General features: G+C 74.7%; 47 protein-coding genes and 2 pseudogenes. 33 read left to right on the forward strand and 16 right to left on the reverse strand.

Features of this window, described 5'->3' with window-relative positions:
- Both ABGB16_RS20985 and ABGB16_RS20990 read left to right on the forward strand, forming a co-directional pair.
- The coding region (locus tag ABGB16_RS20985; RefSeq protein WP_347669792.1) for a transposase at positions 1-254 on the forward strand (254 nt) is incomplete at its 5' end.
- Positions 182-799, forward strand: a complete 618-nt coding sequence (locus ABGB16_RS20990) for a transposase (RefSeq protein ID WP_347669793.1) — start codon at positions 182-184, stop codon at positions 797-799. The genes ABGB16_RS20985 and ABGB16_RS20990, both read left to right, overlap by 73 nt.
- Positions 800-812: 13 nt before the next feature.
- On the opposite strand, the gene ABGB16_RS20995 is transcribed toward ABGB16_RS20990, so the two are convergent.
- From ABGB16_RS20995 to ABGB16_RS21005, 3 genes are all read right to left on the reverse strand, one after another.
- Positions 813-2,300: a S8 family serine peptidase gene (locus tag ABGB16_RS20995; protein WP_347669794.1), complete on the reverse strand. Its 1,488-nt coding sequence runs from the start codon at positions 2,298-2,300 to the stop codon at positions 813-815.
- 146 nt (positions 2,301-2,446) lie between these two features.
- Positions 2,447-2,614, reverse strand: coding sequence for a hypothetical protein (locus ABGB16_RS21000; RefSeq protein ID WP_347669795.1), 168 nt, complete (start codon positions 2,612-2,614; stop codon positions 2,447-2,449).
- Positions 2,598-3,329: a histidine phosphatase family protein gene (locus ABGB16_RS21005; RefSeq protein ID WP_347669796.1), complete on the reverse strand. Its 732-nt coding sequence runs from the start codon at positions 3,327-3,329 to the stop codon at positions 2,598-2,600. The genes ABGB16_RS21000 and ABGB16_RS21005 overlap by 17 nt, the downstream gene beginning before the upstream one ends.
- A 127-nt stretch (positions 3,330-3,456) precedes the next feature.
- Between ABGB16_RS21005 and ABGB16_RS21010 the strand changes: the two genes are divergently transcribed.
- The 3 genes from ABGB16_RS21010 (at position 3,457) to ABGB16_RS21020 (ending at position 5,247) form a co-directional block, all read left to right on the forward strand.
- A complete protein-coding gene (locus ABGB16_RS21010) occupies positions 3,457-3,687 on the forward strand; it encodes a hypothetical protein (RefSeq protein WP_347669835.1) in 231 nt (76 codons plus the stop codon).
- Positions 3,688-3,895: 208 nt separating this feature from the next.
- A complete protein-coding gene (locus ABGB16_RS21015; RefSeq protein ID WP_347669797.1) occupies positions 3,896-4,222 on the forward strand; it encodes a hypothetical protein in 327 nt (108 codons plus the stop codon).
- Between the two features lie 47 nt (positions 4,223-4,269).
- Entirely contained in the window at positions 4,270-5,247 is a 978-nt protein-coding gene (locus tag ABGB16_RS21020; protein ID WP_347669798.1) for a DNA primase small subunit domain-containing protein, read from the forward strand.
- A 22-nt stretch (positions 5,248-5,269) separates the two neighbouring features.
- Here the strand turns inward: ABGB16_RS21020 and ABGB16_RS21025 are convergent, their stop codons facing one another.
- Complete coding sequence (locus ABGB16_RS21025; protein WP_347669799.1) at positions 5,270-5,776, reverse strand: Lrp/AsnC family transcriptional regulator; 507 nt, start codon at positions 5,774-5,776, stop codon at positions 5,270-5,272.
- Positions 5,777-5,848: 72 nt separating this feature from the next.
- Here ABGB16_RS21025 and pdhA point away from each other — a divergent pair, with 72 nt between their 5' ends.
- The 6 genes and pseudogenes from pdhA to ABGB16_RS21055 form a co-directional block, all read left to right on the forward strand.
- Entirely contained in the window at positions 5,849-7,081 is a 1,233-nt protein-coding gene (pdhA, locus tag ABGB16_RS21030) for a pyruvate dehydrogenase (acetyl-transferring) E1 component subunit alpha (protein WP_347669836.1), read from the forward strand.
- Entirely contained in the window at positions 7,081-8,085 is a 1,005-nt protein-coding gene (locus tag ABGB16_RS21035; protein WP_347669800.1) for an alpha-ketoacid dehydrogenase subunit beta, read from the forward strand. The genes pdhA and ABGB16_RS21035 overlap by 1 nt, the downstream gene beginning before the upstream one ends.
- The gene (locus ABGB16_RS21040; RefSeq protein WP_347669801.1) at positions 8,070-9,419 is read left to right on the forward strand and encodes a dihydrolipoamide acetyltransferase family protein; all 1,350 of its coding nucleotides are present in this window, start codon (positions 8,070-8,072) and stop codon (positions 9,417-9,419) included. The genes ABGB16_RS21035 and ABGB16_RS21040 overlap by 16 nt, the downstream gene beginning before the upstream one ends.
- A gap of 317 nt (positions 9,420-9,736) precedes the next feature.
- A complete protein-coding gene (locus ABGB16_RS21045; protein ID WP_347669802.1) occupies positions 9,737-11,416 on the forward strand; it encodes a right-handed parallel beta-helix repeat-containing protein in 1,680 nt (559 codons plus the stop codon).
- 182 nt (positions 11,417-11,598) lie between these two features.
- Entirely contained in the window at positions 11,599-12,843 is a 1,245-nt protein-coding gene (locus tag ABGB16_RS21050) for an Ig-like domain-containing protein (protein ID WP_347669803.1), read from the forward strand.
- Between the two features lie 157 nt (positions 12,844-13,000).
- Positions 13,001-13,312: pseudogene (locus ABGB16_RS21055) on the forward strand (STAS domain-containing protein); the annotation flags it as partial.
- A gap of 294 nt (positions 13,313-13,606) precedes the next feature.
- Here ABGB16_RS21055 and ABGB16_RS21060 read toward each other — a convergent pair.
- The 4 genes from ABGB16_RS21060 to ABGB16_RS21075 all read right to left on the reverse strand — a co-directional run bounded on the left by ABGB16_RS21060 (position 13,607) and on the right by ABGB16_RS21075 (position 16,824).
- Positions 13,607-13,975, reverse strand: a complete 369-nt coding sequence (locus tag ABGB16_RS21060) for an FKBP-type peptidyl-prolyl cis-trans isomerase (protein ID WP_347669804.1) — start codon at positions 13,973-13,975, stop codon at positions 13,607-13,609.
- A gap of 223 nt (positions 13,976-14,198) precedes the next feature.
- Positions 14,199-14,810, reverse strand: a complete 612-nt coding sequence (locus ABGB16_RS21065; protein ID WP_347669805.1) for a hypothetical protein — start codon at positions 14,808-14,810, stop codon at positions 14,199-14,201.
- A 156-nt stretch (positions 14,811-14,966) separates the two neighbouring features.
- Complete coding sequence (locus tag ABGB16_RS21070) at positions 14,967-15,692, reverse strand: helical backbone metal receptor (protein ID WP_347669806.1); 726 nt, start codon at positions 15,690-15,692, stop codon at positions 14,967-14,969.
- Between the two features lie 10 nt (positions 15,693-15,702).
- On the reverse strand, positions 15,703-16,824 hold the full coding sequence (locus tag ABGB16_RS21075) for a DICT sensory domain-containing protein (RefSeq protein ID WP_347669807.1): 1,122 nt from the start codon (positions 16,822-16,824) through the stop codon (positions 15,703-15,705).
- 133 nt (positions 16,825-16,957) lie between these two features.
- Between ABGB16_RS21075 and ABGB16_RS21080 the strand changes: the two genes are divergently transcribed.
- Positions 16,958-17,806 (forward strand): DUF2726 domain-containing protein, encoded by an 849-nt coding sequence (locus tag ABGB16_RS21080; RefSeq protein ID WP_347669808.1) that lies wholly within the window; start codon positions 16,958-16,960, stop codon positions 17,804-17,806.
- 655 nt (positions 17,807-18,461) lie between these two features.
- Here ABGB16_RS21080 and ABGB16_RS21085 read toward each other — a convergent pair.
- On the reverse strand, positions 18,462-18,809 hold the full coding sequence (locus ABGB16_RS21085) for an Lsr2 family protein (RefSeq protein ID WP_347669837.1): 348 nt from the start codon (positions 18,807-18,809) through the stop codon (positions 18,462-18,464).
- Between the two features lie 268 nt (positions 18,810-19,077).
- Here ABGB16_RS21085 and lon point away from each other — a divergent pair, with 268 nt between their 5' ends.
- Positions 19,078-21,414 (forward strand): endopeptidase La, encoded by a 2,337-nt coding sequence (lon, locus tag ABGB16_RS21090; RefSeq protein WP_347669809.1) that lies wholly within the window; start codon positions 19,078-19,080, stop codon positions 21,412-21,414.
- Positions 21,415-21,606: 192 nt separating this feature from the next.
- On the opposite strand, the gene ABGB16_RS21095 is transcribed toward lon, so the two are convergent.
- The gene (locus ABGB16_RS21095) at positions 21,607-23,388 is read right to left on the reverse strand and encodes a DEAD/DEAH box helicase (protein WP_347669810.1); all 1,782 of its coding nucleotides are present in this window, start codon (positions 23,386-23,388) and stop codon (positions 21,607-21,609) included.
- A 282-nt stretch (positions 23,389-23,670) separates the two neighbouring features.
- On the reverse strand, positions 23,671-25,899 hold the full coding sequence (locus ABGB16_RS21100; protein ID WP_347669811.1) for a family 43 glycosylhydrolase: 2,229 nt from the start codon (positions 25,897-25,899) through the stop codon (positions 23,671-23,673).
- A gap of 344 nt (positions 25,900-26,243) precedes the next feature.
- Between ABGB16_RS21100 and ABGB16_RS21105 the strand changes: the two genes are divergently transcribed.
- From ABGB16_RS21105 to ABGB16_RS21120, 4 genes and pseudogenes are all read left to right on the forward strand, one after another.
- On the forward strand, positions 26,244-27,212 hold the full coding sequence (locus tag ABGB16_RS21105) for a DUF5715 family protein (protein WP_347669812.1): 969 nt from the start codon (positions 26,244-26,246) through the stop codon (positions 27,210-27,212).
- Between the two features lie 3 nt (positions 27,213-27,215).
- Positions 27,216-28,030, forward strand: a pseudogene (locus tag ABGB16_RS21110) (asparagine synthetase B); the annotation flags it as partial.
- A gap of 160 nt (positions 28,031-28,190) precedes the next feature.
- A complete protein-coding gene (locus tag ABGB16_RS21115; RefSeq protein ID WP_347669813.1) occupies positions 28,191-29,123 on the forward strand; it encodes a PfkB family carbohydrate kinase in 933 nt (310 codons plus the stop codon).
- A 52-nt stretch (positions 29,124-29,175) separates the two neighbouring features.
- Entirely contained in the window at positions 29,176-30,192 is a 1,017-nt protein-coding gene (locus ABGB16_RS21120) for a carcinine hydrolase/isopenicillin-N N-acyltransferase family protein (RefSeq protein WP_347669814.1), read from the forward strand.
- A 90-nt stretch (positions 30,193-30,282) separates the two neighbouring features.
- Here ABGB16_RS21120 and ABGB16_RS21125 read toward each other — a convergent pair whose 3' ends face one another.
- On the reverse strand, positions 30,283-30,702 hold the full coding sequence (locus ABGB16_RS21125) for a hypothetical protein (protein WP_347669815.1): 420 nt from the start codon (positions 30,700-30,702) through the stop codon (positions 30,283-30,285).
- Between the two features lie 268 nt (positions 30,703-30,970).
- Here ABGB16_RS21125 and ABGB16_RS21130 point away from each other — a divergent pair, with 268 nt between their 5' ends.
- The 4 genes from ABGB16_RS21130 (at position 30,971) to ABGB16_RS21145 (ending at position 36,471) form a co-directional block, all read left to right on the forward strand.
- On the forward strand, positions 30,971-32,218 hold the full coding sequence (locus ABGB16_RS21130) for a sensor histidine kinase (protein ID WP_347669816.1): 1,248 nt from the start codon (positions 30,971-30,973) through the stop codon (positions 32,216-32,218).
- Positions 32,219-32,394: 176 nt separating this feature from the next.
- Positions 32,395-33,060 (forward strand): response regulator transcription factor, encoded by a 666-nt coding sequence (locus ABGB16_RS21135; RefSeq protein WP_347669817.1) that lies wholly within the window; start codon positions 32,395-32,397, stop codon positions 33,058-33,060.
- Positions 33,061-33,208: 148 nt separating this feature from the next.
- Positions 33,209-33,994 (forward strand): ABC transporter ATP-binding protein, encoded by a 786-nt coding sequence (locus ABGB16_RS21140; RefSeq protein ID WP_347669818.1) that lies wholly within the window; start codon positions 33,209-33,211, stop codon positions 33,992-33,994.
- A complete protein-coding gene (locus ABGB16_RS21145) occupies positions 33,991-36,471 on the forward strand; it encodes an ABC transporter permease (protein ID WP_347669819.1) in 2,481 nt (826 codons plus the stop codon). Before ABGB16_RS21140 ends, ABGB16_RS21145 begins: the two co-directional genes overlap by 4 nt.
- Before the next feature lie 51 nt (positions 36,472-36,522).
- On the opposite strand, the gene ABGB16_RS21150 is transcribed toward ABGB16_RS21145, so the two are convergent.
- Both ABGB16_RS21150 and ABGB16_RS21155 read right to left on the reverse strand, forming a co-directional pair.
- On the reverse strand, positions 36,523-37,785 hold the full coding sequence (locus tag ABGB16_RS21150; RefSeq protein WP_347669820.1) for a nucleotide sugar dehydrogenase: 1,263 nt from the start codon (positions 37,783-37,785) through the stop codon (positions 36,523-36,525).
- Positions 37,786-37,893: 108 nt separating this feature from the next.
- Positions 37,894-39,276 carry a protein kinase gene (locus ABGB16_RS21155; RefSeq protein ID WP_347669821.1) on the reverse strand — a complete coding sequence of 461 codons (1,383 nt, stop codon included), beginning with the start codon at positions 39,274-39,276 and terminating at the stop codon, positions 37,894-37,896.
- A 536-nt stretch (positions 39,277-39,812) separates the two neighbouring features.
- Between ABGB16_RS21155 and ABGB16_RS21160 the strand changes: the two genes are divergently transcribed.
- From ABGB16_RS21160 to ABGB16_RS21195, 8 genes are all read left to right on the forward strand, one after another.
- The gene (locus ABGB16_RS21160; protein WP_347669822.1) at positions 39,813-40,448 is read left to right on the forward strand and encodes an RNA polymerase sigma factor; all 636 of its coding nucleotides are present in this window, start codon (positions 39,813-39,815) and stop codon (positions 40,446-40,448) included.
- A gap of 15 nt (positions 40,449-40,463) precedes the next feature.
- Positions 40,464-41,210: a hypothetical protein gene (locus ABGB16_RS21165; protein WP_347669823.1), complete on the forward strand. Its 747-nt coding sequence runs from the start codon at positions 40,464-40,466 to the stop codon at positions 41,208-41,210.
- A 125-nt stretch (positions 41,211-41,335) separates the two neighbouring features.
- Positions 41,336-42,574 (forward strand): ergothioneine biosynthesis glutamate--cysteine ligase EgtA, encoded by a 1,239-nt coding sequence (gene egtA / locus ABGB16_RS21170; protein WP_347669824.1) that lies wholly within the window; start codon positions 41,336-41,338, stop codon positions 42,572-42,574.
- Positions 42,571-43,902 (forward strand): ergothioneine biosynthesis protein EgtB, encoded by a 1,332-nt coding sequence (gene egtB / locus ABGB16_RS21175; RefSeq protein WP_347669825.1) that lies wholly within the window; start codon positions 42,571-42,573, stop codon positions 43,900-43,902. The genes egtA and egtB overlap by 4 nt, the downstream gene beginning before the upstream one ends.
- 28 nt (positions 43,903-43,930) lie before the next feature.
- Complete coding sequence (egtC, locus tag ABGB16_RS21180) at positions 43,931-44,734, forward strand: ergothioneine biosynthesis protein EgtC (protein ID WP_347669826.1); 804 nt, start codon at positions 43,931-43,933, stop codon at positions 44,732-44,734.
- Positions 44,731-45,723 carry an L-histidine N(alpha)-methyltransferase gene (gene egtD / locus ABGB16_RS21185; protein WP_347669827.1) on the forward strand — a complete coding sequence of 331 codons (993 nt, stop codon included), beginning with the start codon at positions 44,731-44,733 and terminating at the stop codon, positions 45,721-45,723. The genes egtC and egtD overlap by 4 nt, the downstream gene beginning before the upstream one ends.
- Positions 45,724-46,022: 299 nt before the next feature.
- Positions 46,023-46,610: a TMEM165/GDT1 family protein gene (locus ABGB16_RS21190; protein WP_347669838.1), complete on the forward strand. Its 588-nt coding sequence runs from the start codon at positions 46,023-46,025 to the stop codon at positions 46,608-46,610.
- Positions 46,611-46,732: 122 nt separating this feature from the next.
- On the forward strand, positions 46,733-46,945 hold the full coding sequence (locus ABGB16_RS21195) for a hypothetical protein (RefSeq protein ID WP_347669828.1): 213 nt from the start codon (positions 46,733-46,735) through the stop codon (positions 46,943-46,945).
- A gap of 117 nt (positions 46,946-47,062) precedes the next feature.
- On the opposite strand, the gene nhaA is transcribed toward ABGB16_RS21195, so the two are convergent.
- On the reverse strand, positions 47,063-48,382 hold the full coding sequence (gene nhaA, locus ABGB16_RS21200) for a Na+/H+ antiporter NhaA (RefSeq protein ID WP_347669829.1): 1,320 nt from the start codon (positions 48,380-48,382) through the stop codon (positions 47,063-47,065).
- Positions 48,383-48,755: 373 nt separating this feature from the next.
- Here nhaA and ABGB16_RS21205 point away from each other — a divergent pair, with 373 nt between their 5' ends.
- On the forward strand, positions 48,756-50,225 hold the full coding sequence (locus ABGB16_RS21205) for a polysaccharide biosynthesis tyrosine autokinase (RefSeq protein WP_347669830.1): 1,470 nt from the start codon (positions 48,756-48,758) through the stop codon (positions 50,223-50,225).
- On the opposite strand, the gene ABGB16_RS21210 is transcribed toward ABGB16_RS21205, so the two are convergent.
- On the reverse strand, positions 50,206-50,760 hold the full coding sequence (locus tag ABGB16_RS21210; RefSeq protein WP_347669831.1) for a low molecular weight phosphatase family protein: 555 nt from the start codon (positions 50,758-50,760) through the stop codon (positions 50,206-50,208). The two genes, ABGB16_RS21205 and ABGB16_RS21210, sit on opposite strands and share 20 nt — an antisense overlap.
- Positions 50,761-50,943: 183 nt before the next feature.
- On the opposite strand from ABGB16_RS21210, the gene ABGB16_RS21215 reads away from it, so the two are divergent.
- From ABGB16_RS21215 to ABGB16_RS21225, 3 genes are all read left to right on the forward strand, one after another.
- A complete protein-coding gene (locus ABGB16_RS21215; RefSeq protein WP_347669832.1) occupies positions 50,944-52,200 on the forward strand; it encodes a glycosyltransferase family 4 protein in 1,257 nt (418 codons plus the stop codon).
- An 85-nt stretch (positions 52,201-52,285) separates the two neighbouring features.
- Positions 52,286-54,070, forward strand: a complete 1,785-nt coding sequence (locus ABGB16_RS21220) for a DUF4012 domain-containing protein (protein ID WP_347669833.1) — start codon at positions 52,286-52,288, stop codon at positions 54,068-54,070.
- A 13-nt stretch (positions 54,071-54,083) separates the two neighbouring features.
- A complete protein-coding gene (locus ABGB16_RS21225; RefSeq protein ID WP_347669834.1) occupies positions 54,084-54,758 on the forward strand; it encodes a hypothetical protein in 675 nt (224 codons plus the stop codon).
- Positions 54,759-55,255: the final 497 nt, after the last annotated feature.

The following is a 55,255-nucleotide window of genomic DNA, read 5'->3' on the forward strand; positions in this document are numbered from 1 at the left end:
CCGACCAAGCCCGCAAGACCTGGCAGGACGACTACGCCCTGCGCGCCGGCGTGGAAGGCACCATCCACCAAGCCATCGCGATCACCGGCATCCGCCACGCCCGCTACCGCGGCCTACCGAAAACCCGTCTCCAACACGCATTCTCCGCAATAGCCCTGAACCTGACCAGGCTCGATGCCTGGTGGAACGACCAGCCCCTCGACCGAACCAGAACAAGCCACCTCGCCCGCCTCGACTACACCCTCGCCGCCTGAACGAATTCGGCAACAGGGTCGCCAACCGCGCCAAAGCCAGACGGAAAGTGGCGCGCGCGCATTCGCGAGTGCGTGACGCCCGCCGGGACTTCCTCCACCAGCAGTCCACGACCCTGGTACGCCGGTTCGCCGCCATCGCCGTCGAGGACCTGGCGGTGGCGAACATGGTCCGCAACCGGTCCCTGGCCAAAGCCATCTCCCGCACCGGTTGGGCCGAGTTCCGTACCCTGCTCACCTACAAGGCCCACCGCGACGGCCGCACCCTCGCCGTCGTGGACCGCTGGTACCCGTCGTCGAAAACCTGCTCGACGTGCGGGCACCTGCTCGCCACACTCTCCCTCGGCACACGCCACTGGCGGTGTCCGAGTTGCGGCACCCGGCACGACCGGGACGTCAACGCCGCCAAGAACATCGCCGTCGCGGCCGGGCTGGTCGAGACGCAAAACGCCTGCGGAGCGGACGTCAGACACGAAGGTTCTCCTTCCGTGCTGTCTGCGGTGAACCAGGAACCCCAACCCGCGAGGGTCGGAATCCCACGCCTCTAGGCGGGGGAGGATGTCAATTCACCGCGTTGTACGCGCTGACCATGCCCGCGCCGTAGAACCCGTTACGCTCCCCGCCGGAGCAGGTCGCGTCGTACAGGTGCGGGTTGGCGGCGCTGATCAGCGGCACCGGGTTGTACACGCCCGCCGGGCACGACTGCGCCACGGAGGTGCGCTCCAGGAACGACGCCAGCTGGCCCGGCGTCAGGTCCGGGTGCGCCGACAGCGCCAGGGCGGCGACGCCGGTCGCGTGCGGACCGGACATCGAGGTGCCCTGCTTGTAACCCCAACCGTCGGTCCGGGTCACGGTGTTGAAGGTGGTGGACAGGATGGCGTCGGCGATGGTCGACCGGACACCCTGCGTACGGAACCGGGTGTCGCCACCCGGGGCCGTGACGTCGACGACGCCCTGGCCGTACGAGGAGTAGTAGCTCTTCTGCCCGGTCGGGCCGACCGCCGACACCGTCACCACGCCCGGCGCCTCGGCCGGCAGGTCGAGGCAGGCGTTGGTGAGGTCCTCGCGCAGCTCCGGCGTCCCGGTGTTCGGGCTGCCGTCGTCGGTGATCTTGTGCGCGAGGTCGAAGTTGGAGTTACCCGCGGAGGCGACGTTCAGCACGCCCTTGCTCTGCGAGTAACGGATGGCGCGCTGCACCGCCTGCCACACCGGACGCTGGCGCACGTCGTTGCGGCAGTTCAGCTCCCACGGGTCGATGTAGTAGCTGTTGTTGGTCAGCTGCATGCCGTGCTCGGCGGCCCACACGAACCCGCAGACCGCGGCCTCCGGGAAGATGAAGCCGTCGTTGTTCACCACCTTGACCGCGGCGACCTTGACGCCCGGGGCGACACCGGTCACGCCGACGCCGTTGACGGCGGCGGCGATGGTGCCGGCCACGTGGGTGCCGTGGTCGGAGTTGGTCGGGTTCCAGGACGCCTCGGTGGTGTCGGCGACACCGCCCAGGCAGGACGCGCTCTTGTCCTTGGCGATCTGGCTGGCCAGGTCGGGGTGGCTGCTGGAGATGCCGCTGTCCAGCACGCCGACGACCACGTTCGAGCTGCCGTTGGTAACCGCGTGGGCCTGCGGAACGCCGATCATCGGCATGTCCCACTGCTGGCCGTACATCGGCTCCCTGGTCGGGTCGCCCGTGGCGTTGACGACGTCGGCCGCCGAGACCTCGACGGTCTCGCCCTCGTCGAGGGCGGTGCCGAGGCCGGCCGTGGTGGCCGCCGACTCGACGCCGGCGCCCTGCACGTCGCTGGTGAAGCTCGGGTTGGTCGACCGGACGACGAGCACGCCGATCTTGTCGTAGTTGGCCACCACCGTGCCGTTGGCGGCGGCCACCCGGGCGACCGCCTGCCCGGTGCCGGCGCCCTGCGGGGCGAGCACCAGGAAGGTGGCTTCCGGGCCGGTGGCCGCCGCCGGTGCCAGTCCGCCGGTGACGGCGAGACCGACGCCGAGCGTCACGGCGGACGCGGCGGCCAGGGTCTTGCGACGGAGGTTCTTCACGCAGACTCCCAGGGGCTGTTCCACCCCGACCCACGCCCCTGACGGGAGCCGGGCCGGCGGGAGACGGACAGGATGCCCGCCTCCGAGAACCCAGCGTAGGGAGTGTGACTCGCGTTACACACAGCCGTTCGGCCAGACAGGACCTGTCAGACGGTGGCCAGCGTGTGCGGTATCCCGTCGAGCAGCTCCCGGGCCAGGAAACCGATCCGGCCGAACTGGGGGATCAGGCGTTGTCCGCTCACCGCGTGCGCGAACGCCGCCCAGCAGGCCGCCAGCCCCGGGGTGATCACCGCGGCGTCAGACCGGTTCGGCATCGACCTCGTCCTCCCTGGTCGGCCGGGCGCCCTGCTGGCGCAGGTGGCGTACGTCGTTGAAGCTGTCGGGGCGCAGCCGGCCGTCGGCGTCGGCCGACCAGCTTGTGACCGAGCAGTTGGCGATGGAGTGTTGCCGCGTCAGCGCCATCAGGTCCGCCTCGGCCAGCCCCTCCACCAGGTAGCGGAGCACGAAGACCAGCGCGTCGTGGCCGAACAGCAGCACCCGGCCGCCGGCGTGGTCGCGGCGCAGGTCGGCGAGCAGGGTACGCAGCCGCAGCGCCACGTCCGTCCACGACTCCCCGCCCGGCGGCCGGTAGTAGAACTTGCCCAGGCGGGCCCGCCGCTGCGTCTCCTCGGGGAACCGCCGGGCCACCCCGTGCTCGGTCAGCCCGTCCAGGATGCCCAGCTCCCGGTCGCGCAGCCGCTCGTCCCGGCTCAACTCGATGCCGGTGCCGGCGAGGGCCAGCTCGGCGGTGCGCACCGCCCGCAGGTACGGCGACGTCACTGCCACGTCCGGGCGGCGTTCCCGGGGCAGGCCGGCGAGCCAGCGGCCCGTGGCGCCGGCCTGCTCCTCGCCCGTGGGGGAGAGCGGCACGTCCGGGTCGCGGTGGTTCAGCGCGATCAGCTCCGCGCCGGCCGCCTCCGCCGTGGTCGCCGCGACGTTGGCCGTGCTCTCGCCGTGCCGGACGATCCACAGCGCCGCCAGTTCCGCCATGCGGCCACCCGTACCCGACGGCTCCGGCGGCCAATCGCGGACCCGTCCGGACGGCGCGTGAAACCGGTCCTGCCGGGTATGCGCGCGCTACACCGAGACGCGACAGGGGAGGTAACCGGTGGCAACGATGGTCAAGGAATCGATGAGCCCGCTGAAGGACAAGAACTACGACCTCATCCACACGATGCAGATGTCGCTGGAGCAGGTCTACCGGATGGAGACGTACATCTCCGACGCCGACTCCCGCGGCGACAACGAGTTGGCCTCCTGGTTCCGGAAGATCCAGGACAACAACCGCAAGGCGGGCGAGCAGGCCAAGCAGATGCTGATGGACCGGATCCAGAAGGAGAAGGGCTGACCGACGACGCGGCGGCCGGGTGGGCGGTTGCGTTCACCCGGCCGCCGCGCGTGCGGCGGACCAGGGCACCCGTACGCCGTGCCCGTCCCGGCCGGCCGTCAGGTCGTTGACCGGAGCTGCCCCGCGAGCACCCGGGGCGGCGACCGGGCGCATCGAGTCGGCACAATGTTCCCGCGCCGGCGGTGGGCCGGCCGGGAAGGAGTGCGCGATGACGGTGCTCAGGGGTCTGCGGGAGGCGCTGGTGCTGTTCGTCGTCGCCATCGTGCTCGCCGCGCTGGCCATGGGTGTCTGGACGCTGCTCAGCGGCGGCGACTTCGTCTTCCGGCTCGGGGTGTCGCTCGTCGTCGCGGGCACCCTGCTCGGGCTCACCGGCGACCTGACGCTGAGCCGGATCGGGATGCTGGGCGCCCGGGCCACGTTCGGCCTCGCCCCCGAACGCGAGGACGCCGGCGGCGGCCGGGTGCTCACCGGGGTCGGCATCTTCCTGTTCGTGTCGCTGCCGCTCATGGCCGTCGGGGTGGCGCTGCTGTCCTGACCCCACCCGGACCCGAAAGGCCGTGTTGGCCGGCCGCGCGTCGTACGGTGTGGGGCGTGGCGGGCGCCGAGGAGATCCGGGTCGGGGAGCGGGTGGTGCGTGTCTCCAGCCCGGACAAGCCGTACTTCCCGGAGCGCGGGCTGACGAAGCTCGACGTGGTGCGGTACTTCCTCGCCGTCGGCGACGGGATCCTGCGCGCGCTGCGCGACAGACCCACCATGCTGGAACGCTGGCCCCGGGGGGTCTTCCCCGGCGCGAGGATCGCCACCCGGCAGGACAACCGGGGCGACGCGTTCTACCAGAAGCGGCTGCCCGCCGGCGCGCCCGACTGGGTCCGCACCGCGCACATCACCTTCCCGAGCGGGCGCACGGCCGACGAGGTCGCGCCGAGCGAACTGGCCGTGGTGGCCTGGGCGGCGAACCTGGGCACCCTGCGCTTCCACCCGTGGCCGGTCACGGCCGCCGACGTGGACCGCCCCGACCAGTTGCGCATCGACCTGGACCCGCTGCCCGGGGTCGACTTCGCGCAGGTGGTGCCGGTGGCCCACGAGGTGCGGGCGTTCCTCGCCGAACTGGGCATGACCGGCCACCCGAAGACCACCGGCGGTCGGGGGCTGCACGTGTACCTGTCGATCGAGCCGCGGTGGAGCTTCGGCGACTGCCGCCGGGCGGTGCTGGCGCTGGGCCGGGAGATGCAGCGGCGCCTACCGGACCTGGTCACCACCACCTGGTGGCGCGAGCAGCGGGACCGGCCGGTCTTCGTCGACTACAACCAGATGTCGCGCGACCACACCATGGCCTCGGCGTACTCGATCCGGCCCACCCCGGCGGCCCTGGTGTCCGCGCCGTTGGACTGGTCCGAGCTGGACGACGCCCGGCCGGAGGACTTCGACGTGTCGAGCATGCCGGCCCGGTTCGCCGAGCGCGGCGACCCGCACGCCGGCCTCGACGGGCCGCGCTTCTCCCTCGAACCGCTGCTGGAGCTGGCCGACCGTGAGGGCCTGGCGGCCCCGCCGGAGCGCTGACCCACCCGCCGGGTCCATTCCCTCACTGCCAGGGGCTCTGCGTGCCGTCGAACTCCCGGAAGACCAGCCAGGTCCGGGTGGACAGCACCCCGGCGATGCTCTGCACCCGCTCCAGCACCACGTCCCGCAGCGTGGCGTTGTCCGGCGCCCGGACCAGGGCGAGCACGTCGTGCTCGCCGCTGAGCAGCGCGACGTGCTCGACGTAGTGCACCCGGGCCAGCTCCGCCGACACCTCCCGCCAGGTGTTCTGTTCGATGGTCAACGCGATGTAGGCGGACGTGCCCAGCCCGGCCGGCTCGGGCACCACCCGCGCCTGGAACCCGGCGATCACGCCGTCGCGCAGCAGCCGCTCCACCCTGGCGTACGCGTTGGTGCGGGAGACGTGCACCCGGTCGGCCAGCGTACGCACCGACATTCGTCCATCCCGAACCAGCTCGTCCAGGATACGTCGGTCGATCTCGTCGAGCGGCCCGGCCGAACGTCCCGCCCCGTGCGCCGAGCCCGGCCCGGGGCTGGTCTCCTGGCTCACATCCGCCCCTCTCGCATGCCATTCATCCCGCGTTGGTTGTGAATCTTGAGTCAATCATCCAACGGCAGGAGCATAGGGCCACCACACGTCCAGGAGGTCCTCGCCGTGACGACCACACCCCCGGCGGTTCGCAGGGCATCCCCTCGCACCCGCCCTCCGGCCAAGAAGCCCACCAAGGCACCGGCCACCCGAGAGCAGGCGGCCACCGACCCGTCCGTCGCCCTGCTCCCGCAGATCGACCCCGTCCGGCTGCTGGAGCCCGACGGCACCCCGCGACCGGCCCGCGCCGACTATCCCGAGCCGCCCGTCGAGACGCTGCGCGAGATGTACCGCAGGATGGTGGTCGGCCGTCGCTTCGACGCCCAGGCCACCGCCCTGACCAAGCAGGGCCGCCTCGCCGTCTACCCGTCGTCCCGTGGGCAGGAGGCCTGCCAGGTGGGCGCCGTGCTCGCCGTACGGGACACCGACTGGGTGTTCCCGACCTACCGCGAGTCCATGGCCCTGGTCGCCCGGGGCATCGACGCCGTCGAGGTGCTCACCCTGCTGCGCGGCGACTGGCACTGCGGGTACGACCCGGCCGCCCGGCACACCGCCCCCCAGTGCACCCCCCTCGGCACCCAGTGCGTGCACGCCGCCGGGCTCGCCTACGGCGAGGCCCACCAGGGGCGCGACACCGTGGCGCTGGCGTTCGTCGGCGACGGCGCCACCAGCGAGGGCGACTTCCACGAGGGCGTGAACTTCGCCGCGGTCTTCAAGGCCCCGGTGGTCTACTTCGTGCAGAACAACAGGTACGCCATCAGCGTCCCGCTGTCCCGGCAGACCGCCGCGCCGAGCCTGGCGTACAAGGGGATCGGCTACGGCGTGCCCAGCGAGCAGGTCGACGGCAACGACCCGGTCGCCGTGCTCGCCGTGCTCGCCCGCGCCGCCGAGCACGCCCGCGCCGGCCACGGCCCGTTCCTGGTCGAGGCGCACACGTACCGGATGGAACCGCACACCAACGCCGACGACGCCACCCGCTACCGCGACGGCGCCGAGGTGGACGCCTGGCGCGACCGCGACCCGGTCGCCCGGCTGGAGACGTACCTGCGCTCGCGCGGGGCGCTCGACGACGCCGCCGTCGCGGCGATCGCCGAGGAGGCCGAGGCGTACGCCGCCGACCTGCGCGGGCGCATGCACGACAAGCCCGAGGTCGACCCGCTCAGCCTCTTCGAGCACGTGTACGCCGAGCCGACCTCCCAGCTCGTCGAGCAGCGCGACCTGGTCCGCGCCGAACTGGCCGCCGCCGACGGGGAGGGGGACGCCTGATGGCCGCCACCACCATGGCGAAGGCGCTCAACGCCGCGCTCGCCGACGCGCTGGCCGACGACGAGCGGGTGCTCGTCTTCGGTGAGGACGTCGGCAAGCTCGGCGGCGTCTTCCGGATCACCGACGGCCTCCAGACCCGCTTCGGGGACAGCCGCTGCTTCGACACCCCGCTCGCCGAGGCCGGCATCGTCGGCTTCGCGGTCGGCCTGGCCATGTCCGGGCTGCGGCCGGTCGTGGAGATGCAGTTCGACGCGTTCGCGTACCCGGCGTTCGAGCAGATCGCCTCGCACGTGGCGAAGCTGCGCAACCGCACCCGCGGCGCGCTGAGCGTGCCGATGGTCATCCGCGTCCCGTACGCGGGCGGCATCGGCGGCGTGGAGCACCACTGCGACTCGTCCGAGGCGTACTACGCGCACACCCCCGGCCTGAAGGTGGTCACCCCGGCGACCGTCGCCGACGCGTACTCGCTGCTGCGCGAGGCCATCGCCGACCCCGACCCGGTCGTGTTCATGGAGCCGAAGAAGCTCTACTTCTCCAGCGCGGAGGCCGAGCTGCCCGCCCGTACCGAGCCGTTCGGCCGGGCGGTCGTACGCCGGCAGGGCCGCGACGCCACCCTCGTCGCGTACGGGCCGGCCGTGCCGGTGGCCCTGGAGGCCGCCGAGGCCGCCCGCGAGGAGGGCTGGGACCTGGAGGTCGTGGACGTGCGCACGATCGTGCCGTTCGACGACGCCACGATCACCGCCTCGGTGCGCAGGACGGGCCGGTGCGTGGTGGTCCAGGAGGCGCAGGGCTTCGCCGGCGTCGGCGCGGAGATCGCCGCCCGGGTGCAGGAGCGCTGCTTCCACGCCCTGCACGCCCCGGTGCTGCGGGTCGCCGGCCTGGACATCCCGTACCCGGCGCCGATGCTGGAGCACACCCACCTGCCCGGCGTGGACCGGGTGCTCGACGCGGTGGCCCGGCTCCAGTGGGACGACCAGCCCGACCCGCGGTGGGTGGCGGCATGACCACCACTACCGGCACCCAGGTCTTCCTGCTGCCCGACCTCGGGGAAGGGCTCAGCGAGGCCGAGATCGTCGAGTGGCGGGTCGCCGTCGGCGACGTGGTCACGGTGGACCAGACCGTCGTCGAGGTGGAGACCGCCAAGGCCGTCGTGGACGTGCCCTGCCCGTACGCCGGGCGGGTGGTGGCCCTGCACGGGGCGGCCGGCGAGACCCGCCCCGTCGGCCAGCCGCTGATCACCATCGCGCCGCTGGACTCCGCCGCCGGCGACGAGCCCGCGGGGCACGCCGCGTACCGGGAGGAGGAGCGCGCCGGCTCCGGCAACGTCCTCATCGGGTACGGCACCGGGCACGGCGGGACGGGCCGCCGGCGGCGCCGCCCGCGTCTCGCGGTCGTCCCGGAACCCGCGTCCCGGGCCCCCGAGCCGTGGCCGGCGGAACCCGTCGCCGCCCCGGCGCCCGCCCCGACCGGGCCCGCGCTGGTCATCTCGCCGATCGTCCGGCGGCTGGCCCGCGAGCACGGCATCGACCCGGCCACCCTGCGCGGCACCGGGCCCGGTGGGGTGGTGCGCCGCGCCGACGTCGAGGCCGCCCGCGCCGCGGCGCCGGCCGCCCGGCCCGGGCCGGATCGGGCCGCGCCGACCGCCGACGACCTGGTCATCCCGCTCACCGGCATCCGCAGGGCGATCGCGGACAAGCTCTCCCGCAGCCGCCGGGAGATCCCCGAGGTGACCGTCTGGGTCGACGTGGACGCCACGGCGCTGGTGGAGACCCGCCGCGCGATCAACGCCGCGACCCCGGACGAGCCGGTGAGCATCCTGGCCCTGCTGGCCCGGATCTGCCTCAGCGGGTTGCGCCGCTTCCCGCAGCTCAACGCCCGCGTCGACACCGAGGGGCAGCGGATCGTCCAGTCGCGCGGGGTGCACCTGGGCATCGCCGCGCAGACCGACCGGGGCCTGGTCGTCCCGGTGCTGCGCGACGCCCAGCGGCTCACCACCCGGGAGCTGGCCGTGGCCCTGGCGGAGACGACCGCCGCGGCCCGGGCCGGCACCCTGCCGCCGGCCCGCCTCACCGGCGGCACCTTCACCCTCAACAACTACGGGGTGTTCGGCGTCGACGGCTCCACCCCGATCATCAACCACCCCGAGGCGGCGCTGCTCGGGGTGGGGCGGATCGTGGACAAGCCGTGGGTCGTCGACGGCCAGCTCGCCGTGCGCAAGGTGACGCAGCTCAGCCTCACCTTCGACCACCGGGTGTGCGACGGCGGGGTGGCCGGCGGCTTCCTGCGCCACGTCGCCGACTGCGTCGAGCAGCCCGCCCTGCTGGTGGCGAACGTGTGACCCCGGTGTCCGGTCCCGGCGCACCACGGGACCGGACACCGGCACCCCACCCCCGCGAAAACTACGCGCGCCACCCCGGCGGCCCATTCCGGTCGCCATTTGTTCGCAGCTCCCCGATCGCGGACAGCGTGGCATTTCCGGACGCAATTGCGCCGGCCGCCGCGAAACGGTGCCGAGAGCGCGATATTCCGCGATTCCGGCCGGCCCGGTACGCGTTTTCCGCCCCCGCCGGGCGGGAAGACGGCGCCGTCGACGAAAGGGGCCGTCGACAGCCGCCCGGGCGGACCCGGCGGCCCGACCGCCGAGGGGAGAGCCGAGTGCCGTTCGTGGGGCTGCCCGACGCCGTCCGGTACCGCCGCCCGGCCGTCGCCGGGGCGCCGCTGCACTGCGACGCGACCCAGTACGGGCTGCGCGGCGACGGGGTGACCAACGACCAGCCGGCGCTGGCCGCCCTGGTGGACCGCCTCGGCGACGGCTACGCCGCCGACGGGCGGGCGCGGGTGATCTACTGCCCGCCGGGCATCTACGCCATCCGGGACGCGGGCACGGTCTGGCGCAGCGGGGTCTCGCTGATCGGGGCCGGTCCCGGCGCCACCCGGTTCCTGCTCAGCAACGAGGGCAACCGCGCCGACCCGACCCCGCTGGCGTTCTGGACCGCGGTCCAGCACGGCGCCGGCCGGGACCGGCACCTCGCGGACTGCACGTTCGCCGACTTCGAGATCGACGGTTCCGGAGTGGCCATGGCCGAGTACAGCTACCTCGCCAAGGGCCTGGGCCTCCAGTACGTGGTGCGCGGGTCGTTCCGCAACCTCTACATCCACCACACCGCCGCGACCGGGCTGGGCTGCGACTTCCTCCAGGACTGCCTGATCGAGTCGGTGATCGCGGTCGGCTGCGGCCGGCTGGACAACGGGGAGGAGATGGGCGGCGCGGGCATCGGCGTCGGCATCGGCGGCTGGGGGACGGTGGAGCGCCTCACGATCGCCAACTGCACCACCGTCGGCAACGGCACCAACGGCATCTTCCTGGAACTGCAGAAGCGCGGCTGGCCGCCGCCGCGCGGCTACCGGATCGTCGGCTGCCACAGCCAGGGCAACCGGTTCGGCATCTCCGACTGGGGTGCCGACGGGCTGATCGTCTCGGCCTGCACCCTCACCGGCAACCTGGAGGCCGGCTTCGACGTCTCCGCCAAGGGGACTTCGGGGGTCGCGGGGCGGGGCGGCCTGCTGACCGACTGCGTCATCGACGGCAACGTCCGCGACGGGATCAGCATGGGCAACACCCCCGGTCCGTACACCGTCCGGGGCAACCGGATCAGCGGCAACGGCGCCCACGGCTACCACCAGCACAACCTGGGGCACGGCTACCAGGGCCCGGCGCGGGACGTGGTCATCGAGAGCAACGACGTCTGGGGCAACGGCCTGGACGGCATCCGGATCGACCGGCCGATGGCCGACGCGGTGCTGCTCAACAACCGCGTCCGCAACAACGGCCGGCAGTGCGCCGGCGCGTGCGTCGGGGGCGGCGAGTCGGTCCGCTACAACGACAAGTCGCTGGTCGACCGGTCGGCGAACTGGCCGGACGACGGCCACCGGGGCAAGGTGCTGCGGGTGGGCAAGCGCGTCGCGGTGGTGGCCGCGAACAACGCCACCGAGCTGACCCTCGCCCCGGTGCGCCCGGGCGCCTTCGCCGCCTGGAGCGGGGACACCCCGCCGCCCGGCGCCCCGTACGAGCTGCCGGCGGCGCCGGACTGTCGGGCCGGCGTCACCGTCAACGCCGCCGTCGACTCGGCCACGATCCGGGGCAACCGGATCTGGGACAACCACGACGACCGGACGCAGACCCACGGGCTGTGGATCACCGAGCGGGGCAGTTGCGTCGACTGCCGGGTGGAGGACAACGACCTGGCCGGCAACGCCGGACCCGCCATCCGGCTGGACACCCCGCCGACGGGCGGTCGGTGGGAACGCAACCACGGCGGCCAGGACTGCGACTGAGCGGACGGCCGGAGTCCGGGACGTACGGCGCCCCGGACGATGTTCGTCGCGCTTGCGGCGAAACCGCCGGTAATTGCTCCGCCCGCTTTCCGTAAACCGCGTCGGAAGGTGAGCCGGGCCGTACAGAATGTGGCCGAAGGGGGAGTGGAAATGGGGTGCGGAATATGGATCTGAGGCGGCGAATGACCCTGTTCGCGGTGGCCGTCGCGGCCACACCACTGGCCGTCGGCGGATGCACCGCCGACCGGAAGGCGGAGTCGGCGCGGGAGGCGTCGCCGCCGACGGTCACGCTGTCGCCCGCCGACCGGGCCCGGGAGGTCCCGATCAGCGCCGAGATCGGCACGACCGTGGCCCACGGCCGGGTCACCGCCGTCCGGCTCAGGGACGACAAGGGGGCCGAGGTCCGGGGGGAGCCCCGTGAGGACGGGTCGACCTGGGTGCCGAGCGAGCCGCTGGCCAACGGCCGGACGTACACCGCGGAGGTGACGGCGACCGGCGACCGGGGGAAGACCACCACGAGCACGACGACGTTCACCACGATGCGGAAGCCGAACACGCCACCGATCACCAGCACCCTCTACTTCACCGGCAACCAGACGTACGGCACGGCGATGCCGGTGACGGTGGCGTTCGAGCCGGGCGTGCCGAAGGAGGCCCGGGCGGACGTGCAGAAGCGGCTGTTCGTCAAGACCGACCCGCCGCAGCCGGGCACCTGGTCGTGGCTCGAGGACGGCACGCAGGTGTACTACCGCGCCCCGGACTTCTGGCGGCCCGGTACGAAGATCAGCGTCAGGGCCGCGTTGGAGGGGTTGCCCATCGGCAAGAGCCTCATCGGCGACGCCGACCGGAAGGCCACCTCGAAGATCGGCCGTCAGGTCGCCCTCGACATCGACAACGCCACCAAGCAGATGTCGGTGTTCCAGGACGGCAAGCTGCTGCGGCGCATCCCGGTCAGCCTGGGCAAACCGAGCACGCCCAGCTCCAGCGGCAAAATGGTGATCATGGAAAAGCACGACCGGACCACGTTCGACACCCGCGGCGAGCCGGACGGCGGCTACGTCGTGGACGTCGACGACGCCCAGCGGCTGACCTGGGGCGGCGAGTTCATCCACTCGGCGCCGTGGTCGGAGGGGGACCAGGGCTACACCAACGTCTCCCATGGCTGCGCCAACGTCTCCGCCACCGCGGCCGACTGGCTCATGGGGATCACCCAGGTCGGCGACCTCGTCACCGTCAAGGGCACCGAGGTGCAGTTGCAGGCGGGCAACGGCTGGACGGCGTGGAACGTCAGCTGGGACGAGTTCGCCAAGGGCAGCGCCCTGCCGGTCCCGGCGGGCCTGCGCCCGGCCCCGGCCGCGGTGCCGCACCCGGGCGCGGTCGCCGGGGGCAGCGCGCCCGCGCCGGCGCCCTCGGCCAGCGGCGGCTGATCAGGGGAGGAACGACCGCCGGGCCGGCCCGTCACCCACACGGTGGCGGGCCGGCCGCCGCCGGCCCTCCGGGTGGCTCAGGGTCAGACCCTGGATGTACCCGGAGTCACCCCCGAGGAGGGCGGAAATGTCGGTGGGGGCGGCTAAATTCTTGGTCATGCAGGAGGGCAACGACCGGTTCCACGTGCAGGTCGTCGTGGACGACCACGCGGTGCAGATGCGGGCGAGCGGCGAGATCGACATCGCCACCGTCGGCGCGCTCCGCTCGGCGCTCTGGGCCGCGCCGTCCCGGCCGCTGCTGCGGCTCGACCTCTCCGGTGTCCGGCTGCTCTCCGCCGCCGGAGTCCGGGCACTGGTCGCCGCCCACCGCCGCATCCGCGCCCGCGGCGGCGTGCTGGTGCTGGTCGACCCGGCGCCCACGGTCGCCCGTGTGCTGCGCGTGACGGGCCTGCACCGCGTCATCCCGATCCAAGAGGGCGTCCCGGTCGGGTCGCTGTCGCTCGTCGCGCCGGGCGGGTCGCTCGTCGCGCCGGGCGGGTCGCTCGTCGCGCCGGGCGGGTCGCTCGTCGCGCCGGGCGCGTTGCCCGTCGCGGCGTCGCTCGCCTGCCCGATGGGGTCGCTCGTGCCGGCGGCGCAGCCGTCCGCCGCGCCGGTGCTGGCCTGCGCCTGATCCCCCCGGCCGGCGCGCGGTCGAGCCGCCCGCCGGAGTCCGGTCGAGCGCCGGTGACGGGGTCGCCGGAACGTGCCGACGACCCCGTCCGCGCTAGCGGACGCCGAGCAGGTCGACGACGAAGACGAGCGTCTCGCCCGGCTTGATGACGCCGCCCGCGCCCCGGCTGCCGTACCCGAGGTGCGGCGGAATGGTCAGCTTGCGCCGGCCGCCGACCCGCATGCCCACGACGCCCTGGTCCCAGCCGGCGATGACGCGGCCCCCACCGAGCGGGAACTCGAACGCCTCGCCCCGGTTCCAGGAGGCGTCGAACTCCCGGCCGGTCGAGTGGGCGACCCCGACGTAGTGGACGGTGGCGCGCTGGCCGGGGCTGGCCTCCGGGCCCTCGCCGACGGTGATGTCCTCGATGACGAGATCGGCGGGCGGCGCGCCCTCGATCGGGCCAACCTCGGGCTTGTCCATGCCGTACGCCTCCTGATCGGTGTCTCCGGTGTGGTCACCGTCGATCCTGCCGGATCGTGATCCATCGATCCCCGGCGGTCCCGCCCGCCGCCGTCGCCCGCCGTCGCCCGCCAGCGTCGGCCGGCGCGCGCAGCGACAGCGAGCAGATACCGTCCACCCCCAGCACGTGACGGCGGGGCGCCACCGGGTGCGGTGGCGCCCCGCCGTGGGGGTGCGGATCGGGTCATCGCAGCCAGGGGAACCGCCGGACGATCGGCAGCCGCTTCCAGGTCCGGCCGAGGCCGAGGGTCTCTCCGGCGTCGGTGAGGGCGAGCACCGCCAGCACCGCGGTGTAGACGAGGTGGTCGTCCATGAAGGGGTTGTTCGCCGGGGGCAGGACGGCGGTCCACATCATCACCAGCAGCAGGCCACCGGTGACGGCGGCGATCCGCGTGCCGACGCCGAGCAGCAGGGCCGCCCCGATCCCGGCCAGGCCGGTCATGAACAGCCAGTCCGCCCAGGCCGCGCCGGCGATGCCGTGGTAGAGGCCCTCGAACGGGCCGGCGGTGCCGAAGGCGAGGAATCCCTTGGTCGGGCTGCCCCCGTTGATCCAGGCGTTCTTCGCCGCGGTCTCGTGGCCGAGGCCGAACGCCTTGTCGAGGAAGGCCCAGAGGAAGGTCCAGCCCAGGGCGATGCGGACGCCCGCGAGGACGTACCGGGTGGCCCGACCCCGGCGGGTCTCGGGCCCGGCCGCCGGGGTCGGCGTCCCGGCGGTGTCCCGGGGGGTCTCGGTCCTGGCCGTCGGTGCGGTGGTCCCGGCGGTGGTCCGCTCGATCGTCGCGGTCATGGTCTCCACGTCCCTTCCTGTGCCTCGCACCGCGCTTCCCGGTGACATCTTCATTGGACCCCCGTCACCGGCGTCCCGGTCAGGGCCGATGGGTCCGCTTCGGGTCGGGACCTTCGACCCGATCCACCCGGTCCGATCGACTCGGGGCGATGGGCGGCGCAGGTGTCAGGCGGGGTGGACGACGGGCCGGGCCAGCTGCGCGGCGAGCAGCGCGGGCGCCTCGGCCAGGGACGGGCCGTACCAGGTGAGATGCCGGCCGGAGACCAGGGCACACGGCGTGCCGGGGAAGGCCTCGGGGCCGTCGTCTGCGGTGAACCGGTACGGCTCGTCGGGCAGCACCACCAGCTCCGCCTCCGCCGCGCGCAGCTCGGCGAGGGCGGGGCGGGGATAGCGCTCGGCGTGCCCTGCGAAGGCGTTCGAGACGCCGAGCCGGCGCAGCACGTCGCCGGCGAAGGTGTCCGTGCCGAGCACCACCCACGGGCGACGCCACACCGGCACGACCGCCGGGCGGGCCTCCGCCGGCGTCGGCGCCGCCCAGGCTCGCCGGGCCGCCCGCAGCCAGCCCGGCTCCCCGGGTACGCCGAGCGCGGCGAGCAGTTCGGCCAGCTCCCGCAGCGCCTGCGGCACCGTACGGGGATAGGTGACGAGCACCGGCACCCCGGCCGCCCGCAGCGCGTCCGCGTCCTCCCGGCGGTTCTCCTCGACGTTGAGCAGGACCAGGTCGGGGCGCAGCGTGCGTACCCGGTCCAGGTCCGGGTACTTGGTGCCGCCGACCCGCGGCACGTCCAGCCCGACCGGGTGGGTGCACCAGTCCGTCGCGCCGACCAGCACCCGCGGCACGGTCACCGCCACGGCCTCGGTCAGCGACGGCACCAGGGACACCACCCGCACGGCGACCACCCTACGGTCCGGTCGGCGCCTCGGCCGACTCCGGGGCCAGCCGGGCCACGGGCACGCCCTCCCGGGCGGCCCACGCGACGGCGTGCCGGACGTCGGCCACGGGCAGCGGCCGCCGGGTGGTCACCGTTACCGCCGCGTGCACCGCGAAGGCGACGAACGGGTACGACTGGGCCAGCCCGGCGACCGCCTCGTGCACCTGGCCGGCCACCGCCACCGCCTGCTCCTCGGTCAGCGACGGCAGGATCAGCAGGTACTCCTGGTCCGTCAGGCGCACCGCCCGGTCGACCGGGCGCAGCGGGGCGGTGACCGCGCGGATCAGCGCCTGCGCCTCCCGGCCGGTGGTGCGCCGCCCCAACCGCTCCGGCACGCCGGGCGGCTCGTCGACCCGTACGCCCACCAACGCCACCGGCAGGGTGCCCGAGGCGGTGACCCCGTCCGCGTCCGTCCACCGCCGCATGCCCGGCTCGTCCAGCAGCGTCGGGCCGCCCTTGGCGGTCACCGCCCCGCCGTCCGGGCCCGTCGCCCGGCGCGCCCGCACGGCCCGCTCCGCGCGGGAGAACACCAGCCGCAGCGCCGCCTCGCCGCGCGTCTCGCCGGGCGTGGCGGGCAGGTCTCGTACCCGGAGCAGGACGTCGTCCACGGCGGCGCGGACCGGCGCGGGCAGCCGCTCGGCGAGCCGCTCGCGCAGCCGCAGCGCCTCGTGCAGCGCCTCGTCCCGGCGGAACCCCCACCGCCCCTCGAAGAGCCGGCCCGACTCCAGCGTGGCGGCGGGCTCGACCTCCGCCCGGTCGTACGCGACCAGGGCCGCGCCGAACCGGGGGGTCAGCGCGATCACGCTCCACTCCCGGGCCAGGTCCTCGGAATCGCCCAGGGCCACCCCGCACAGCCCGGCGGGCAGCGCCTCGGGACGCTGCCCCGCCACGCCCACCACGGTCACCGCGGCCGTCGCGGCGATCCGCGCCCAGACCGGCAGCTCCCGCTCCAGGTACGGCATTCGCTGGAACAGCGCCATGACCAGCAGCGGGCCGTCCTCGGCGGTGGCCAGCGCGGCCTGCTCGATGGCGTGGGAGACAGCGACGAGGCTGCGCTTGGTCAACAGTTCCGGGGCCCGTCCACTGTGCACCCGCTGAGCCTAGAGAACCCGGTCGCCGGGCGCGCGGGCCGCCCGGGTACCCGTGACGCGGGCCGCCCGCGTCGGGGCGGGTTTCCGGCGGCCTAGACTCGGGCCGGTCGACGGCGACGGATGGAACAGGCGGATGACGAGCACCGGTAGTGACCACGGCTCCCTGCTGCGCCCGCTCGTGGCGTCGACCGACCGCGGGCCGCTGCTCGCCCGTGGCGGCCAGCTGGTGTACGGCGCGCGGCGGCTGGTGGAACTGCTGCACGGCCGCCCGCCCGGCGTCACCGGTCACCAGTGGAACTCGGCCGGCCGGGAGTCGTTCGACTTCGTGATCTGCGCCGGCGACACCGGGCACCCGCTGTTCGCCGTGGAGATCGGGCCCCCGGCGGCGGCCGACCCCGCGGCGGGGCGCGGTGAGCGGATGAAGAACGCGCTCTGCGCGGCGGTGGGCCTGGCGGTGCTGCGGATCGTCTCGCCCACCCTGCGCGCCGCCGACCATGGCCGTCGCCTCGTCGAGTACGTCATCGACGCCCGCGGCTACGCCGATGCCGTCGGGCCCGAGCCGGAGCACGAGGACCCGGGCGAGGCCGCCCCGGTCGCGTTCCGGGAGATCGTCGGCCGGCTGCCCGACGGCCGCAGCGGGCACGTCAACGACCTCGGCGCGCTCGCCCGGGCCGCCGCGGTGGAGGCGTACGTGGCCCGGCGGCTGGCCGACCCGATCGTCCGGGGCCTGCACGTCCGCTGGAAGGACGGGCCGGCAGAGGGGCGGAGCTGGGTTGGAGGTGTCCCCCGGCCGCTGCCTGGTGGAGCGGGTCGAGGTGTGGGAGCACCGCTTCTCCTGCGGCGTGGACCCGGGCCGGCTCGCCGAGGACCTGGCCGCCGCGGCCGTCGGCGAGCGGCTGCGCGCCCCGGACGCCGCCGCGTCCGACCTCCTGACCCGGGAGCAGCTCGACCGGGACATCCGGCGGCTGCGGGAAAGGGGTGAGGAGATGCGGGACGGCTTCGGCTTCGCCCATCTCTGCGCCGACTGATTTCGGCCGCCCCATCCGGCGGTTCGCGCCGTCTGCCATCCCGCCGCTTCCCCGGTCCAGGTTGTGGACCTTCTCCCGCGCCGCTTCGCGCTTCGGGGGAACGGACAGGACCTTCCCGGCCATGCCCGCCCGGGGCGGCCGACGGTGCGGTAATGGCATCGTCGACCGTCGACGTGCGACGTCGGCGGCCGCACTGGTCATGGTCGATGTATCCCGTCCGGATGCCGTCCGCCCGGGCCATGAGTCGACGACCGGATCGGGCCGGGCGGCAATTCGATGGGCAGGATCCACGCGGGCGTGTCCGGCCGCCCGGCGGCGCGCGTGGCCGGTGCCGGATCGCTCCGCGTCCCAATGCCGGCGCGGCGAACGGACGTCAGCCTTCGACGTGGTGTGCGATCCGGGTGCGTCGAGCCGGCGGCGACGTCGCGAGGCGCGAAAGCCGGGGCCGCCCGGGGATCGAACCCCGGGACGGCCCCGCACCGTTTCCAAGCCCGCCGGCCCGCACCTGCCGTGGAATTTGCGTCGGGCGAAAAGCCCAGGTCGGCCGGTCTCCGGCGCGACCTCGGCGTGCCCGATCGCTGATCCGCGGAGCGGATCAGCGGTTGCGGATCAGCGGTTCTTGTAGGCCTCCACGACCGAGAGCGGGATCCGCCCGCGGTCGGAAATCTCGTACCCGTTCTTGGCTGCCCATTCCCGGATGGCGCGGTTCTGCTCGCGGTCCATTCCGGAGACGGCGGGCCGGCCGACGCGGCGGGTGGCCCGGCCGGTGTCGACCGGTCCCCGACCGATGCGTCGGCCAGCGTTGATGAAGGGGTCGAGTGCCTTGCGCAGGGTGCCGGCGTTCTCGTCGGAGACATCGATGGTGTACGCAACGCCATCGAGGCTGAACTCGACGGTCCGATCCGCCTGCCCGCCGTCGAGGTCGTCCGTCAGAACGGTGATTACTTTCCGGGCCATTGTCAATTACTCCTTGTGTGGGGCGGGGTGTGGTAAGAGTTTGACGTATGCCCCGCCAAATCCGCAAGAATATGCCCACCTGTAATCGGCGCGTCGCGTTAACCACCGCCGATTCCCGCGCCTGTGGTGGAAATTGCCAGTCTCGCGCGTGGCCTTCCGGCGGTCCCGTCCGGTTGCCGTCGAGTGTCGTGGATCACATTGGGGAAGAAGGGCGGCGCCCCGGGACTTGAGCCTGACACGCTCAACCCAACGCGATAGCAGGTGTTCGATGGCTAATCTTCCGGTACTTCCACTGACCGACGCCGTCCTGCTGCCCGGCATGGTCATCCCGGTGACCCTCGACCCGACCACCCAGGCCGCGGTCGACGCGGCTCGCGTCACCGGCGACAAGAAGCTTCTCGCCGTGCCCCGCATCGACGGCGAGTACGGCCCCGTCGGGGTCGTCGCCACGATCGAGAAGGTGGGCCGGCTGCCCAGCGGCGAACCCGCCGCCGTCGTCCGCGGCCTGTCCCGGGCCCGGATCGGCTCCGGCGTGCCCGGCCCCGGCGCCGCCCTCTGGGTCGAGGCGACCCACCTGCACGAGCCTGCCCCCACCGGCCGGGCCCGGGAACTCGCCCGCGAGTACCGCGCCCTGACGACCTCCCTGCTGCAACAGCGCGGCGCCTGGCAGGTCATCGACGCCATGGAGCGGATGACCGACCTGTCCGAGCTGGCCGACGCGGCCGGCTACGCGCCCTGGCTCAGCCTCGCGCAGAAGACCGAACTGCTCGGCGCGCCCGACGTCACCGCCCGCCTCGAGCTGCTGGTCGGCTGGGTGAAGGACCACCTGGCCGAGCAGGAGGTCACCGAGCGGATCAACACCGACGTCCGGGAGGGGCTGGAGAAGTCCCAGCGCGAGTTCCTGCTCCGCCAGCAGCTCGCCGCGATCCGCAAGGAACTCGGCGAGGACGAGCCGGACGGTTCCGCCGACTACCGGGCCCGGGTCGAGGCCGCCGAGCTGCCGGAGAAGGTCCGCGAGGCGGCACTGCGGGAGGTCGGCAAGCTGGAGCGGGCCAGCGACGCCTCCCCGGAGGCGGGCTGGATCCGCACCTGGCTCGACACGGTGCTGGAGATGCCGTGGACGACGCGTACCGAGGACAACACCGACCTCGACGCGGCCCGCGCGGTGCTCGACGCCGACCACGCCGGCCTGGCCGACGTGAAGGACCGCATCCTGGAGTACCTCGCGGTGCGCAACCGGCGCGCCGAGCGCAACCTCGGCGTGGTCGGCGGGCGCGGCTCCGGCGCGGTGCTCGCCCTCGCCGGCCCGCCCGGCGTCGGCAAGACCAGCCTCGGCGAGTCGGTCGCCCGGGCGCTCGGGCGCACCTTCGTCCGGGTGTCGCTCGGCGGCGTCCGCGACGAGGCGGAGATCCGCGGCCACCGGCGCACGTACGTCGGCGCGCTGCCCGGCCGGATCGTCCGGGCGCTGCGCGAGGCCGGCTCGATGAACCCGGTCGTGCTCCTCGACGAGGTGGACAAGCTGGCCGTCGGCTACGCCGGCGACCCGGCTGCCGCCCTGCTGGAGGTGCTCGACCCGGCGCAGAACCACACCTTCCGGGACCACTACCTGGAGGTCGACCTCGACCTGTCCGACGTGCTGTTCCTGGCCACCGCCAACGTGGTCGAGACCATCCCGGGCCCGCTGCTGGACCGGATGGAGCTGGTCACCCTCGACGGCTACACCGAGGACGAGAAGGTCGCCATCGCCCGCGACCACCTGCTGCCGCGGCAGCGGGAGCGGGCCGGGCTGACCGCCGACGAGGTGACGGTCGGCGACGAGGCGCTCGCCCGGATCGCGGGGGAGTACACCCGGGAGGCCGGCGTCCGGCAGTTGGAGCGGGCCCTGGCGAAGATCATGCGCAAGGTCGCGGTCGCCCTGGCGTCCGACCCGAACCCAATCCGCGTGGACACCGACAACCTGGCCCGCTACCTGGGCCGACCGAAGTTCACCCCGGAGTCGGCGGAGCGGACCGCGGTGCCCGGCGTGGCCACCGGCCTCGCCGTCACCGGCGCCGGCGGCGACGTGCTGTTCATCGAGGCGACCAGCATGGAGGGCGAGCCGGGGCTGACCCTGACCGGCCAGCTCGGCGACGTGATGAAGGAGTCCGGGCACATCGCGTGGTCGTACCTGCGCTCCAACGGGCGGCGGCTCGGGCTGGACCCGAACGCCCTCGCGGGCAGGCGGATCCACCTGCACGTCCCGGCGGGCGCGGTGCCCAAGGACGGCCCCAGCGCCGGCATCACCATGGTCACCGCGCTGGCGTCGCTGGCCAGCGGCCGGCCGGTACGCCCCGAGTTCGGGATGACCGGCGAGGTGACGCTCTCCGGCCGGGTGCTGCCCGTCGGCGGGGTGAAGCAGAAGCTGCTCGCCGCCCACCGCGCCGGCCTGACCGAGGTGATCATCCCGGCGCGCAACGAGCCGGACCTGGACGACCTGCCGGCCGAGGTGCGGGAGGCGCTGACCATCCACACCCTCGCCGACGTCGCCGACGTGCTCGCCCTGGCGCTGCGCCCGGCCGACGTCGACGCGGAGGCACTCGACGCGCCCGCGCTCACCGTGCGCTGACCGCAGGCCGCGAGTGACCGGCCGGCTCGCCGGCGGTCACTCGCGGCCCTGCCGTCACCCCCACGGTGAGCGCGGGATCCGCGGCGGGGACTCCAGCCGCTGCCAGCTGGCAGGCCTTACCCGCCGGGGTCGACGGGTGGGACCCGGGGTCGGTCACCGGTCCCACCCGCCTCCCACCCGCCGACGGGCGCGTCAGGGGCGCTGGCGACGCCGGTCACCGCCGTCGAACCGCCGGTCCCGGCCGTCGAAGCGGCGGCCCGGGTCGCCGCCGCCGTCGCCATCACGGTCGCGGCGCACCGTCGCCTTGCGGCCCTTGATGGTGCTGTTGCGCAGGCCGGCGATCACCTCGTCGGCCAGGCCGACCGGCACCTCCACCAGGGAGAACCGGTCGGCGATCTCGATCGAGCCGATGTCCCGCCCGCTGACCCGGGTCTCCCCGGTGATCGCCCCGACCAGGTCCTGCGGGCGTACGCCGGCGCGTCGCCCCAGCCCGACGAACACCTGCGTCGTACCAGCGCGGCCTCGGGCCGGACGCCGTTCGCGCGCCTCGTACCCGGGACGGGGCTCCCGGGGCGGGCGCACCGCGACCTGCGGGATCTCCTCTTCCTCCTCGGCGGCACCGGGCAGGGTGGCCTCGTGCGCCAGCTTCACCGCCGCGAGCGCGACCTCCATCATGTCGAACTCGTCCGACAGTGACTCGACGATCACCCGGTACGGCTCCAGGTCGTCCTCCAGCAGGCTCTCGCGCAGCGCCGCCTGGGTCAGCTCCAGCCGCCTGGTGCGCAGGTCCGCCACCGTTGGGATCTTGTCGACGTCGATCCGCTGCCCGGTCACCCGTTCGATGGTCTTGAGCATCCGGTGCTCGCGCGGCTCGGCGAGGGTGATCGCCACCCCCTCGCGCCCGGCCCGGCCCACCCGGCCGATCCGGTGCACGTACGACTCGGGGGCCGACGGCACGTCGTAGTTGACCACGTGGGTGAGCTGCTCCACGTCCAGCCCGCGGGCGGCCACGTCGGTGGCCACCAGCAGGTCGGCCGTGCCGGCGCGCAGCCGTCCCATCACCCGGTCCCGCTGCTCCTGGCTCATCCCGCCGTGCAGCGCCTCGGCCCGGTACCCGCGCCCGTTCATCGTCTCGGTGAGCCGGTCCACCTCCTCCCGGCTGCGGCAGAAGACGATCGCGGCGGTCGGGGACTCCACGTCGAGCACCCGGCCCAGCGCCGCCGGCTTGTGCGCCCGCGCGACGATGTACGCGCTCTGGCGCACCCGCGGCGCCTCCCCGGCCACCGGCTGTTCCCGCTCGATCTGGATGCGCACCGGGTCGGTCAGGTGCTGCCGGGCCATCCCGTCGATACGCGCCGGCATCGTCGCCGAGAACAGCACGGTCTGCCGCTGCTGCGGGGCGTGCTCCAGGATCGCCTCGATGTCCTCGGCGAAGCCCATGTCGAGCATCTCGTCGGCCTCGTCGAGCACCACCGTGGTCAACTCGCCCAGCCGCAGCGTGCCCCGGGCGATGTGGTCCAGCGCCCGCCCCGGGGTGGCCACCACCACGTCGACCCCGGCGTCGAGGGCGCGCAGTTGCCGGCCGATCGGCTGGCCGCCGTAGATCGGCAGCACCCGGGTGCCCAGGTCCTTGCCGTACCGGTGGAACGCCTCCGAGACCTGCACCGCGAGTTCCCGGGTGGGCACCAGCACCAGCGCCACCGGGTCACCGCCGGGCCGCTCGTCCGGCATCCGCTGCAGCAGCGGCAGCGCGAACGCGGCCGTCTTGCCCGTGCCGGTGGCCGCCTGGCCCAGCAGATCCTGCCCGGCCAGCAGGGGCGGGATCGCCTCCCGCTGGATCGGCGTCGGCTCCTCGTAGCCGAGCGTGGCCAGGGCGTGCAGCAGTTCGGCGCGCAGACCGAGGTCCGCGAAAGCGCCCGCGTCGTCGGGGTCGCCGGGGGTGGTGGGGTCGGTCGGTGTCGGTGCGGAACTCATGCCACAAGCCTTTCATCACGGCCCCGACGCCGCTTCGGCGACCGGCACAACCCGTCGGGGGCGGCGCCCCGGACGCCGTCCGGCGCGTTCGTGGTCGCGCGCGGGCACGACGGGACTGCCCGAACGGTCAGACCGATGGGCCGGATGAGGGCAGCTCCCACGACCGGGGGCTGCGGGAACGCCCCGGCTCGGTGAAACTGGGAGAGGGCCTCTTCCCGCCGGGAATCGAGGCCCGGGCGGACGGCCGGGGTGCCGCACCCACCCCGGCCGTCCAGCTCCTCATCAGGTGCCGGCGTAGAAGCGCACGTAGTCGAACTCCGCCGTCACCGCCGGCTGGGCGCCGCCGTGCGCGACCAGGCCGATCCGGGGCGTGGTGTCGGCCGGGAACGTCCACACCCCGCCCCAGGTCCAGTTCGTGCCGTCCCGGCTGGACCCGGCCCGGAACTCGTGCTCCCCGGTGACCGGGTCGACCCGGTGGGCCAGCCGCAGCCAGGTGGTGGTCGCCGGGGTGCCGACGATGTTGCCCCCGTACACCGGCCGGCCGGCGAAGGGCAGCTCGTAGCCGTACTCGACCTGCCGGGTGTTCCAGATGGCCACCTGGGCAAGTCGGGCGAACCGGTCGTCGTCGACGTACGCGACGAGCCCGGCCTGCTGGTAGTTGCGGACGGACTCCTCGCCGAGGTCGAGGCTCACCCTGGTCTCGACCACGTAGTCGCCGGCCGGGGCGTCCCGCAGCAGCACACCGGCGGAGTTGCCGGTGCCGACCAGGTCGCCCGCCTGCACCGGCCAGCGCAGCGCGCCTCCGGAGACGCCGGCCGACGGGTCGGGCCGGACCCACCGCCACGTCGGGCCGAGGCCGCCGTCGAACTCGTCCGACCACTGCGGTAGGGGCGCTCCGGCGCGCGGCGCCGCGACCGCCCGGGGGACCGGCCGGTGCAGCCGGGCCGCGCTGACGTTGTCGAACTCCGCGTCGCCGCCGGCCGCGGTCAGGGTGAGCGGGCCGGCCGCCGGCCCCGCCAGCCGCAGCGACACCACCGCCTCCTGGTCGCCGAGCCGGGCCGGGCTCAGCTCGGCCACCAGGTCGCGTCCGCGTACCTCGACGGCCAGGTTGTGCCGGTCACCGGCGGCGAATCCGGCGGGCAGCGCGGCGGTGGCCACCCGGTCGCCCTGCCCGGCGACCAGCCGGCCGGTCGAGACGTCCACCCGCACCGAGGCGTCCCCGAGGGTGAGGCCGGCCGAGGTCGCGCCGCGCAGCCGCAGGTCGGCCTCCGCCCGGACGTCGCCGCCGGTCACCGCGCGGCTGGTCAGCGCGCCCGAGCCGACGAGCCGCCCGTCGGTGACCCGCCAGGCGCCGGCGGCGCCGCGCCAGCGGGCGAGCCCGGGGGCGTCGAAGCGCTCGTCGAGCCGGGCGGTGGTCACCGGAGCGGGCCGGGGGCCGTCCGACGGGCCGGCGCCGGCGTTGACGGCCGGCCAACCGTCGATCCAGTCCAGCCGGTCGAGCAGCATCGGCCGCTCGTTGATGCCGAACGGCTCGTCCAGGTACGGGTCCGCCCGGTCGATGGCGTGGTAGACGATCCAGTCCTGGCCGGACAGGTCGGTGAGGAAGCCGTTGTGGCCGGTGCCGATCCAGCGGTTGCCGTTCTGCGTGAGCACCGGCGTCCCGCCGGCCCGGGAGGCGTCCAGCCGCAGGCCGTCCCGGTCGACGAAGGGGCCGCGCGGGCCGCGGGAGCGGCCGACGTGGACGGAGTAGCCGGTCGCCGGGCCGGCGCAGCAGTTGGCGGTCGAGGCGAACAGGTAGTACCAGCCGTCGCGGCGCAGGACGTAGCTGCCCTCGAACTTGTTGTCGATCGCGACGAGGGTCGGCTCGCCGACCGTCCGCAGCCCGTCGGCGGACAGTTCCGTGACCGAGATGCCGCCGTAGTAGCTGCCGTAGTACAGGTACTGCCGGCCGTCGACGTCGGTGAACTGGCTGGGGTCGAAGGTCCAGAGCCAGCCGCCGCCCCCGCCGGGCCGCGGCGCCACCACCGGGTCGGGGGCGAAGGTCCATGGGCCGGTGGGGGTGGGTGCGGTGGCCGCGCCGATGGCGGAGTCGCCGTCGGGGGAGGCGGTGGTGTCGGTGACGGTCACGTACATGACGTACCGGCCGGCGACGTAGCGCACGTCGGGGGCCCAGTACCCGGCGCCCTCGGCCGCGTACGGCGGGCGCTGGTCGGGGCCGAACGCGTCGCCGACGTACGTCCAGTCGACCAGGTCGGCCGAGCGGGCGACCGGCACCCGGTGGAACCGGTGCTCGCCCTCGTGCAGCGGGTCGGTGGTGCCGTAGGCGTACCAGAGGCCGTCGGCGCCCCGGACGACGACCGGGTCGGCGAAGGTGTCGGCGAAGCCGCCCGAGACCGGGTTGTGGTAGCGGGTGGCGGCGTCGGGACCGGCGGCGGCGGGCGCGGATGCCGTCGCCGCCAGGAGAAGACCGAGGACGGCGGCGAGCGCGCCGCCGCGGCGGTGGTGTCGCATCGGACCTGCCTTGGGGGTTGGGGCGGTGTGTTGCGGATCACTGCGGCGTTCCGGTCGTTTCTACAACGTTAAATACAACGTTGTAAAGTCGTCCGGTTCCCGTGGCGGCGCCACCGCCACTTCCCACCCGCGCGCCCGCCCGGTCGACCCGCCGCTGGTCGATCCGTCGCTGGTGCGCGTGCGCCAAGGATGTCGGGCCGACTTCGTCCCCGGCCGCGTGCGAACAGGCGGTCGACGCCCTTCCGGGGCCGATAGGAGGATTATTCGGACTCCCTTCACTCGTGCCGATTACGGTGTGTTTCAGGTCGCCCACGCCGAGTCGTACCGGGAGAGAGGACCCGACCATGCGAGTGCCCAGCCGAAGCCCCGGCCAGCCACCCGGTACGCCCCTCGCCTCCGCCGCGCCGACGCACCGGCTGCCCGCGGAGGGCGTCCCGCAGCCGACCCCGCCCGCCACCCCGGACCTGGACGCCTACCGGGCCGCCGTCATGGACCTGTTGGTCGAGGTCAACGCCCTCGCCGACGCGGCGTCCACCACGGCCCGGCAGGTGCTGCTCGACGAGCGGCTGCGGGAGCCGGCGATCGCCGCGGTCCTCGAGGCCACGCCGCAGGGGCTGGTCGGGGCCCGGGAGACGCTGCTGCTGGAGATGGCCCGCTACCGGCCGAACCCGCGCAGCTCCGCGGGGAACCTGACCGCCCTGGTCCGGATCTACCTGCTCTCCCGCATCGACGTGATGTGGTGGCGCGACGCCCCCGCCTACCGCACCGACGCCCAGCTCCACGCCAGCCCGGACCTGGTCGACCTGGAATGGCTGCGCCGCCGCGACCTGCTCCGGTTCCGCTACCAGGAGCAGCCCACGACGCTGCTCGGGCGCGGCGTACGGGCGGCGCGCCGACAGTTGCTGCCGGACGCCCGGCCGCGCACCGCCGGGCTGCGGTTCCGGCGCGCCCGGCGGGAGGTCGTCGGCCTGCTCAACGACATCGGCCGCGAGTTCGCCCGGCTCACCCCGCCCGCCGCCCCGCCGCTGTGGGTCACCAGCCTGGTCCGCAGCACCGAGTACCAGTACCAGCTACGCCGCCTCGGGTACGCGGCGATGCTGCCCAGCGCCCACTGCCTCGGCTACGCCGTCGACGTGGAGCTGTCGTGGTTCGAGCGGTTCGGCGTCCGGGACACCCTGGCCGACCTGCTGCTGGCCCGCCAACGCGCGGGCGAGGTCAACGTGGTCGACGAGGGCCAGGCGTGGCACCTGTGCCTGTCGCCCGCCGCCCGCCCCCGGTTCCGCCGGGCGTACGAATCCGAGATGGGGGCCTGACCCGTGTGCGGCATCGCCCTGAGCGTCGGCCCCGAGGCCGACCCCGCCACCTTCCGCCGGATGCTGGCCGCCCTCGCCCCGCGGGGCGAGGTGACCGAGACCCGCCAGGAGGCCGGGCTGCTGGCCGGCACCCGCCGGCTGCGCGTCGTCGACCGGGAGCGGGCCGTGCAGCCCTGGATCTCCGCCGACGCGCGGTTCGTGCTCTGCTACAACGGCGAGGTCTTCAACCACCGCGACCTGCGCGCCGAGCTGACCCGCCTCGGTCACGCGTTCCGCACCGACAGCGACACGGAGGTCGTGCTCGCCGCGTTCCTGGCCTGGGGCGAGGACGCCGTGACCCGGCTGCGCGGCGAGTACGCCTTCACGGTGGTCGAGCGGGTCACCGGGCGAACCTATCTCGCCCGCGACCCGCTCGGGGGCAAGCCGCTGTACTGGTGCCGGGTGCCCGGCTGCCTACAGGTGGCCAGCGAGGTCAAGGCGCTGGTCGGGTACGGCGTGCCGATCGGCGAGGTGCCGCCGGGGCACCACGGCTGGGCCGATCCGGAGGGCCCGGTCCAGCTGCACCCGTACGTCGACCTGCTCACCCTCGGCGAGGGACTGCCCGCAGTGGACGACCCGGACGAGGCCGCCCTGCTCGTCCGCGCCGCCCTCCGGGACAGCATGCGGGTGCGGCTGGACACCGACCTCACCGTCGGCGTGGTGCTCTCCGGCGGCCTCGACAGCTCCCTCGCCCTGCTGCACACGCGCGAGCTGCACCCGGACTGCGTCGCCGTCACCGTCGGGGTGCCGGAGACTACACCCTGCTAAAGCACGCCCGGGACCTGGTCGGCGCGGCGCGGTGGAACGCCGCCCCGATCGTCCGCCGGCTGGTCGGCCCGCGCGGCACCCGCCGCACCCCGGTCGGCTGACCCGGCCGCAGCCGGCTGACACCGCCGGCCGACCGGCGTGACGGTGCCCGGGCCGGGTACAGAGTGGCGCATGGCGGAACTGGACGCGATGGTGGTCGGGCAGGTGGCGCGGGACCTGGTCCTGCTCGTGGACGAGGTGCCGGGGCCCGCCGGCACGGCGCCGGCGCGCCGACGGCGGGAACTGCTCGGCGGCAAGGGCGCCAACCAGGCGGTCGGCCTCGCCCAGCTCGGCGCGCGTTCCGGCCTGCTCGGGGTCGTCGGCGACGACGACGTCGCCGAGCGGCTGCTGGCCCGGGCCCGCGCCGACGGCGTCGACGTGCGGGCGGTGCTGCGCCGGACCGGCACCCCGACCGGGCTGATCCTCGACCTCGTGGACGCCCACGGCCGGTGGCGGTACGTCGAGGACCTGCCCGAGCCGACCCTGCTGACCGAGGCGGACGTCACCGGCGCGGCCGACGCGGTGCGCGCCGCCCGGGCGGTGCTCGTGCAGCTCCAGCAGCCGCCGGCCGCGGCGCTCGCGGCGGCCCGGATCGGCCGCGCGGCCGGCCGGCTGGTGCTGCTCGACGGCGAGCCCACCGACGAGGAGACCGCCGGGGAACTGCTCGCCCTCGCCGACGTGCTGCGCGCCGACGGCAGGGAGGCCGGGCTGCTCGTCGGGGAGCCGCCGAAGGACGCCGAGGCCGGGCTGCGCGCCGCCCGCGAGCTGCGCGACCGGGGGCCGGCGCTGGTCGCGGTGGAGGTGTCGGGCGAGGGCAACGCGTTCGTCTGGCCTGGCGGGGAGCTGTTCGTGCCGCTGAGCGAGACGCCCACCGTGGACACCACCGGCGCGGGGGACGCGTTCGTCGCCGCCCTCACCGTCGGGCTGCTGCGCGACGAGCCGCGCGAGCGCGTCGCCCGGTACGCCGTCGCGGCGGCCGGGGCCACCGTCGGCCACCCCGGCGGCCGGCCCGCCCTGACCCGCGAGGCGATCGAGGAGCAACTCGGCCGCATTCCCGAACGCTGACGCGCCGGCCACGGTGGACAACGTTCGATGCCTGACCTAGCGTTCAGGGATCATGCGTAGGACGTTCCTGGGCGCCGGCCTCGCGGTGCTGCTCGCCCTCACCGCCTGCTCCGGGCCCGCGCCCTCCGGCGCCGGGCCGACGCCGGCCGGGCCCACCCCCGCCGCCGGCACGCCGACCGCGTCGCGGCAGAGCGCCGCCGAGGCCGAGCGGACCCTGGCCAGCCTGCGCCGGGTCGACGACCTGCCGCTGTACGAGATGACCTTCGTGGGCGACTACGACCCGACCGTCGGCACCGATGCCGCGCCGCCCAGCCCGTTCGGGTGCTCGCTCTTCGTCGCCCGGGGCGACCGCGACCGGCCGCTGTTCGCCCGCAACTTCGACTGGGACGCCAACCCGGCCATGGTGCTGCGCACCGACCCCCCGGACGGGTACGCCTCGATCTCGGTGGTCGACATCTCGTACCTCGGCGTCGGCGACGATCCGACCGGGGACCGCCGCCTGCTCGACGCGCCGCTGCTGCCGTTCGACGGCATGAACGAGCGCGGGCTGGCCGTGGGCCTGGCGGCCGACGACGGGGCGAGCGCCCGGCCCGAGCCCGGCAGGTCGACCGTCGGCTCGGTGCGCATCCAGCGGCTGGTGCTCGACCAGGCCGCCACGGTGGACGAGGCGGTGGCCGTCTTCGGCCGGCACAACCTCGACTTCGAGGGCGGGCCGCCGCTGCACTACCTGCTCGCCGACGCCACCGGCGCGTCGGCCGTGGTGGAGTTCGTCGACGGCCGGATGCGGGTCGAGAAGGGCCAGGGCAGCTGGCAGGCGCTGACCAACGTGCCGGTGGTGGGCGTGCCGGAGGAGAAGCGGCGCACCGACCACCGGTACGGGATGCTCGCCGCCGCGCTGTCCGAGGCCGGCGGGGTGGTCGACCACCGGGCCGGGCTGGAGCTGCTCAACGACGTCCGGCAGTCCCACACCCGCTGGTCCGTCACGTACGGCCTGCGCACGGGCGAGGTGCACGTCCGCACGGCGGGGGGCACCCTGCGCGAGTACGCGCTCCCGCTGAGCCTGTCGTAGCGTCCGCTGCCGTCACGCCGCCACGTACCCGCAGTTCGCCGGCCGCTTCGTGATGGGCGGCCTGGCCTCGGGCGGGCAGAACGCGGTCAACTACACCGCCGCCGTGTTCGCCGCGATCGCCGCGCCGCCGGAGGTGGTGTAGTACGCCTTCAGCGTCCCGCTGTCGGTGCCGGAACCGTACGGGCCGTTGTTCCGCAGGTTCGCGAAAATGTAGCTGGTCGAGCCGATGACCGGATTGGTGTGCGACGCGCATTCGACCGCGGTCGGGCAGATCTTCACATCCGGGCTGTTGAAGAAGGACGAGTAGATCGCGCCGTGCGGCTCGAGGCCGATGTCGGACGGGATGTCCCGCGGGTATACGTCGGTGCGGGTGGCGGTGCCGACCTGGCCGCCCGTGTCTGGGGCGGCCGTGGCGGTGCCGCCGGTGGCGAGGGCCAGGACCGCGGTCAGCGCGGCGCCGAACAGCAGCCGCGCCGCGCGCGGACGCGGACCCGTGCGTGCGATTCCCATGACGATTCCCTTTCCGGGTGTGGTGGAGGGATCGAACGGCGAAGAATTTCCCGGCCGCTCGACGCAATTACTGTAGGGCATCGGCCATAGACAATGGTGTGGTGAACAATGTCGATTGCTGGTGCGTGTCCGCATTTGCCGACCAGGCGGCAATTCCCGGATCTCGCGGAACGCGCGTCAGGAAATCGGGCCGGAAAATGTATCAACGGCGGGTCCCGCGCCTCCTGCAACGCCGTACCGCCGCGCGTGCCGCCGCCCCGTACGCTGGGTGACCGTGAACCGCAGCATCTTCGGCCGACCGCTGCGCAGCGTGGCCTTCGACGTGGTGGTCGCCGGCTTCGTGGCGCTGTTCGGCCTCGCCGGGGCGGCCAACCAGCCGGGCGGCTGGTGGGCGGCCCTGGTCGCGGCGGGGATGGGCGTGACGCTGCTGTTCCGGCGGACCCACCCGTCGGCGGTGGCGGCGGCTGTCGCCGTGCTCGCCCTGGTCCAGGTGGCCTTCGGCTGGGGGCCGCTGGCCTTCGACGTCGGCGTGCTGATCGCCCTGTACAGCGTGGTCAAGTACGCCGAGCGGCGGCGCGACGGCATCCTCGCCGGGGTCGTGGCCGCGGTCGGGGTGCTGCTGGCCGCCTTCCAGACCCGGGGCGACGTCGCCTGGTGGGCCTCGGCCGTCTGGCTCGCCCTGATCACCGGCGCCGTCTGGCTGATGGGGCTCAACGTGCGCACCCGCCGGCTGTACGTGCTCAGCCTGGAGGAGCGGGCCGCCACCCTGGAACGGGAGCGGGAGGCCGAGGCGCGGGCGGCGGTGGCCGAGGAGCGCACCCGGATCGCCCGGGAGCTGCACGACGTGGTGGCGCACAGCATGGCCGTCATGATCGTGCAGGCCGACGGGGCGCGGTACCTGTTCGACCGGGACCCGGAGACCGCCCGGGAGGCGGTGCGGGTGGTCGCCGACACCGGGCGGCAGGCGCTGGAGGAGATGCGGCGCCTGGTGGGCGTACTGCGGGAGCCGAGCCTGGCCGAGCCGGCGGGTGTCCCCGTCGCGGTGCCCGCGCCCGACGGCGGTGGGACCCCGGGCCTGTCGGCGGAGCCGGCGCACCGGCGCCCGGCGCTGGTGGAGCTGCCCGACCTGCTGGACCGGTTCCGCGCCGCCGGGCTGCGCATCGACTGGACCGTCAGCGGCGAGGCGCCGCCGCTGCCGCCCGGCCTGGAGCTGACCGTGTACCGGGTGGTGCAGGAGGCGCTGACCAACGCGCTCAAACACGCCGGGGTCGGCGCGACCGTCACCCTGAGCCTCGACCACACCGGCGAGGCCGTCGAGGTCCGGGCCGTCGACGACGGGCGCGGCCGGCCGCCGGTGCGGCCCGCGCCGTCCGGCGGGCACGGCCTGGTCGGCATGCGCGAGCGGGTGGCGGTGTACGACGGCAGCCTCACCGCCGGGCCCCGACTGGCCGGGGGCTGGCAGGTCCAGGTATGGCTGCCGCTACCGTCGACGACGGGGACGGAGGTGTCGGCGTGAGCGCGAGGAGTGAGCCGGGTTTGCGAGCCCCGCAGTCGCGAACAAGGAAGACGCGGTGAGCGCGAGGAGTGAGCCGGGTTTGCGAGCCCCGCAGTCGCGAACAAGGAAGACGCGGTGAGCGCGAGGAGTGAGCCGGGTTTGCGAGCCCCGCAGTCGCGAACAGAAGGTGGGACGGCATGACGGTCCGCGTGGTGATCGTGGACGACCAGGCGCTGGTCAGGGCGGGGTTCAGGATGGTGCTGGACTCCCAGCCCGACCTGACCGTGGTCGGCGAGGCGATCGACGGCGCCGACGCGCTGCGGCTGCTCGACCGGGTCGAGGCGGACGTGGTGGTGATGGACATCCGGATGCCGACCATGGACGGGGTGGAGGCCACCCGGCGGATCTGCGCCGGCCGCGGCGGCGACCAACCCCGGGTGCTGGCGCTGACCACCTTCGACACCGAGGCTGACGCGTTCGCCGCCCTCCAGGCCGGGGCGAGCGGGTTCCTGCTGAAGAACGTGCCGCCGGAGGAGCTGCTGGCCGCGATCCGGGTGGTGGCCGAGGGCGACTCGGTGGTCGCCCCGTCGATCACCCGCCGGCTGCTCGACCGGTTCGCCGGCCAACTCGGCCCCGGCCCGGCCGAGGACCCGCGGCTGTCCCAGCTCACCGAGCGGGAGCGGGAGGTGCTGCTGCTGGTCGCGCAGGGCCTGTCCAACGCCGAGATCGCCGCCCGGATGCACGTCGCCGAGGCGACCGTGAAGACCCACGTCGGGCGGATCCTGGCCAAGCTCCAGCTCCGCGACCGGGTGCAGGCGGTGGTGCTGGCGTACGAGAGCGGCCTGGTCACCCCCGGCGGCTGATCCCGCGTACGACCCAGGTCGTACGCGGGGCCGTGGCGGGGGCGCCTCCGGGCGCACGGAGGTCGGGCGCGCGGGTGGACGCGGGCGGGGCGGCGCCGCTCATAGCGTCGAAGACGTCCCAGTCACCGTCTTCCACGGGGAGCACCACGTGTCCGTCGCACCTCCCGCGTTCGCCGCCGCCGGCGTCGCGGTCACCGCCCGCGGCCTGCGCAAGGAGTACGGCTCCGGCCAGGGGAGGGTCGTCGCCCTCGACGGCGTCGACGTCGACTTCGCCGCCGGCCGGTTCACCGCGATCATGGGCCCGTCCGGGTCCGGCAAGTCCACCCTGATGCACTGCCTCGCCGGGCTGGACCGGCCGACGGCCGGGTCGGTGCGCATCGGCGACGCCGACATCGGTCGGCTCGACGACAAGCGGCTCACCCTGCTGCGCCGGGACCGGATCGGCTTCGTCTTCCAGAAGTTCAACCTGCTGCCGGCCCTGAGCGCCGAGGAGAACATCGTGCTGCCGCTGGCCATCTCCGGCCGCCGGCCGGACCCGGCGTGGCTGCGGCAGGTGGTGGCGGCCGTGGGCCTGGCCGACCGGCTGCGGCACCGGCCCGCCGAGCTCTCGGGCGGCCAGCAGCAGCGCGTCGCGGTCGCCCGGGCGCTGATCACCAAGCCGTGGGTCGTCTTCGCCGACGAGCCGACCGGCAACCTCGACTCCCGCTCCGGTGCGGAGGTGCTGCGGCTGCTCCGCGAGGCGGTGGACACCCTCGGCCAGAGCGTGGTGATGGTGACCCATGACCCGGTCGCCGCGAGCCACGCCGACCGGGTGGTCTTCCTCGCCGACGGACGGCTGGTGCGCGACCTGGCGGCGCCGAGCGCCGAGGCGGTGCTCGACGCCCTCGCCCGTCTCGAGTGGGCCCCGGCCGCCGCGGGGGTGACCCGCCGATGATCCGCCTGACCCTGCGGACGATGCGCGCCGACGCGGTGCGGCTGCTGCTCTCCGCCCTCGCCGTCGTGCTCGGCGTCGCGTTCGTCGCCGGCACGCTGATCTTCACCGACGGGATGAAGGCCGCCGCGTACGCCCGCGCCGGCACGTTCGACCGGCACACCGACCTCGGCGTGTACGCCGAGAAGGTCCCGATCCCGCCCGCGCTCGTCGAGCGGGTGCGCGCGGTCGACGGGGTGCGTGCCGCCGACGGCGAGCTGACCGGCACGGCCGGCGTGGTCGGCTCCGACGGCCGGCCCGTGCTGGGCTTCGCCGTGCTCGCCGCGATCCCCACCGACCCGGCCCTGCAGTCGTACGACGTGGTGGCCGGCCGGCTGCCGCAGCGCCCCGGCGAGCTGGTGCTGGACGCCCCGACCGTGGCCGAGGAGGGCTTCGCCCTCGGCGCGCCGGTGCGCGTCGGCGGCAGCGGGGGAGCGGCCCGCCCGTACACCCTGGTCGGCACGGTCGACGTGGCCGGCACGACCCGGGACGTCGGCGGCCCGTTCATCGGCCTGGCCGGCCCGGACGCGCTGGCCGTCGGCGCCGACAAGGGCTACGGCCGGATCATGGTGGCCGCCGCGCCCGGCGTGTCCACGGCGGAGCTGGCCGACCGGGTGGCGGCGGTGGCCGGCGCCGGCGTGACCGTGAAGACCCGGCAGGCGATCCTCGACGACGCGGTCGACGAGGCGGTCCGCGACCTGAGGCAGTTCAACCTGTTCCTGCTCATGTTCGCCGCGGTCGCCGTGGTGGTGGCCGGGTTCGTCATCGCGAACACCTTCGCCATCGTGCTCGCCCAGCGCACCCGGCGCACGGCGCTGCTGCGGCTGGTCGGCGCGACCCGGGGCCAGGTGTTCCGCGCGGCGCTGCTGGAGGCGGCGGGGATCGGGCTGGCCGCCTCCGCGCTCGGTGTGCTGGCCGGCACGGGCCTGGCCGTGGGCATGGACGCCCTGATGTCGGCGTTCGACGTGCCCGTCGCCGGGGGCCTCACGGTCACCGCGCCGACCGTGCTGCTCTGCCTGCTGCTCGGCACGGCGATCACCGTCGGGGCCGCCGCCGCGCCGGCCTGGCAGGGCACCCGGGTCGCACCGGTGGCCGCGCTCACCGACGCGGCGGTGCAGTCCACCCGCCGGGCCGGGCGGGTCCGGCTGGCGGTCGGCGCGCTGGTCTTCGCCGCCGGCGTGGCCGCCCTGGTGGGGGCAGGCGTGGTCGGCCAGGTGGTCCTGGTGGCGGCCGGCGGGGTGCTCAGTTTCTTCGGCATCGTGCTGTTCGGCCCGGTGCTGGTGCCGGCGCTGGTGCGCGTGCTCGGGTGGCCGGCCCGCCGGCTGTTCGGGGCGACCGCCGGGCTGGCCGTGGCCAACGCCGTGCGCAACCCGCGCCGGATCGCCGCCACCGCCGCCGCGCTGGTCGTCGGCATCGGCCTGGTGTCCGCGTTCGTGGTGGGGGCGCGCAGCGTCAAGTCCGGCATCGAGCGGGCGGTCGACCAGCAGATCGGGGTGGACTTCCTGGTCACCGGCATCGGCGGGGACCTGCCGCCGACCCTCGCTGCCGAGTTGGCCGCGCGCGGCGAGCTGGGCGTCGTGCACGAGCAGCGCAGCCGCGTCGTGGACAGGGTCGAGCTGCGCGCCGCCCACCCGGCGCTGGTCCGGCGCACCCTCACGGCCGTCGACTCCGGCGACGTCGGCCGGCTCGGGCCGGGCCGGGTGCTGGTGCACCGGGAGCTGGCCCGGGCCAGGGGCTGGGCGGTCGGCGACACGGTCACGCTGGCCGGGCGACCGTTCACCGTGGCGGCCGTGGTCGCCTCCGACGGGCCGGCGCTGGCCGGCATCCCCGTGCCCGCCGGGCACGTGGTCGACCTGGTCGACGCGGACTTCGCCCGTCTCTTCCCGGCCGAGCGGGGCTACCTCGCGGAGGTCGACCCGGCCGCCGGGGTGTCCGCCGGACAGGCCCGGGAGGCGATCGAGTCGGTGCTCAGCCGGTACCCGACGGTGAACCTGATGGACCAGGCGGCGTACAAGAAGATGCTCACCGGCACGGTGGACATGCTGCTGGCGTTCGTCACCGCGCTGCTCGGCCTGGCCGTGGTGATCGCGCTGGTCGGCGTGGCGAACACGCTGACCCTGTCGGTGGTGGAGCGGACCCGGGAGAACGCGGTGCTGCGGGCCGTCGGGCTGACCAGGGGCCGGATGCGGGCCATGCTCGCCGTCGAGGCGGTGCTGATGGCCCTGGTCGGGGCGGTGCTCGGGGTGGGCCTCGGCACCGGCGTCAGCGCCGGCGCGATGGCGGTGGTCGCCCGCATCGGCGGCGACTTCACCCTGGTGCTGCCGTGGGACCAGCTCGGGCTGATCCTCGGGGTGGCGGTGCTGGCCGCGCTGGCGGCCTCGGTGCTCCCGGCCCGCCGCGCCCTGGCCCGCCCCGTGGTGGAGTCCCTCGGCGCCGAGTGACCCGGAGGCCCCCTGCCACACCGCCCGCGGTGACAGGGGGCCTCGGGCCTGTCAGAGGCGCTCGACGACCGGGCCCTGGCAGCGGTTGCGGGTGTCGAAGACGTACCGGGCGTGGCGTACGACCAGGTCGTAGTCGAGGCAGTCGTGGTCGGTGACCACCACCACCGCGTCTGCCTCGCGGACCTCCCGCTCGGTCAGCTCGACCACCGTCACGCCGCCGGGGATGTGGTGCGGCTCGGCGTACGGCTCCACCGCCCGTACCTCGGCGCCCAGGGCCCGCAGCCGGCGGGCGACGTCGACGGCGGGGGAGTCGCGCATGTCCCCGGTGTTCTTCTTGTACGCCAGCCCGAGCAGCAGCAGCCGCGCGCCGCTGACCGCCCGACCGGCCCGGTTCAGCCCGCCCATGATCCGCTGGGCGACGTGCTCCGGCATTTCGTGGTTGACGTCGTTGGCCAGCTCGATGAACCGGAACTGCCGGCCCAACCGCCGCTTCACCTGCCAGGACAGGTAGCACGGGTCGATCGGCAGGCAGTGCCCGCCCACGCCCGGGCCGGGGCGGAACGACATGAACCCGAACGGCTTGGTCTCGGCCGCCTCGATCGCCTGCCAGACGTCGATGTCCAGGTGGTGGCTGAGCACCGTCAGCTCGTTGATCAGCGCGATGTTGACCTGGCGGAACGTGTTCTCGATGAGCTTGGTCAGCTCGGCGACCCGCGTCGAGTCCACCGGCACCGTCCGCTCGACCAGCCGCCGGTAGAACGCGTCGACCCGCTGCCGGGACGCCTCGTCCACCCCGGAGACCACCTTCGGGGTGTTCTCCAGTTTCCAGACAGGGTTGCCCGGGTCGATCCGCTCGGGACTGTAGCCGAGGTGGAAGTCGCCGGGACTGGTCAGCCCGCTTGCCGACTCCAGCAGCGGCCGCAGCAGCTCCTCGGTGGTGCCCGGGTAGGTGGTGGACTCCAGGACGACCACGCACCCGGGCCGCACGTACGGGCCGATGCCCACCCCGGCCTGCTCCACGAAACTCAGGTCGGGGGTGCCGTCGCGCAGCGGCGTGGGCACGGTGACGACGCAGATGTCGAAGCCCTCGGCGTCGGCGTACTCGCTGCTCGGACGGTACCGCCCGCTGCTCAGCGCCCGGCCGAGCCGGTCGGTCGGGATGTCCTCGACGAACGACTCGCCGGAGGCGAGCCGCTTGACCCGGTCGGCGTCGACGTCGAGGCCGACCACGTCCATCCCGGCCTCGACGGCCCGCACGGCCAGCGGCAGGCCCACGTATCCCTGGCCGATGACGACCAACTTCTCAGCGCTCACCCGTGCTCCCGCAGCAGACGACGGAACGTTCCGCTCGTTAGCATAGGGCGCTATCTGGGATTTTTGTCCGATTTGGTAATCGTGGGGCTGAGGTGACGGCCGTGACGGTCAGTTGTTCCCGGCCGGCGGGTTCGGCGGCGGGCTTCCCCCGGGGTCGGCCGGCGGGCTCGGCTCGCCGCTCGACGGCGGTTCGGTCGGCTCGTTCGTGGGGTCCGGCCCCGGCGACTCGGACTTGGTCGGGGAACCGGACGGCTCGGGCTCGGCCGACTCGCTCGGATCGGCGGTCGGCGTGGAGCTGGCCGACCCCGACGGACGGCTGCCACCCGCCGGCCGGAACGTCCGGCCCGTACCCTCGTCGGCCTCCTCGGTGGCCGCCGGGTCGCCGGAGCCCTCGCTCTGGACCGCCGCCGGCGGGGTCGGCTTGAACTTGGTGGCGGGGGAGTCCCCGTTCCTCGCCGCGCCGAGGGCCGCGCCCAGCGCGGCCAGCGCCACCAGCACCGCGGCGAGCGCGCCGACGAGCGGGCCGCGCCGCGCGCCGCGGCGGGGCGGCTCGCCGCCGGGGACGGCCGCCGCGCCCGCCGGCGACAGGTCGTCCCGGGTCGTGCCGCCGGCCCCGGTGGCGCCGCGCAGCGTCACCGGAACGGTGGCGGTGGGGGCGGAGCCGTCCGCGATCGTGGCCCGGGCCGCCTCGGCCATCGCCGCGCCGGTGGGGAAGCGGTCCGCCGGGTCCTTCGCCAGGGCCCGGGCCACCAGTTCCCGTACCGCGGCCGGGATCTCGCCCGGCAGTTCCGGCGGCTCGTCGTCCAGGTGCCGGACGGCCACCTGCAGCGGGTTGTCGCCGGTGAACGGCGGCTCGCCGATCAGGCAGCAGTACGCCACCGCCCCCAGGGCGTAGATGTCCGTGGCCCCCGAGACGGGCCGCCCGGCGGCCTGCTCCGGCGCCATGTAGAGCGCCGTGCCCGGCACCGCGTTGGTGCTCGTGATGCTGGTGACGTTGCTCGACCGGGCGACGCCGAAGTCGACCAGCACGACACTGCCGTCCTCCTGCACCAGCAGGTTGCTCGGCTTCACGTCGCGGTGCACGATCCCGCCCGCGTGGGCGGTGTGCAGAGCCTGGGCCGCCTGGGCGACGATCGACATCGTCTCGGCCACGCCGAGGTGACCCGCCGCCTCGATCCGCCGGGACAGCGGCTCGCCCTCGACGAACTCCATCACCAGGTAGTCGGCCCGCCCGCCGTCGGCCAGGTCGTCCTGCCCGACGTCGTAGACCTGGACGATGCCGGGGTGTCGCAGGGCCGCCATGATCCGTGCCTCGGCGCGGAACCGGGCGATGAAGTCGGGGTCGGAGACCAGCGCCGGCAGCAGGACCTTGACCGCGACCTGCCGGCCGAGGATCTGGTCTGTGCCCCGCCAGACGTCGCCCATGCCGCCCGTGGCGACACGGTCGTCCAGGCGGTACCGACCGCTGAGCACGACTCCCGAAGACAACACGGCACTACCGTACCCAGAGCGGGCGCGGCCCACTCGCCCCGCTCCGCCCGGCCGGGAGGGCGGGCCGCGCAGCCAGCCGCGTCGGGCGCCGACCGGATCGCTTGTCTGTGACCGACAAGTGACGGTCAGTCATGACCGGCGGTGGGGTTGTCACGGTCCGCGCCGGGAAGGGCGCGCACGGCTAGAGTGTCCGATTTCCCGGCGGGGGCGTCCACGCGGCCTTCCGTGTTACATCGACCCGCCCGCCGGTCGGCTTGATTATTCTCACTGTTTTCTTGGCGGGCGCTGGCTTGTCCGCCCGGCCGTCCGCTCCTAGCGTTAGCGCGGCTCGGGCCCGCCCCACGGCGCCACGGCACGTTCCCGGCGGCCGTACCTCGTGGTGAGTCCGACGTGCCGTCCACGGCGTACGGTGTCGGGCGTGATCAGGGCAGCGGGGGACTGATGGTGCGGGAGGGAGCCCGGCCGCCGGGCCGGGTCGGCGTGGCGCCCGCCGTCGGCATGCGCGGCAAGCGCCGGGCGGCGGAAGCAGCGTGTCCATGACCGACGAGTTGGGCGAGGCGGTCGTCGCGGCCCAGGCCGGGGACGAGGACGCCTTCCGTTTCCTCTACCGACGTCTCCAACCCGGTCTGCTGCGCTACCTGACCGCGCTGGTCGGCGCCGACGCGGAGGACGTCGCCTCCGAGACCTGGCTGCAGATCTCCCGCGACCTGCCCCGTTTCGCCGGCGGGGAGTTCCGGGCCTGGACCGTCACCATCGCCCGCAACCGGGCGATGGACCACCTGCGCCGACAGCGCCGCCGGCCCGCGTTGCCGGTGCCCGTGCAGGCGCTCGCCGACCTCGCCGGCGATGCCGACACCGCCGAGCGGGCCGGCGAGACCATCGGCACGGAGGCCGCCCTCGCGCTGATCGCCACCCTGCCGCCCCGCGAGGCCGAGGCCGTGCTGCTGCGCGCGGTGATCGGCCTGGACGCCGAGACGGCCGGCCGGGTGCTGGGCCGGCGGGCGGGTGCCGTGCGTACGGCCGCCCACCGGGGGCTGCGCCGGCTCGCCGCACTGATGGAACGCCACGACCCGCCTCCGGCCGCCGCGCCGCGCGTCACGGCGCCCCGACCCCGCCCGGGACAGGGTCGGTCGGCGTCCGGCTCCGCGCACGTCGAGCCGGCGGACGGTTGACGTGAAGGGAATCCGATGAGCCTCCGACGCCCCGACGGGGCGGACCGGCCAGCCGACCGGTCGGCGTCCGACCGACTCCTCGACGCGGCGCGTGCCGGCCGGCCCGCCGACGATCCGCTGGCCCGCCTGCTCGCCGCCGCCGCCGCGCCGGCCCGTCCCGGCGAGCTCGCCGGCGAGGAGGCCGCGCTGGCCGCCTTCCGGGCCGCACCCGGGCCGGCCCCGACCCGGCGACCCGGCCGGCGTCGCCTCACCGTCGGCGCCTTCGCCTGGATCGGCGCGCTGGCCGCCACGGCGACCGCCGGTGTCGCCGTCGCCGCGGTCACCCTGGACCGCGGCGAGGAACCGGTCCCGCCCCCACCGCCGGCCCCGACCGAGGCGCCCTCCCCCTCCCCGGCCGACTCCGCGGTGACCCCGGGCGGCGCCGGCCCGGGTGGTGCCGCCCCGAGCGCCCCGGGCCGCCCCGGCACCACGTCCGCCGGCCCGGGAAGGCCCACCGACCCGGGCCGCTCCGCGACAGCCGAACTGTCCGGCCTGTGCCGTGCCTACCTCGAAGGACCGGCCGGGAAGCGGGAGGACCTGCTCGACACCCCCGGGTACGCGCCGCTGCTCGACGCGGCCGGCGGGGCCGGCAACGTCGAGCCCTTCTGCCACGACCTGGTGCCCGACGTCGGACCGGGTCCGACGCCGGACGCCCACCCCACGCGTACGACCCGGCCCGACGCGGGTACAAAGGACGCCGGCGCGCGGAACACCGACCGCTGAGGCGCAGAACATATGTTATGGCAAGGTGAGCGGAATTCGTCTGCTAGACAGGTGACGGTGGGGCGGTGCCCCGCGGCGTCGGGTGGCCCCCCGTCGTCAAACCAGGGAGGGGAGGTGAGCGTCCCGTGGTGACATCGCCCGACCTGGATCGGGGCACCCCGCTGCGTCAGGCGGCCGACGCCGCCCGGCACATCGCCCGGATCTGCTTCAAGACCGGGCCGCCGAGGCGCACCGGCGTCGAACTGGAATGGACCGTGCACGACGCCGCCGACCCCGCCCGCCCGGTGGACCGGGAGCGGCTGCGGGCGGCGCTGGGGCGGCACAGCCCCACCACCATCGACAGCTCCAGCCCGGCCGCCCCCCTGCGGCACGGGGGAGCGGTGACCCTGGAGCCCGGCGGCCAGCTGGAGATCTCCACCGCGCCGCGAGCCTCGCTCGCCGCGCTGATCGAGACCACGGACGCCGACATCGCCCAGCTGAGCGACCTGCTCCGGGCCGCCGGCCTGGTGCTCGGACGCACCGGCATCGACCCGTGGCGCACCCCGCGGCCGGTCGTCGAATCGCCGCGCTACCGCGCGATGCGGTGCGTGTTCGACCGGCAGGGCCGGGCCGGGCGGACCATGATGTACAGCACCGCCGGCCTGCAGGTCTGCCTGGACGCGGGTGAGCCGGACCAGGTGGCGGCCCGCTGGGCGGCGGCGCACGCCGTCGGCCCGCCGCTGCTGGCCGCGTTCGCCACCGCCGGCCGGCACGCCGGGCGGTCCACCGGATGGGCCTCCGCCCGCATGGCCGCCTGGCTGGCCATCGACCCGGCCCGCGCGGGGCCGGTCTGGTCGCCGGCCCGCCCGGGCGCCGACCCGGTGGCCGCCTGGACCGCGTACGCCCTGGCCGCGCCGCTGCTCTGCCTGCGCGGGGACGACGACGCGGACTGGACCCCGCCGGCGGGGGTCACCTTCGGCGACTGGATCGCCGGGGCGCTGCCCCGCCCGCCCACCACCGACGACCTGGACTACCACCTGAGCACCCTCTTCCCGGTGGTGCGGCCCCGCGGCTACCTGGAGATCCGCTATCTGGACGCGCAGCCGGGCCGGGACTGGAGACTCCCGCTCGCCGTGCTGGCCGCGCTCCTCGCCGATCCCGACACGGTCGCCCGGGCCACCACGCTCGCCGCCCCGGTGGCCCACCGGTGGCACGCGGCGGCCCGGTACGGACTGGCCGACCCGGCGCTGGCGCGGGCCGCCGCCGACCTGTTGGACCTGGCCCTGACGGCCCTGCCGCGGCTCGACCTGCCCGCGCCGCTGCACGACGAGACGACCCGAGGACTACGGCGGCGGCGGGCCGTCGCGGAGGGGGGACCCCGGTGACCACCACCCACGAGCCCGGCACGGAGCGGCTGCGCGACCGCATCGCCGCCGAGCTGGAGCGGACCCGCACCCGGACCGCCCTGCTGACGGAGGCGGTCGACGACGCCGACCTGATGCGCCAGCACTCGCCGCTGATGTCCCCGCTGGTCTGGGACCTCGCCCACGTCGGCAACCAGGAGGAACTCTGGCTGGTCCGGGACGTGGGCGGGCGCGAGCCGGTGCGCCGCGACATCGACGACCTGTACGACGCGTTCAAGCAGCCGCGCAGGGACCGCCCGTCGCTGCCCCTGCTGCCGCCCGCCGAGGCCCGCGCGTACGTCGCCACCGTCCGGGAAAAGGTGTACGACCTGCTCGACCGGGTCGCGTTCACCGACCGCCCGCTGCTCGCCGACGGGTTCGCCTTCGGCATGATCGTGCAGCACGAGCAGCAGCACGACGAGACCATGCTCGCCACCCACCAGCTGCGCTCCGGGCCGCCGGTGCTGCACGCCCCGGCCCCGCCCGAGCCGCGCGCGCGGGTCGCCGACGAGGTGCTGGTCCCGGCCGGCCCGTTCACCATGGGCACCTCCACCGACCCGTGGGCGCTGGACAACGAGCGCCCGGCGCACACCGTCCACCTGCCCGCGTACGCCATCGACGCCGCCCCGGTCACCAACGGCCGGTACGCCGAGTTCATCGCCGACGGCGGGTACGACGACCCGAGCTGGTGGAGCGAGGCGGGCTGGCGGCACCGCACCGAGGCGGGGCTGACCGCCCCGCTGCACTGGCGACGCGACGGCGACGGGTGGGCGTACCGGCGGTTCGGCCGCTGGTCGGCGGTCCGCCCCGACGAGCCGGTGGTGCACGTCTGCTACTTCGAGGCGCAGGCGTACGCCGCCTGGGCGGGCAGGCGGCTGCCCACCGAGGCCGAGTGGGAGAAGGCCGCCCGCTGGGACCCGGCCACCGGCCGGTCCCGCCGCTACCCGTGGGGCGACGAGGACCCGACGGCCGAGCACGCCAACCTGGGGCAGCGGCACCTGTGGCCGGCGCCGGTGGGCGCGTACCCGGCGGGCGCGTCGCCGCTCGGGGTGCACCAGCTCGTCGGCGACGTCTGGGAGTGGACCGCCACCACCTTCCGCGGCCACCCCGGCTTCGCCGCCTTCCCGTACCGGGAGTACTCGGAGGTGTTCTTCGGCGACGACTACCAGGTGCTGCGGGGCGGCTCGTTCGGCACCGACCGGTCCGCCTGCCGGGGCACGTTCCGCAACTGGGACTTCCCGATCCGGCGGCAGATCTTCAGCGGCTTCCGCTGCGCCCGCGACGCCCGCCCCGACGAGGCGCGCCCGTGAGGCCGTACCCGACTCCCGGGGCCGCCTGATGTGCCGCCACCTGGCGTACGTCGGGCCGCCGGTGACGGTGGGCGCCCTGCTGCTGGACCCGCCGCACTCGCTGCTGCGCCAGTCCTGGGCGCCGCGGGACATGCGCGGCGGCGGGACGGTCAACGCCGACGGCTTCGGCGTCGGCTGGTATCCGCCCGACGGCGGCCCGCCGATCCGGTACCGGCGGGGCACGCCGATCTGGAGCGACCCGACCCTGCCGGAGCTGGCCGCGGCGACCACCAGCGGCGCCGTGCTGGCCGCCGTCCGGTCGGCCACGGTGGGCATGCCGGTGCTCGACACGGCCGCCGCCCCGTTCGCCGAGGGGCGGTGGCTGTTCAGCCACAACGGGGTGGTCCGCGGCTGGCCCGACTCGGTGGCCGGGCTGGCCGGGCAGCTGCCGGTGCGGGACCTGCTCACCCTCGACGCGCCGACCGACTCCGCGCTGCTCTGGGCGCTCGTCCGGCACCGGCTGCGCGCCGGGGTCGAGCCGGCCCGGGCGGTCGCCGAGACGGTGGCGGCGGTCGCGGCGGCGGCCCCGGGGTCCCGGCTGAACCTGCTGCTCACCGACGGGCACACGGTCGTGGCCAGCGTCGCCGGGCATGCGCTGTCGGTCCGGCAGCGCCCGGGCGAGGTGCTGCTGGCCTCCGAGCCGTACGACGACGACCCCGGCTGGCAGGAGGTGCCGGACGGGCGGCTGGTGGTGGCCACGGCGGCCGGGGCGCGCACCGACGCCCTGGCCACCGGGGTGAGCGGGGACCGGCCGACAGGGAGATCACGACCACGAACGGGGGGAATCCCATGAGCGCGGAACCGCTGGAGATCCAGCTGGAGGAGTGGGACCTGGACCGCAGGCTGCGGGAGGACGTCCAGGCCGGGCTGACGGCGCGGCCGAAGTGGCTGCCGCCCAGGTGGTTCTACGACGCCCGGGGCAGCGAGCTGTTCGAGGAGATCACCCGGCTGCCCGAGTACTACCCGACCCGGGCCGAACGGTCGATCCTGGCCGAGCGGGCCGGCGAGATCGCCGAGCTGACCGGCGCGAAGACCCTGATCGAACTGGGTTCCGGCTCGTCGGAGAAGACGCGGCTGCTGCTGGACGCCTTCACCCGTCGGGGCGGGTTGGGCACCTTCGTGCCGCTGGACGTCTCGGTCAGCGCCCTGCGGCAGTCCACCGAGCGGATCGCCGCGGACTACCCCGGCCTGCGGGTACGCGGAATCGTCGGCGACTTCACCCACCACCTGGACCGGCTGCCCGCCGGCGGGCGCCGGCTGGTGGTGTTCCTCGGCGGGACGATCGGCAACCTGCTGCCCACCGAGCGGGTCCGGTTCCTCGCCGCCATGCGCGCGGCCCTGGAGCCCGGCGACTGGCTGCTCGTCGGCACCGACCTGGTGAAGGACCCGGCGGTGATCGTTCCCGCCTACGACGACGCGGCCGGGGTGACGGCCGAGTTCAACCGCAACGTGCTGCGGATGATCAACCGCGAGCTGGGCGCCGACTTCGACCCGGAGGCGTTCGCCCACGTCGCCCTCTGGGACCCGGAGCGGGAGTGGATCGAGATGCGGCTGCGGGCCGAGCGCCCCATGCGGGTGCGGGTGCTCGACATCGATGTCGAGTTCGCCGCGGGGGAGGACCTGCGCACCGAGGTGTCGGCGAAGTTCCGCCCGGAGGGGATCGCCGAGGAGCTGGCGTCGGCCGGTTTCGCCGGCCACGCGTTCTGGGCGGACGCCGACGGCCTGTTCGGCGTCACGCTGGCCCGCGCCGACGAGCGGCTGCGGCCCCCGACCGTCGACTGAGCGGGGCTTCCGACCGTCGACTGAGTGGGAGCCTCGATCGCGGGCTGAGTCGGCCACCGATCGTCGACTCAGCCCGGCCCCCGACCCGGCCCGCCCGGCTCGGATCGGGGTCGGCTATGGTTGGCGCCGCGAAGGGGAGTAGCCCCCAATGTCGTGGTCGACACACTGGCGCGTTCCGCGCCCGGCCACGCGGCCCCGCCGTCCGGCGGGGCGGGCGAGACCTTCGACCCAGGCTGTGCGCAACAGCCGGGTCGAGGGCGCCCCAGATACCCCGGCCCGGCATGATCGGGAAGGGTGTCATGGAAGGTTTTCTCGTCGCGCTGGCGATCAGCTTCGGCGTGATCTTCGTCGCGGAGCTCGGCGACAAGTCGCAGCTGATGGCGCTGACGTTCGCCACACGGTTCAAGCCGATCCCGGTGCTGATCGGCATCACGGTCGCCACCGCGATCGTCCACCTGGCCTCGGTGGCCATCGGCTACGGCCTGGGCGCGGCCCTGCCCACCGCCTGGATCTCGGTGATCGCCGGCCTGGCGTTCCTGGGCTTCGGCGCCTGGACGCTGCGCGGGGACAAGCTCACCGAGGAGGAGAAGCGCAAGGCCGAGAAGAGCAGCCGGTCGGCCGTCGTCGCGGTCGGCGTCGCGTTCTTCCTCGCCGAGCTGGGCGACAAGACGATGCTCGCCACGATCACGCTGGCCACCAAGTACGGCTGGTTCGGCACCTGGCTCGGCTCGACCCTCGGCATGGTCGCCGCGGACGCGCTGGCGATCGTCGTCGGCCGGCTGCTCGGCCGGCACCTGCCCGAGCGGGCCATCCGCTACGGCGCCGCGGTGCTGTTCGCCATCTGTGCCCTGTGGCTGATCTTCGAGGGGGTCGCCGAGCTCACCTGAGCCGGTGCCCGGGCGGGCCCCGGCCCCGCCCGGGCCCGGACCGCCCGTACGCCCTGCGGCGGAGACGATCACGGCTTACGGTGGGCGACGAGAGGCACTGCGAACAGCGGGAGGACAACGGCATGAGCCGGCACGACGAGCCCAACGAGTTCGGCTACTCCGGCGGCGCCACCGCGCCCGAGCCCCCGCCCGGCGGCCGTCCGGACGAGCAGGACCTGGCCGAGGAGGTGGCGGTGCCGGCCGACGACCTCACCCATCCGTACAGCGACGCGCTGGCGGAGGAGACCGAGCAGGCCGAGGAGGAGGGGGAGCACCCGCCCGGCCGCGACGGCTGACCGCCGCCGGCGGGGGCGGCCTGGTGCCGTCCCGACCCCGCCGGCCTGTGCCGTCCCGCCCCGGCGCCGGCCGCGGCGCGGCGGGGCCGGTTGCTCCCCCGGCCCGCGCCGGGCCCGTCAGCCGCGGTCCGGCCGCCGCTGGCACACGTCCGGTACGCCGTCGCCGTCGGCGTCCACCGCGTCCCGCTCGGCGATCCGTCGGTACGCCGCGTTGCGCCGCCGTAGCACCGCCGTCGCCAGGGCCGCGGCGACCAGGGACGCGGTCAGCACGGCGACCTTCACCCGGTCGTCGGCCGCGGTTCCCGCGCCGAACGCGAGTTCGCCGATCAGCAGCGAGACGGTGAAGCCGATCCCGGCCAGCAGCGACACCCCGAGCAGGTCCGGCCACCTGATGTCCTCGTCCAGCTCGGCGCGGGTGAACCGGGCCAGCAGGTACGTCGAGCCGAAGATCCCGACCGCCTTGCCGAGCACCAGGCCGGCGACGACCCCGACCACGATCGGGTCGGTGAGGACCGCGCCCAGGTCGGTGTCGCGCAGCGACACCCCGGCGGCGAAGAACGCGAACACCGGCACCGCGAAGCCGGCCGACAGCGGCCGCCAGCGTTGCTCCAGCCGCTCGGCCAGGCCCGGGGCGCCGTCGCGGCCCGACCGTACGGGCACGGTGAAACCGAGCAGCACCCCGGCGACCGTGGCGTGCACGCCGGAGGCGTGCACCAGCGCCCACGCCGTCGCGGCCAGCGGCAGCAGCGCCCACCACCAGGTGCGGCGACGCTGCACCAGCGCGGCGAACGCGGCGATCGGCAGCAGCGCCGCGAGCAGCGGCACGGGGTGGAACTCCGCGGTGTAGAAGACCGCGATGACGACGATCGCGAACAGGTCGTCCACGACGGCGAGGGTCAGCAGGAACGCCCGCAGGCCCTGCGGCACGTGCGAGCCGACCACGGCCAGCACGGCCAGTGCGAACGCGATGTCGGTGGCGGTCGGGATGGCCCAGCCGCGCAGGCCCGCGCCGCCGCCGGCGAGCACCACGGTCGTGAAGACGAGCGCGGGCAGCAGCATGCCGCCCAGGGCGGCCACCACGGGCAGCACGGCCCGGCGCGGGTCGCGCAGCTCCCCGGCGATGAACTCGCGCTTGAGCTCCAGCCCGACCACGAAGAAGAAGATCGCGAGCAGCCCGTCGGCGGCCCACGTCGCCAGGTCCAGGTCGAGGTGCAGCGACGCGCCGCCGGGCCAGGGCACCCAGTCGCCGAGGGCCGTGTAGGACCGCCGCCAGGGCGAGTTGGCGAAGAGCAGGGCCGCCACCGCGCCGAGCAGCAGGAGCATGCCGCCGACCGACTCGGTGCGCAGCACGTCGGCGAGGAACCGGGCCTCCGGCCACGAGGTGCGGGCGAAGAGCCGCCGTACGGGGCGGTCGGTGCGCGGGGTGCGGTCGGTCATGGGCGTGATCCACCTCGGCGGGCTCGCGGGGACAGCAGGACTCCACGCCGACCAGGCTTCCCGGCACACCGGGTCCGACCCTATCCGGCGCCGCCCGCGACGGCGACCGGTGACCGGGCGACCGGGGCGTACGTCACTTCACCGGCCCTGGCGGAGTTGTTCCGGACGCATCCGGTGAAACATTGCCGCATTCGCGGCAATGCTTCACTGTGTGTGCCGGTTGCCACTTTATATCCGCTTTGATCCTCTACAGTCGGTGGCACGGCGTATGCGCCGGGTGGGGCTGTCGGAGCTGACATCGCCCCTTGATCGCTGAGGGAGCTTTCGTGGTTTACATGTCGACCGAACGGACCGGACGGGGGCTGCCCGGCTGATGGACGTTCGCGATTACCTCCGGGCCGTCCGCCGCGGCTGGTGGCTGGTCCTGCTGGCCGTGCTGGTGAGCCTCGGCGTGGCCGCGCTGGTCACGGTCCGCGCACAGCCCAAGTACGTCGCCTCGGTGACGTTCTTCGTCACCACCCCCAACCAGGGGGTCACCGAGGCGTACCAGGGCAGCATCTTCATGCAGCAGCGCGTCAAGTCGTACGCCGACCTGTTGCGCAGCGACCGGCTGGCCCAGAGCGTGGTGGCGAAGACGCCGCTCGGGCTCACCGCCGAGGAGGTGCAGTCCCGGATCACCGCCGCCACCATCCCCGACACCGTCATGCTGCGCGGCACCGTCACCGACACCGACGCCACCCGGGCGCTGCGGCTGACCGAGGCGATCGCCGCCCGCTTCGTCGAACTGGTCCGGGCGGTGGAGACCCCGCCCGAGGGGCGGGCCGCCGCGATCAAGGTGGAGGTCGTCAGCGGGCCACGCGTCTCGTCCAGCCCGGTCTCGCCCCAGCCGGCCCGCAACCTGGCCCTCGGCGCGCTCGCCGGCCTGCTCGCCGGCGTCGGCATCGCCGTGCTCCGGGCGCGCCTGGACACCCGGCTGCGGGACGCCGTCGCGCTGCAGCGCGTCACCGGCAGTCCGCTGCTCGGCGAGATCCCGTTCGACCCGGCCGCCCGCACCGCCCCGCTGATCGTCGGGGAGGCGGCCACCTCGCCGCGCGCCGAGGCGATCCGCAAGCTGCGCACGAACCTGCGCTTCGTCGACGTGAACGAGCCGGCCCGGGTGATCGCGGTGACCAGCGCGTTGCAGGGGGAGGGGAAGACCACCCTCTCCTGCAATCTGGCCATCGCGCTGGCCGAGGCCGGCTGGCGGGTCGCGCTGGTCGACGCCGACCTGCGCCGGCCGAAGGTCGCCGAGTACCTGGGCCTGGAGGCCGGCGTCGGGCTGACCGACGTGCTGCTCGGCGACGTCAACGTCGCAGACGTCGTGCAGCGGTGGGGCGACAAGTCGCTGCTGGTGCTGCCCAGCGGCTCGGCCCCGCCCAACCCCAGCGAGCTGCTCGGGTCCAAGGCCATGGCGGACCTGCTGCTGGTGCTGCGGGAGTCGGCCGACATCGTGGTCATCGACACGGCCCCGCTGCGCAACGTCACCGACGGGGTGGTCGTCGCCGTCCAGGCCGACGGCGCGCTGCTGGTGAGCGCACACGGCCGGACCGACCGGGGGCAGATCACCGCCGCGGCCCAGGCACTCCAGTCGGTCTCCGTCCGGCTGCTCGGGTGTGTGCTGAACATGGCCAAGCTCGGCCGTGCCGAGACCTACCAGTACGAGAGCTACCGCGTCGTCGTACCACAGGCGCCGCCCGCCGTGCCGATGGACCGGGCCAGCGCCGTGGCCGCCCGGGCCGTCGGACACCGCGGCCGGGAGCAGTCCGGCGCCCCGACGCAGGAACTCACCCGGCTGCCTCGATGAGCGCGGCGACCGGGGCCAGCGACCGCTCGATCTCCGACGCGCAGCGCCGGAAGTCCGCCGGCGTGCCGCCGATCGGGTCGTTCAGGTCGTCGTCGGCGGGGGCGGCTGGCTGCAGCCGCCCCCGGGCCACGGCCGCGGCCCGCACCGCCGCCGGCAGGAGCCCGGCGTCCGTCGTGTCCGGCGCGTCGGCCAGCGCGGCGAGCCGCGCGAACTGGCGCAGCGTGAAGGTGCGGTGCAGGGCGGCCGGGACGAGCGAGACGCAGGCCGCCCGCTGGCGCCGGGTCGCGGTCAGCACCAGGGCCGCGTCGGCCAGGTGGGCGGGGGCCAGCAGCCGGCTGCGGAACTCCGCCGGGTCCCGCCCGGTGCCGGCGGCGATCTGCGCCGCGAACGGATGCATGCGCCGGCCGTCCAGCGCGGCGACCCCGGCGCTGGCCACCTCGACGGGCAGCTTCCTCATGAGCACGCCGGCGAGGTACTCGGCCATCGGCGAGCGGCACATGTTGGCGTGGCAGACGAACAGGATCCGGTCGGCCATCGGAGACTCCCCCAGCGTTCTGGTCGTACCTCGGCCCGGCGGGCGGGCGCCGGTCCGGCCCGGCGGTGCGCCGGTCGACGGCGGGCTGCGGGCATCCTATGCGGCGCCGGCGACGGTCGGTGGCGACGCCGCGCCGAAGGGTGATGGAGGTGGGCGGTCGACGCCCCGGGGCGGGGGGCGGCGATGAAGGTCGGCATCCTGTCGTACCACTTTCCTCCGGAGCCGGCGTTCATCCCCGGCAGCCTCGCCGAGGAGCTGGCCGCCCGCGGGCACGAGGTGCGGGTCCTGACCGGCTTCCCCGACTATCCCGGTGGGCATGTCTACCCGGGCTGGCGGCAGCGGTGGCGGCACGAGACGCGCAGCGATCGGCTCACCGTGCGACGGGTGCCGCGCTGGACCGGTGGGGACGCCTCCGTGCGCGCCCGGATGGCGACCTGGCTCTCCTTCGCCGGCAGCGCGGGACTGATCGGCCGCGGTCACCTGACCGGCGTCGACGCGCTCTACGTCCACCAACTGCCCCCGACGACCTTCGCCGCGCTCGGGCTGCTGCGCCTGCTGGGCCGGGTGCCGACGCTGCTGCACGTGCAGGACGTCCGCCCGGAGCTGGTCGGCCCGACCGCGATGACGGGCCCGTGGGCGGCGCGGGTCGCCGCCGCCACCCGCCGGCTCTACCGCTCCGCCGACCTGGTGGCGGTCACCGCGCCCGGGATGCGCGACCTGGTGGTGGCCGACGGCGCCGACCCGGCCCGGGTGCGATTGGTGCTCAACTGGACCGACGAGCGGATCTTCCACCCTGCCGAGCCGACCCGCGAGGCCCGCCGGCTGATCCGGGGCGACGGCGACGGTCGCTGTGTGGTGATGCACGCCGGCACCATGGGCGCGCGGCAGGGCCTGGAGACCGCCGTTCGCGCCGCCGCGCCACTGCGGGGCACGATCGACCTGGTCCTGGTCGGATCAGGCGGCGACGAGCCGACGGTCCGCGGGCTGGCCACCGAGCTGGGCGCGGGCAACGTCCGCTTCGTTGCGCGCCGGTCCGCGCTGGAGATGGCCGACCTGTACGCCGCCGCCGACTATCAGCTCGTGATGCTGCGCGACCTGCCGGAGCTGCGGGGGACGGTCCCCGGCAAGTTGCAGGCCGCGCTGAGCTGCGCCTCGCCGGTGGTCGCCTCCGCCAGCGGCGACACGGTCGAACTGGTCGAGCGGTTCCGGGCCGGCCTGTCCTGCCCGCCCGAGGACTGGGCCATCCTGGCCGACCGCTTCTGGCTGGCCGCCACCATCCCGCCCCCGGCCCGCCTGGAGATGGGCCGGCGTGGCCGGGAGGCGTACCTGCGGGACATGTCGCTGCACGGTGGGGTGGACCGGGTGGAGCGGCTGCTCTACGAGATCGCCGCCCCTCGGCGGGGAACCGAGCGGAACTCCCGTCTGGGCACGGAGCTCTGAAACGCCTGATATTGCCGCTCGTCTCGGGACTTTCGTGCTAAGAATTGACCGATCAGCCTGTTTGTCCAATTCGAGCGGAGCAGGTGTGAGCGAAAGTGAGCGACACGGACGCGCCGGGCGCGCGTCCCGGCGGCGTACCCGGGCCCGGGTACGCAGGGCCCTGACCGCCGGCCTCCTCGTCGGCTCGCTGGTCCTGCTGACCGGCGGCTGGGTGGGCTTCCGCAGCTGGCAGGCCCGCGCCCACCTGCTGAACGCGGCCGGGCTGGCGCGGGACCTCAGTGCGGACGTGGTGGGCGCCGACGTCGAGCGGGCGCAACGAACGCTCTCGGCGCTGCAGGAGCAGGCCGGCGCCGCCCGGGAGGCGACCGGCGACCCGGGCTGGTGGCTCGGCCGGCGCGTCCCGTACGCCGGGGACGACCTGGTGGCCGTACGCCAGATCGCGGTGGCGATCGACGACCTCGCGCGCGGGGCGTTTCCCACCCTGCTGCGCACCGACCTGTCGACCCTGCTGCCCGGCAGGGGGCAGCTCGACGTGAACCGGCTGCGCGCCGTCTCGTCGGACCTCGCCGACACGGACGCGGTCGTGCAGCGGATCCGCACCCGCCTCGCCGCCGTGCCCACCGAGGACCTGGTCGCCCAGGTCCGCCGGGCCGTCGCCGACCTGCGCGCCGAGATCGACCGGCTGGCCGGGCTCACCCGCGCCGCCGACCAGGCCGCCCGGCTGCTGCCCACCCTGCTCGGCGCGGACGGCCCACGCACGTACCTCATGGTCTCGCAGAATCCGGCGGAGCTGCGCGCCACCGGCGGCATGTTCGGCGCGTACGCCCTGATCAAAGCCGCGAACGGTCGGCTGCGAATGGCCGGGCAGGGCACCAGTGCGAGCCTGGGGCGGTTCACGCCGCCGCTGAATCTGAGCCGGGACGTCCGGGCGCTCCACGCCGACCTGCCCGGGACGTACCCGGCGGACGTCAACCTGACGCCGCACTTCCCGACGGCAGCCGCCCTCTACCGGGAGATGTACCGGCGTCGCAGCGGCACGACCGTGGACGGCGTGCTCGCCGTCGATCCGGTGGTCCTGTCCTACCTGCTCCAGGCCACCGGGCCGGTGTCCGTGCCGGGCCAGCCCGCGCTCGTCGGCGAGAAGGTGGTGCAGACCCTGCTGTCGGACGCGTACCAGCGGCTCAAGCCGGCCGAGCAGGACGAGTACTTCGCGGCCTCCTCGGCGGCCGTCTTCACCGCGTTCTTCTCGCGCGACGTCAATCCTCGGGCATTTTTGTCCGGTATTGGGCGTTCTATCACTGAACGTCGCATATTGTTCTGGAGTGCCCGGCCGGACGAGCAGCGGATCATCGGCGACAACCGACTGGCCGGATCGCTGCCGGAGCAGGAGACCGTGCCGACGGTCGGCGTGTTCCTGAACGACGGCAGCGGCGCGAAGCTCGGCTACTACCTGCGCCCGGCGGCCACCCTGACCGTCGGGGAGTGCCGACCGGACGGTCGCCGGCAACTCCGGCTGCGGTTCACGCTCCACTCGACCGCCCCGGCGCGCGGCCTGAGCGCCTCCGTGCTCGGCCTCGGCCTGGCCGGCGACCCGTACACCGCCCGCACGCTCGTCTCCGTCTACAGCCCCGCCGGCGGCGCGGTGCTCGGCAGCCGGCTCGACGGCCGCGACGCCGGCGCCGGCAGCGGCTACGAGCGGCGCCGGCAGGTAGCGGTCGCCAACGTCGAGGTCCGCCCCGGTGCCACCCGGACGCTCGAGGTCGACCTGCTGACCGGCGCGACCGGCAGCGGCGACGGTGAGCTGTGGCTCACCCCCACCGTCACCCCATGGACCACCCAAGTTGTTTCCGCACCGCACTGCGCTCAGTAGAAGGGAACCAACCATGCGGCTATCCCGCATCATCATGGCGCTCACGGTCGGCTTGGCCGTCGTGGCCGCGCCGACCGCGGCGGGGGCGGCGCAGCCGCAGCCGACACCGTCGCAGACCGAAACCGACCCGCCGCAGCCGCCGCCGTACGCGCCCCAGCCGCCGGTGCTCACGGTGGTCCCGACTACCATCACCCTCGGCGAGACTGCCACCCTGCGGGGGGCCGGGTTCGGGCCGCGCGAGATCGTCGACGTGACCGTCACGGTGGCGCCGCTCGCGGCAGGCGTTCCCGGCGAGGGGCGCCGTGCTCCGGGCGAGGGGCGCGGCAGTGACGGCAGCACGGTGGCGATGGCGCCGGTGGCCTACCAGGCCGCGGCACCACTGCACTTCACCGTGCGGACCGACGCGAACGGCCGCTTCTCCCGCGTGTACAAGCCGAGCGTGACCGGCCGGCTGACGTTCACCGCCACCGGTCGCACCACGGACAGGACGGCCAGCGCGACGCTCACCGTGCTACCCGTCACCCAGCCGTCGCCATCCCGTCCGGGCGGGCTGCCCGTGACCGGTGACAGCCTGGGCACACCGCTTGCGATCGGCGGTGGGCTGGTGGCCGCCGGCGTGGTGCTGACGCTCGTCGGCATGGCCTGGCGTCGTCGCGACCGGTTCGGAATCGGCTCGACACGTTCCTGAGCGCCCCCGATGTAATGGGTGACGGTGCCCCGCCGGCGTGGTCCGGCGGGCACCGTCACTCTGCTGCGGGATGGGTGGTTGCGGTGGGGTGGGGCCCGCCGTGACCGGCTCCGGGCGGTCAGGCTTGATCCCTGCGCCGGTCACGGCGGGCCCCACCCGGTTCGAGGGCGGCCGCCGCGTCTTGATCGACTTCGAGGGGGCGGCTGCCGCGTCTTGATCGACTCGATGTCAGCGACATGGCGGCATCCGGAGGGCTCGGACCCCCCGATGTCGCCGACATCGAGTCGATCAGCCGTCCCGGCGGCGGCATTATGCGCCGAATGTCCGCTCTGGTGGGGTGTCTGGGCATGACCGGGGGCACCCTGGCCGGGGAATCGTGGCCGGGGCGGGGTCGTTACACCTGACGCACGGCCGAGGACGGCGTCCCGCTTCCGTGTCCGTGAGGCGGGTGGGCCGGGCCCGGAATGGTGACGGGCCGCCGGTCGTTGTGCATGGTC

This window comes from Micromonospora sp. B11E3 (genome assembly GCF_039871625.1).
Lineage (GTDB): Bacteria > Actinomycetota > Actinomycetes > Mycobacteriales > Micromonosporaceae > Micromonospora.

Excerpts from the sequence above, each read along its gene's own strand:
- ABGB16_RS21115 (WP_347669813.1), top strand. The coding sequence starts at position 28,191 with ATGGCGGAACTGGACGCGATGGTGGTCGGGCAGGTGGCGCGGGACCTG.
- ABGB16_RS21195 (WP_347669828.1), top strand. The coding sequence starts at position 46,733 with ATGAGCCGGCACGACGAGCCCAACGAGTTCGGCTACTCCGGCGGCGCC.
- ABGB16_RS21210 (WP_347669831.1), bottom strand. The coding sequence starts at position 50,760 with ATGGCCGACCGGATCCTGTTCGTCTGCCACGCCAACATGTGCCGCTCG.
- ABGB16_RS21125 (WP_347669815.1), bottom strand. The coding sequence starts at position 30,702 with ATGGGAATCGCACGCACGGGTCCGCGTCCGCGCGCGGCGCGGCTGCTG.
- ABGB16_RS21015 (WP_347669797.1), top strand. The coding sequence starts at position 3,896 with ATGACGGTGCTCAGGGGTCTGCGGGAGGCGCTGGTGCTGTTCGTCGTC.
- ABGB16_RS21190 (WP_347669838.1), top strand. The coding sequence starts at position 46,023 with ATGGAAGGTTTTCTCGTCGCGCTGGCGATCAGCTTCGGCGTGATCTTC.
- ABGB16_RS21085 (WP_347669837.1), bottom strand. The coding sequence starts at position 18,809 with ATGGCCCGGAAAGTAATCACCGTTCTGACGGACGACCTCGACGGCGGG.
- ABGB16_RS21000 (WP_347669795.1), bottom strand. The coding sequence starts at position 2,614 with ATGCCGAACCGGTCTGACGCCGCGGTGATCACCCCGGGGCTGGCGGCC.
- ABGB16_RS21165 (WP_347669823.1), top strand. The coding sequence starts at position 40,464 with ATGAGCCTCCGACGCCCCGACGGGGCGGACCGGCCAGCCGACCGGTCG.
- ABGB16_RS21160 (WP_347669822.1), top strand. The coding sequence starts at position 39,813 with ATGACCGACGAGTTGGGCGAGGCGGTCGTCGCGGCCCAGGCCGGGGAC.
- ABGB16_RS21205 (WP_347669830.1), top strand. The coding sequence starts at position 48,756 with ATGGACGTTCGCGATTACCTCCGGGCCGTCCGCCGCGGCTGGTGGCTG.
- ABGB16_RS21225 (WP_347669834.1), top strand. The coding sequence starts at position 54,084 with ATGCGGCTATCCCGCATCATCATGGCGCTCACGGTCGGCTTGGCCGTC.
- ABGB16_RS21010 (WP_347669835.1), top strand. The coding sequence starts at position 3,457 with ATGGTCAAGGAATCGATGAGCCCGCTGAAGGACAAGAACTACGACCTC.
- ABGB16_RS21215 (WP_347669832.1), top strand. The coding sequence starts at position 50,944 with ATGAAGGTCGGCATCCTGTCGTACCACTTTCCTCCGGAGCCGGCGTTC.
- ABGB16_RS21005 (WP_347669796.1), bottom strand. The coding sequence starts at position 3,329 with ATGGCGGAACTGGCGGCGCTGTGGATCGTCCGGCACGGCGAGAGCACG.
- ABGB16_RS21080 (WP_347669808.1), top strand. The coding sequence starts at position 16,958 with ATGACGAGCACCGGTAGTGACCACGGCTCCCTGCTGCGCCCGCTCGTG.
- ABGB16_RS21035 (WP_347669800.1), top strand. The coding sequence starts at position 7,081 with ATGGCCGCCACCACCATGGCGAAGGCGCTCAACGCCGCGCTCGCCGAC.
- ABGB16_RS21100 (WP_347669811.1), bottom strand. The coding sequence starts at position 25,899 with ATGCGACACCACCGCCGCGGCGGCGCGCTCGCCGCCGTCCTCGGTCTT.
- ABGB16_RS21105 (WP_347669812.1), top strand. The coding sequence starts at position 26,244 with ATGCGAGTGCCCAGCCGAAGCCCCGGCCAGCCACCCGGTACGCCCCTC.
- ABGB16_RS21120 (WP_347669814.1), top strand. The coding sequence starts at position 29,176 with ATGCGTAGGACGTTCCTGGGCGCCGGCCTCGCGGTGCTGCTCGCCCTC.
- egtC (WP_347669826.1), top strand. The coding sequence starts at position 43,931 with ATGTGCCGCCACCTGGCGTACGTCGGGCCGCCGGTGACGGTGGGCGCC.
- nhaA (WP_347669829.1), bottom strand. The coding sequence starts at position 48,382 with ATGACCGACCGCACCCCGCGCACCGACCGCCCCGTACGGCGGCTCTTC.
- lon (WP_347669809.1), top strand. The coding sequence starts at position 19,078 with ATGGCTAATCTTCCGGTACTTCCACTGACCGACGCCGTCCTGCTGCCC.
- ABGB16_RS21050 (WP_347669803.1), top strand. The coding sequence starts at position 11,599 with ATGACCCTGTTCGCGGTGGCCGTCGCGGCCACACCACTGGCCGTCGGC.
- ABGB16_RS21060 (WP_347669804.1), bottom strand. The coding sequence starts at position 13,975 with ATGGACAAGCCCGAGGTTGGCCCGATCGAGGGCGCGCCGCCCGCCGAT.
- egtD (WP_347669827.1), top strand. The coding sequence starts at position 44,731 with ATGAGCGCGGAACCGCTGGAGATCCAGCTGGAGGAGTGGGACCTGGAC.
- ABGB16_RS21095 (WP_347669810.1), bottom strand. The coding sequence starts at position 23,388 with ATGAGTTCCGCACCGACACCGACCGACCCCACCACCCCCGGCGACCCC.
- ABGB16_RS21145 (WP_347669819.1), top strand. The coding sequence starts at position 33,991 with ATGATCCGCCTGACCCTGCGGACGATGCGCGCCGACGCGGTGCGGCTG.
- ABGB16_RS21135 (WP_347669817.1), top strand. The coding sequence starts at position 32,395 with ATGACGGTCCGCGTGGTGATCGTGGACGACCAGGCGCTGGTCAGGGCG.